General features: G+C 40.4%; 52 protein-coding genes and 1 pseudogene (1 of these 53 only partly in view). 43 read left to right on the top strand and 10 right to left on the bottom strand.

The window, feature by feature from the left end:
* The 7 genes from SMIDD28_RS08945 to recG all read left to right on the top strand — a co-directional run.
* Positions 1-64 carry the end of a hypothetical protein gene (locus SMIDD28_RS08945; RefSeq protein ID WP_061425663.1) on the top strand. 224 nt of this gene lie to the left of the window's left edge, so the window shows 64 of its 288 coding nt (coding positions 225-288); its start codon lies beyond the left edge, outside the window; the stop codon is at positions 62-64.
* Positions 65-209: 145 nt separating this feature from the next.
* Positions 210-2,723, top strand: coding sequence for a preprotein translocase subunit SecA (gene secA / locus SMIDD28_RS08940; RefSeq protein WP_061425662.1), 2,514 nt, complete (start codon positions 210-212; stop codon positions 2,721-2,723).
* Between the two features lie 80 nt (positions 2,724-2,803).
* Positions 2,804-3,835, top strand: a complete 1,032-nt coding sequence (locus SMIDD28_RS08935) for a 3-deoxy-7-phosphoheptulonate synthase (protein ID WP_049500894.1) — start codon at positions 2,804-2,806, stop codon at positions 3,833-3,835.
* 1 nt (position 3,836) lies between these two features.
* Positions 3,837-4,868 carry a 3-deoxy-7-phosphoheptulonate synthase gene (locus SMIDD28_RS08930; RefSeq protein ID WP_061425661.1) on the top strand — a complete coding sequence of 344 codons (1,032 nt, stop codon included), beginning with the start codon at positions 3,837-3,839 and terminating at the stop codon, positions 4,866-4,868.
* A 45-nt stretch (positions 4,869-4,913) separates the two neighbouring features.
* A complete protein-coding gene (gene acpS, locus SMIDD28_RS08925; protein WP_033681488.1) occupies positions 4,914-5,276 on the top strand; it encodes a holo-ACP synthase in 363 nt (120 codons plus the stop codon).
* On the top strand, positions 5,266-6,369 hold the full coding sequence (alr, locus tag SMIDD28_RS08920; RefSeq protein WP_061425660.1) for an alanine racemase: 1,104 nt from the start codon (positions 5,266-5,268) through the stop codon (positions 6,367-6,369). The genes acpS and alr overlap by 11 nt, the downstream gene beginning before the upstream one ends.
* 18 nt (positions 6,370-6,387) lie before the next feature.
* Complete coding sequence (gene recG / locus SMIDD28_RS08915) at positions 6,388-8,403, top strand: ATP-dependent DNA helicase RecG (protein ID WP_061425659.1); 2,016 nt, start codon at positions 6,388-6,390, stop codon at positions 8,401-8,403.
* 714 nt (positions 8,404-9,117) lie between these two features.
* On the opposite strand, the gene SMIDD28_RS08910 is transcribed toward recG, so the two are convergent.
* On the bottom strand, positions 9,118-10,053 hold the full coding sequence (locus SMIDD28_RS08910; RefSeq protein WP_061425658.1) for an Rpn family recombination-promoting nuclease/putative transposase: 936 nt from the start codon (positions 10,051-10,053) through the stop codon (positions 9,118-9,120).
* 141 nt (positions 10,054-10,194) lie between these two features.
* A pseudogene (locus SMIDD28_RS08905) lies at positions 10,195-10,747 on the bottom strand (GNAT family N-acetyltransferase).
* A gap of 281 nt (positions 10,748-11,028) precedes the next feature.
* On the opposite strand from SMIDD28_RS08905, the gene SMIDD28_RS08900 reads away from it, so the two are divergent.
* The 18 genes from SMIDD28_RS08900 to SMIDD28_RS08815 all read left to right on the top strand — a co-directional run bounded on the left by SMIDD28_RS08900 (position 11,029) and on the right by SMIDD28_RS08815 (position 28,940).
* The gene (locus SMIDD28_RS08900; RefSeq protein WP_061425657.1) at positions 11,029-12,009 is read left to right on the top strand and encodes an acetylxylan esterase; all 981 of its coding nucleotides are present in this window, start codon (positions 11,029-11,031) and stop codon (positions 12,007-12,009) included.
* A gap of 773 nt (positions 12,010-12,782) precedes the next feature.
* Positions 12,783-13,235: a YhcH/YjgK/YiaL family protein gene (locus SMIDD28_RS08895; RefSeq protein ID WP_061425656.1), complete on the top strand. Its 453-nt coding sequence runs from the start codon at positions 12,783-12,785 to the stop codon at positions 13,233-13,235.
* An 18-nt stretch (positions 13,236-13,253) separates the two neighbouring features.
* On the top strand, positions 13,254-14,591 hold the full coding sequence (locus SMIDD28_RS08890; protein WP_061425655.1) for an ABC transporter substrate-binding protein: 1,338 nt from the start codon (positions 13,254-13,256) through the stop codon (positions 14,589-14,591).
* Between the two features lie 70 nt (positions 14,592-14,661).
* A complete protein-coding gene (locus SMIDD28_RS08885) occupies positions 14,662-15,546 on the top strand; it encodes a carbohydrate ABC transporter permease (RefSeq protein ID WP_023946138.1) in 885 nt (294 codons plus the stop codon).
* Positions 15,546-16,379 carry a carbohydrate ABC transporter permease gene (locus SMIDD28_RS08880; RefSeq protein ID WP_050197667.1) on the top strand — a complete coding sequence of 278 codons (834 nt, stop codon included), beginning with the start codon at positions 15,546-15,548 and terminating at the stop codon, positions 16,377-16,379. The genes SMIDD28_RS08885 and SMIDD28_RS08880 overlap by 1 nt, the downstream gene beginning before the upstream one ends.
* 16 nt (positions 16,380-16,395) lie before the next feature.
* Positions 16,396-18,489 (top strand): neuraminidase NanB, encoded by a 2,094-nt coding sequence (gene nanB, locus SMIDD28_RS08875; RefSeq protein ID WP_061425654.1) that lies wholly within the window; start codon positions 16,396-16,398, stop codon positions 18,487-18,489.
* A 12-nt stretch (positions 18,490-18,501) separates the two neighbouring features.
* Positions 18,502-19,605 carry a Gfo/Idh/MocA family protein gene (locus SMIDD28_RS08870; protein WP_000241736.1) on the top strand — a complete coding sequence of 368 codons (1,104 nt, stop codon included), beginning with the start codon at positions 18,502-18,504 and terminating at the stop codon, positions 19,603-19,605.
* A 172-nt stretch (positions 19,606-19,777) separates the two neighbouring features.
* Positions 19,778-20,476, top strand: coding sequence for an N-acetylmannosamine-6-phosphate 2-epimerase (locus SMIDD28_RS08865; protein ID WP_001135682.1), 699 nt, complete (start codon positions 19,778-19,780; stop codon positions 20,474-20,476).
* 113 nt (positions 20,477-20,589) lie between these two features.
* On the top strand, positions 20,590-21,918 hold the full coding sequence (locus SMIDD28_RS08860) for an ABC transporter substrate-binding protein (RefSeq protein ID WP_061425653.1): 1,329 nt from the start codon (positions 20,590-20,592) through the stop codon (positions 21,916-21,918).
* Between the two features lie 221 nt (positions 21,919-22,139).
* On the top strand, positions 22,140-23,006 hold the full coding sequence (locus SMIDD28_RS08855; protein WP_171804884.1) for a carbohydrate ABC transporter permease: 867 nt from the start codon (positions 22,140-22,142) through the stop codon (positions 23,004-23,006).
* A 15-nt stretch (positions 23,007-23,021) separates the two neighbouring features.
* On the top strand, positions 23,022-23,861 hold the full coding sequence (locus SMIDD28_RS08850; protein WP_001192010.1) for a carbohydrate ABC transporter permease: 840 nt from the start codon (positions 23,022-23,024) through the stop codon (positions 23,859-23,861).
* A 125-nt stretch (positions 23,862-23,986) separates the two neighbouring features.
* Positions 23,987-24,439 (top strand): NanQ anomerase/TabA/YiaL family protein, encoded by a 453-nt coding sequence (locus SMIDD28_RS08845; RefSeq protein ID WP_061425652.1) that lies wholly within the window; start codon positions 23,987-23,989, stop codon positions 24,437-24,439.
* Positions 24,440-24,574: 135 nt separating this feature from the next.
* The gene (locus SMIDD28_RS08840) at positions 24,575-25,219 is read left to right on the top strand and encodes a YesL family protein (RefSeq protein ID WP_061425651.1); all 645 of its coding nucleotides are present in this window, start codon (positions 24,575-24,577) and stop codon (positions 25,217-25,219) included.
* 173 nt (positions 25,220-25,392) lie between these two features.
* Positions 25,393-26,310 (top strand): dihydrodipicolinate synthase family protein, encoded by a 918-nt coding sequence (locus SMIDD28_RS08835; protein WP_061425650.1) that lies wholly within the window; start codon positions 25,393-25,395, stop codon positions 26,308-26,310.
* 17 nt (positions 26,311-26,327) lie between these two features.
* Positions 26,328-27,212, top strand: coding sequence for an ROK family protein (locus tag SMIDD28_RS08830; RefSeq protein WP_061425649.1), 885 nt, complete (start codon positions 26,328-26,330; stop codon positions 27,210-27,212).
* A 347-nt stretch (positions 27,213-27,559) separates the two neighbouring features.
* On the top strand, positions 27,560-27,988 hold the full coding sequence (locus SMIDD28_RS08825; protein ID WP_061425648.1) for a GNAT family N-acetyltransferase: 429 nt from the start codon (positions 27,560-27,562) through the stop codon (positions 27,986-27,988).
* A 324-nt stretch (positions 27,989-28,312) separates the two neighbouring features.
* Complete coding sequence (locus tag SMIDD28_RS08820) at positions 28,313-28,600, top strand: type II toxin-antitoxin system RelB/ParD family antitoxin (protein WP_061425647.1); 288 nt, start codon at positions 28,313-28,315, stop codon at positions 28,598-28,600.
* Positions 28,590-28,940 carry a type II toxin-antitoxin system RelE/ParE family toxin gene (locus SMIDD28_RS08815; protein ID WP_061425646.1) on the top strand — a complete coding sequence of 117 codons (351 nt, stop codon included), beginning with the start codon at positions 28,590-28,592 and terminating at the stop codon, positions 28,938-28,940. The genes SMIDD28_RS08820 and SMIDD28_RS08815 overlap by 11 nt, the downstream gene beginning before the upstream one ends.
* A 61-nt stretch (positions 28,941-29,001) precedes the next feature.
* On the opposite strand, the gene SMIDD28_RS08810 is transcribed toward SMIDD28_RS08815, so the two are convergent.
* Positions 29,002-29,853 carry a MurR/RpiR family transcriptional regulator gene (locus SMIDD28_RS08810; RefSeq protein WP_061425645.1) on the bottom strand — a complete coding sequence of 284 codons (852 nt, stop codon included), beginning with the start codon at positions 29,851-29,853 and terminating at the stop codon, positions 29,002-29,004.
* Between the two features lie 191 nt (positions 29,854-30,044).
* On the opposite strand from SMIDD28_RS08810, the gene pbp2b reads away from it, so the two are divergent.
* From pbp2b to SMIDD28_RS08720, 17 genes are all read left to right on the top strand, one after another.
* Entirely contained in the window at positions 30,045-32,102 is a 2,058-nt protein-coding gene (gene pbp2b, locus SMIDD28_RS08805) for a penicillin-binding protein PBP2B (RefSeq protein WP_081103274.1), read from the top strand.
* A gap of 10 nt (positions 32,103-32,112) precedes the next feature.
* The gene (gene recR, locus SMIDD28_RS08800; RefSeq protein ID WP_049548134.1) at positions 32,113-32,709 is read left to right on the top strand and encodes a recombination mediator RecR; all 597 of its coding nucleotides are present in this window, start codon (positions 32,113-32,115) and stop codon (positions 32,707-32,709) included.
* Positions 32,710-32,884: 175 nt separating this feature from the next.
* A complete protein-coding gene (locus SMIDD28_RS08795) occupies positions 32,885-33,928 on the top strand; it encodes a D-alanine--D-alanine ligase (RefSeq protein ID WP_061425643.1) in 1,044 nt (347 codons plus the stop codon).
* A gap of 84 nt (positions 33,929-34,012) precedes the next feature.
* Positions 34,013-35,386, top strand: a complete 1,374-nt coding sequence (locus tag SMIDD28_RS08790; protein WP_061425642.1) for a UDP-N-acetylmuramoyl-tripeptide--D-alanyl-D-alanine ligase — start codon at positions 34,013-34,015, stop codon at positions 35,384-35,386.
* A gap of 94 nt (positions 35,387-35,480) precedes the next feature.
* Complete coding sequence (locus SMIDD28_RS08785; protein WP_061425641.1) at positions 35,481-36,185, top strand: YwaF family protein; 705 nt, start codon at positions 35,481-35,483, stop codon at positions 36,183-36,185.
* Between the two features lie 218 nt (positions 36,186-36,403).
* Complete coding sequence (gene ftsA, locus SMIDD28_RS08780; RefSeq protein WP_050294730.1) at positions 36,404-37,777, top strand: cell division protein FtsA; 1,374 nt, start codon at positions 36,404-36,406, stop codon at positions 37,775-37,777.
* A 16-nt stretch (positions 37,778-37,793) separates the two neighbouring features.
* Positions 37,794-39,053, top strand: a complete 1,260-nt coding sequence (gene ftsZ, locus SMIDD28_RS08775; protein WP_000144270.1) for a cell division protein FtsZ — start codon at positions 37,794-37,796, stop codon at positions 39,051-39,053.
* A gap of 4 nt (positions 39,054-39,057) precedes the next feature.
* Positions 39,058-39,729 carry a YggS family pyridoxal phosphate-dependent enzyme gene (locus SMIDD28_RS08770; protein ID WP_061425640.1) on the top strand — a complete coding sequence of 224 codons (672 nt, stop codon included), beginning with the start codon at positions 39,058-39,060 and terminating at the stop codon, positions 39,727-39,729.
* A 9-nt stretch (positions 39,730-39,738) separates the two neighbouring features.
* On the top strand, positions 39,739-40,278 hold the full coding sequence (locus SMIDD28_RS08765; protein WP_061425639.1) for a cell division protein SepF: 540 nt from the start codon (positions 39,739-39,741) through the stop codon (positions 40,276-40,278).
* Positions 40,278-40,541 (top strand): YggT family protein, encoded by a 264-nt coding sequence (locus SMIDD28_RS08760; RefSeq protein WP_061425638.1) that lies wholly within the window; start codon positions 40,278-40,280, stop codon positions 40,539-40,541. The genes SMIDD28_RS08765 and SMIDD28_RS08760 overlap by 1 nt, the downstream gene beginning before the upstream one ends.
* Positions 40,538-41,323 (top strand): YlmH family RNA-binding protein, encoded by a 786-nt coding sequence (locus SMIDD28_RS08755; RefSeq protein WP_061425637.1) that lies wholly within the window; start codon positions 40,538-40,540, stop codon positions 41,321-41,323. The genes SMIDD28_RS08760 and SMIDD28_RS08755 overlap by 4 nt, the downstream gene beginning before the upstream one ends.
* 8 nt (positions 41,324-41,331) lie before the next feature.
* Positions 41,332-42,213: a DivIVA domain-containing protein gene (locus SMIDD28_RS08750; protein WP_061425636.1), complete on the top strand. Its 882-nt coding sequence runs from the start codon at positions 41,332-41,334 to the stop codon at positions 42,211-42,213.
* Positions 42,214-42,465: 252 nt separating this feature from the next.
* Positions 42,466-45,258: an isoleucine--tRNA ligase gene (gene ileS, locus SMIDD28_RS08740; protein ID WP_061425635.1), complete on the top strand. Its 2,793-nt coding sequence runs from the start codon at positions 42,466-42,468 to the stop codon at positions 45,256-45,258.
* A gap of 548 nt (positions 45,259-45,806) precedes the next feature.
* Complete coding sequence (locus SMIDD28_RS08735) at positions 45,807-46,205, top strand: hypothetical protein (RefSeq protein WP_061425634.1); 399 nt, start codon at positions 45,807-45,809, stop codon at positions 46,203-46,205.
* Positions 46,206-46,335: 130 nt separating this feature from the next.
* A complete protein-coding gene (locus SMIDD28_RS08730; RefSeq protein ID WP_000240129.1) occupies positions 46,336-47,028 on the top strand; it encodes a phosphoglycerate mutase in 693 nt (230 codons plus the stop codon).
* A gap of 110 nt (positions 47,029-47,138) precedes the next feature.
* On the top strand, positions 47,139-47,840 hold the full coding sequence (locus SMIDD28_RS08725; protein ID WP_061425633.1) for an ABC transporter ATP-binding protein: 702 nt from the start codon (positions 47,139-47,141) through the stop codon (positions 47,838-47,840).
* Between the two features lies 1 nt (position 47,841).
* Positions 47,842-50,550, top strand: a complete 2,709-nt coding sequence (locus SMIDD28_RS08720) for an ABC transporter permease (RefSeq protein WP_061425632.1) — start codon at positions 47,842-47,844, stop codon at positions 50,548-50,550.
* Positions 50,551-50,748: 198 nt separating this feature from the next.
* Here SMIDD28_RS08720 and tpx read toward each other — a convergent pair whose 3' ends face one another.
* The 4 genes from tpx to SMIDD28_RS08700 form a co-directional block, all read right to left on the bottom strand.
* Positions 50,749-51,240 carry a thiol peroxidase gene (gene tpx / locus SMIDD28_RS08715; RefSeq protein WP_000256026.1) on the bottom strand — a complete coding sequence of 164 codons (492 nt, stop codon included), beginning with the start codon at positions 51,238-51,240 and terminating at the stop codon, positions 50,749-50,751.
* 122 nt (positions 51,241-51,362) lie between these two features.
* Entirely contained in the window at positions 51,363-52,292 is a 930-nt protein-coding gene (psaA, locus tag SMIDD28_RS08710; RefSeq protein WP_061425631.1) for a metal ABC transporter substrate-binding lipoprotein/adhesin PsaA, read from the bottom strand.
* Between the two features lie 31 nt (positions 52,293-52,323).
* Positions 52,324-53,172: a metal ABC transporter permease gene (locus SMIDD28_RS08705; RefSeq protein ID WP_061425630.1), complete on the bottom strand. Its 849-nt coding sequence runs from the start codon at positions 53,170-53,172 to the stop codon at positions 52,324-52,326.
* Entirely contained in the window at positions 53,169-53,891 is a 723-nt protein-coding gene (locus SMIDD28_RS08700) for a metal ABC transporter ATP-binding protein (RefSeq protein WP_050256834.1), read from the bottom strand. Before SMIDD28_RS08700 ends, SMIDD28_RS08705 begins: the two co-directional genes overlap by 4 nt.
* 176 nt (positions 53,892-54,067) lie before the next feature.
* Between SMIDD28_RS08700 and pepO the strand changes: the two genes are divergently transcribed.
* Complete coding sequence (gene pepO, locus SMIDD28_RS08695; RefSeq protein ID WP_061425735.1) at positions 54,068-55,960, top strand: endopeptidase PepO; 1,893 nt, start codon at positions 54,068-54,070, stop codon at positions 55,958-55,960.
* Between the two features lie 126 nt (positions 55,961-56,086).
* Here pepO and SMIDD28_RS08690 read toward each other — a convergent pair whose 3' ends face one another.
* The 3 genes from SMIDD28_RS08690 to SMIDD28_RS08680 all read right to left on the bottom strand — a co-directional run bounded on the left by SMIDD28_RS08690 (position 56,087) and on the right by SMIDD28_RS08680 (position 57,468).
* Entirely contained in the window at positions 56,087-56,716 is a 630-nt protein-coding gene (locus tag SMIDD28_RS08690) for an MBL fold metallo-hydrolase (protein ID WP_061425629.1), read from the bottom strand.
* A gap of 124 nt (positions 56,717-56,840) precedes the next feature.
* Positions 56,841-57,050, bottom strand: a complete 210-nt coding sequence (locus tag SMIDD28_RS08685) for a hypothetical protein (protein ID WP_322108953.1) — start codon at positions 57,048-57,050, stop codon at positions 56,841-56,843.
* A gap of 103 nt (positions 57,051-57,153) precedes the next feature.
* Positions 57,154-57,468, bottom strand: a complete 315-nt coding sequence (locus SMIDD28_RS08680; RefSeq protein ID WP_016397434.1) for a hypothetical protein — start codon at positions 57,466-57,468, stop codon at positions 57,154-57,156.
* Positions 57,469-57,671: the final 203 nt, after the last annotated feature.

Here is a 57,671-nt window from a genome sequence, read left to right as displayed (position 1 = left end):
TTGTCTTTCTTTTTGGATAAATCTATTTATCCTATTTGCTATTTTGCCGATTTTTGGCAATTAAAGTATCATAAAAATCAGAGAGGTTAGCTTGGAAACTAGCCTCTTTTTCCTTTTCAAAATGGGGATTCTTCCTTGAAAATAATCAGTAATTGTGCTAAAATTAAAAGAACATTCTAAAATATTCGGAATTTAAAGTAAGGAAAAACATGGCTAATATTTTAAAAACAATTATCGAAAATGATAAAGGAGAAATCCGTCGTCTGGAAAAGATGGCTGACAAGGTTTTCAAATACGAAGACCAAATGGCTGCTTTGACTGACGACCAACTAAAAGCAAAAACAGTTGAATTTAAAGAACGTTATCAAAATGGAGAATCACTGGATTCATTGCTTTATGAAGCATTTGCGGTTGTCCGTGAAGGTGCTAAACGTGTCCTAGGTCTCTTCCCATATAAGGTTCAGGTCATGGGGGGAATCGTTCTTCACCATGGTGACGTGCCAGAGATGCGTACAGGGGAAGGGAAAACCTTGACTGCGACTATGCCGGTATACCTCAATGCCCTTTCAGGTAAAGGGGTTCACGTAGTTACGGTCAATGAATACCTGTCAGAACGTGATGCGACTGAGATGGGTGAATTGTACTCATGGCTTGGTTTGTCAGTAGGGATTAACTTGGCTGCCAAATCTCCAATGGAGAAAAAAGAAGCCTATGAGTGTGATATTACTTATTCAACCAACTCAGAAATCGGATTTGACTACCTTCGTGACAACATGGTCGTTCGTGCTGAAAACATGGTACAACGCCCGCTTAACTATGCCTTGGTCGATGAGGTTGACTCAATCTTGATTGACGAGGCCCGTACACCTTTGATCGTATCAGGTGCTAACGCAGTTGAAACCAGTCAGCTCTACCACATGGCAGACCACTATGTAAAATCTTTGGACAAAGACGACTACATCATCGATGTGCAGTCTAAGACTATTGGTTTGTCTGATTCGGGGATTGACAAGGCTGAAAGCTACTTCAAACTTGAAAACCTCTATGACATCGAAAACGTAGCTCTGACTCACTTTATCGATAACGCCCTTCGTGCTAACTACATCATGCTTCTCGATATTGACTATGTGGTGAGCGAAGAGCAAGAAATCTTGATTGTCGACCAATTTACAGGTCGTACCATGGAAGGTCGTCGTTATTCTGATGGATTGCACCAAGCCATTGAAGCCAAAGAAGGTGTGCCAATTCAGGATGAAACCAAGACATCTGCCTCAATCACTTACCAAAACCTCTTCCGTATGTACAAGAAATTGTCTGGTATGACGGGTACAGGTAAGACTGAGGAAGAAGAATTCCGTGAAATTTACAACATTCGTGTGATTCCAATCCCAACAAACCGCCCTGTTCAACGTATTGACCACTCAGACCTTCTTTATGCAAGTATCGAGGCTAAGTTTAAGGCGGTTGTCGAAGATGTTAAGGCTCGTTACCAAAAAGGTCAGCCTGTCTTGGTTGGTACAGTAGCGGTTGAAACTAGTGACTACATTTCTAAGAAATTAGTCGCAGCTGGCGTTCCTCACGAAGTTTTGAATGCTAAAAACCACTATAAAGAAGCCCAAATCATCATGAATGCTGGTCAACGTGGTGCTGTTACCATTGCGACTAACATGGCCGGTCGTGGTACCGACATCAAGCTTGGTGAAGGGGTTCGCGAATTGGGTGGACTTTGTGTGATTGGTACAGAACGTCATGAAAGCCGTCGTATCGATAACCAGCTTCGTGGACGTTCAGGTCGTCAAGGAGACCCAGGTGAATCACAATTCTACCTATCCCTTGAAGATGATTTGATGAAACGTTTTGGTTCTGAACGCTTGAAGGGAATCTTTGAACGTCTCAACATGTCTGAAGAGGCCATTGAGTCTCGTATGTTGACACGTCAGGTTGAAGCAGCTCAAAAACGTGTCGAAGGTAATAACTACGATACCCGTAAACAAGTCCTTCAATACGATGATGTCATGCGTGAACAACGTGAGATTATCTACGCTCAACGTTACGATGTTATCACTGCAGACCGTGACTTGGCACCTGAAATTCAGGCTATGATCAAACGCACGATTGAACGTGTCGTTGATGGTCATGCGCGTGCAAAACAAGATGAAAAACTTGAAGCGATTTTGAACTTTGCTAAGTACAACCTACTTCCAGAAGATTCTATTACGATTGAAGACTTGTCAGGCTTGTCTGATAAGGCTATCAAGGAAGAGCTTTTCCAACGTGCCTTGCAAGTTTACGATAGTCAGGTTTCAAAACTACGCGATGAAGACGCAGTTAAAGAATTCCAAAAAGTCTTGATTCTACGAGTGGTGGATAACAAGTGGACAGATCATATCGATGCCCTTGATCAATTGCGTAACGCAGTTGGACTTCGTGGCTATGCTCAGAACAACCCTGTTGTTGAGTATCAGGCAGAAGGTTTCCGTATGTTTAATGATATGATTGGTTCGATTGAGTTTGATGTGACACGTTTGATGATGAAAGCACAAATTCATGAACAAGAAAGACCACAGGCGGAACGCCATATCAGTACAACAGCGACTCGCAATATCGCTGCCCACCAAGCAAATATGCCTGAAGATTTGGATTTGAGCCAGATTGGACGGAATGAACTTTGCCCATGTGGTTCTGGTAAGAAGTTTAAAAACTGTCACGGTAAAAGACAATAAAATGAGATAGTTTAGAGGCGGATACCTTGTGAAAAGTAAATTTTTACTTGGTATCCGTTTGCTTTATAAGGAGATGAGTTATGGTATTTACAGCAAAAAGTCCTAAAATTAATATTGAAGAAGTTCGTGCCTTATCAAAATTAGAAGGCCAAGCTTTGGAGAGAAAATCACAGCGCGATCAAGAGCTAGAAGCCATTATACGTGGAGAAGACCAGCGGATTCTCTTGGTAATCGGGCCATGCTCATCTGATAATGAAGAAGCTGTCCTTGAGTACGCTAAACGTTTGGCGGCTCTACAAGAAGAAGTGGCAGACCGTATCTTTATGGTTATGCGTGTTTATACTGCCAAACCCCGTACCAACGGAGATGGCTATAAGGGCTTGATTCACCAGCCTAACGCGACAGAAGCGCCTAGTCTTATCAATGGAATCAAAGCTGTTCGCCATCTTCACTATCGTGTTATCACAGAAACAGGCATGACAACAGCTGATGAAATGCTTTATCCTGAAAATCTTCCGCTTGTAGATGATTTGATTTCTTACATGGCGGTTGGTGCCCGTTCAGTTGAAGACCAGCAACACCGCTTTGTGGCCAGTGGAGCAGATTTTGCGACTGGGTTTAAAAATCCAACATCTGGAAATCTCAATGTTATGTTTAATGGGATTTATGCTGCTCAAAACAAACAAAGTTTCCTTTTCCTAGGAAAAGAAGTGGAAACAACTGGGAACCCGCTTTCGCACGCCATTCTTCGTGGAGCAATCAATGAGTATGGTAAGAATATTCCTAACTACTACTATGATAATTTGATGGATACCATTGCCCAATATGAGAAAATGGGCTTGGAAAATCCCTTTATCATTGTAGATACCAATCATGACAACTCTGGTAAGCAATATATGGACCAGATTCGAATTGTCCGCCAGACCTTGATTAACCGTGATTGGAATGAAAAGATCAAGCAGTACGTTCGTGGCTTTATGATTGAGTCTTATCTAGAAGACGGCCGTCAAAATGAACCAGAAGTATTTGGCAAGTCTATCACAGACCCTTGTCTTGGCTGGGAAAATACGGAAGCCCTTGTCAGAGAAATCTATCAAACGCTAGGAGAATAAGATGGCATTTATTGAAAAAGGTCAAGAAATTGATATTGAAGCAATCAAGGCAGAAACCCAATTGTCTGCGGAAGCCCTGCGACTAAAGGAGCGTCGTGATAGAGAATTGGCAGACATTATTTCAGGAGAAGATGATAGAATTCTTTTGGTGATTGGTCCTTGCTCTTCTGATAATGAAGAGGCTGTCTTGGAATATGCTCACCGTTTATCCGCCTTGCAAAAGAAGGTGGCGGACAAGATTTTCATAGTCATGCGTGTTTATACAGCTAAACCTCGTACCAACGGAGACGGCTATAAAGGCTTGGTTCACCAACCAGATACCTCTAAGGCTCCAAGCCTGATTAATGGTTTGCAGGCTGTTCGTCAGTTGCACTACCGCGTGATTACAGAGACTGGTTTGACAACGGCAGATGAGATGCTTTATCCGTCAAATCTGGTCTTGGTAGATGATTTGGTCAGCTACCATGCTGTTGGGGCTCGTTCTGTGGAAGACCAAGAGCACCGCTTTGTGGCCTCAGGAATTGATGCACCAGTGGGGATGAAAAATCCAACCTCCGGAAATTTGGGTGTTATGTTCAATGGCATCTATGCTGCTCAGAACAAACAGACCTTCCTCTTTCATGGCCAAGAAGTTGAGACTTCAGGAAATCCCTTGGCTCACGTCATCCTTCGTGGCGCAGTTAATGAATATGGGAAAAATGAGCCTAACTTTTACTATGAAACCCTGCTAAATGCCATTGAGCGCTATGAGACAATGGGGCTTGAAAATCCTTTTATCCTCATAGATACCAACCATGATAATTCAGGCAAGCAATATATGGAGCAGATTCGAATTGTTCGCCAGACCTTGCAAAATCGTGATTGGAATGAGAAAATCAAAAAGATAGTTCGAGGCTTTATGATTGAATCTTACCTAGCAGATGGTCGTCAAAATCAACCAGAGGTATTTGGTTGCTCCATTACCGATCCTTGCCTAGGTTGGGAAAATACAGAGGCCTTGGTAGAAGAGATTTATGCTACCTTGACAAAATAAGTGAAAAGGATGGAGTTGGGGGAATCTCAACTCCTTTTGATGAGAATGATAGTTGGACACGGAATTGACATCGAAGAATTAGCTTCGATAGAAAGCGCAGTTACACGACATGAAGGCTTTGCTAAGCGCGTGCTGACCGCTAAGGAAATGGAACGGTTTAACAGTCTTAAAGGGCGCAGGCAAATCGAATATTTGGCAGGTCGCTGGTCGGCTAAGGAGGCCTTTTCCAAGGCCATGGGAACGGGTATTGGCAAGCTCGGTTTTCAGGATTTGGAAGTCTTGAACAATGAACGCGGGGCGCCTTATTTTAGTCAGTCACCATTTTCAGGAAAGATTTGGCTGTCTATCAGCCATACAGATCAGTTTGTGACAGCCAGTGTCATTTTGGAGGAAAATCATGAAAGCTAGTCCGCATAGACCAACCAGGGCTCTGATTCATCTGGGAGCTATTCGACAAAATATTCAGCAAATGGGGGCTCATATCCCTGAAGGAACGCTAAAATGGGCTGTGGTCAAGGCCAATGCTTATGGGCATGGGGCTGTTGCCGTTGCGACGGCTATTCAAGATGATGTTGATGGCTTTTGCGTTTCCAATATTGATGAAGCCATTGAACTCAGACAGGCTGGACTCAGCAAGCCAATCCTCATTTTAGGAGTTTCTGAAATCGAAGCAGTTGCTATTGCTAAAGAATACGACATTACCTTGACTGTGGCTGGGCTGGAGTGGATTCAAGCACTCTTAGTTAAGGAAGCAGACCTAACAGGTTTGACAGTCCATCTCAAGATTGACTCAGGGATGGGACGGATTGGTTTTCGAGAGGCTAGTGAGGTTGAGCAGGCTCAAGACTTGCTCCAACAACATGGTGCTTATGTTGAAGGGATTTTTACCCACTTTGCTACTGCAGACGAGGAATCAGATACCTACTTTAATGCCCAGTTAGAGAGATTTAAAACTATTTTGGAAAGTATGAAAGGTCTTCCAGAACTGGTTCATGCTAGCAATTCTGCAACGACTCTTTGGCATGCAGAGACTATTTTCAATGCGGTTCGTATGGGAGACGCCATGTATGGCCTGAATCCTAGCGGAGAGGTTTTGGATTTGCCTTATGGCCTGACACCAGCCTTGACCTTGGAGTCTGCTTTAGTCCACGTCAAGACAGTTCCAGTTGGAGCTTGCATGGGCTACGGAGCCACCTATCAAGCGGATAGCGAGCAAGTCATCGCGACGGTACCAATCGGCTATGCGGATGGTTGGACACGAGACATGCAGAATTTCTCTGTCTTGGTAGATGGGCAAGCCTGCCCAATCGTTGGGCGGGTTTCGATGGACCAAATCACCATTCGTCTGCCTAAGCTTTATCCGCTGGGAACAAAAGTAACCTTAATTGGTTCTAACGGGGACAAGGAGATAACAGCTACTCAGGTAGCGACCTACCGTGGAACCATTAACTATGAAGTGGTTTGTCTCCTCAGCGACCGCATTCCGAGAGAATATGATTAAAAAAGAAAGGAGTGGAGCATGAATCTACATCAACCCTTGCATGTCTTACCTGGTGTGGGACCAAAGTCAGCAGAAAAATACGCCAAACTAGGAATTGAAAACTTGCAAGATCTCTTGCTCTACTTTCCTTTCCGTTATGAAGACTTCAAAACCAAGCAGGTACTGGAGCTAGAAGACGGTGAAAAGGCGGCTCTGTCTGGTCAAGTCGTGACTCCTGCCAGTGTCCAGTATTATGGTTTCAAGCGCAATCGCCTGCGTTTTAGCCTCAAGCAGGGAGAAGTCGTTTTTGCCGTGAACTTCTTTAACCAACCCTACCTAGCTGATAAGATAGAGTTGGGAGCAATCCTTGCTGTCTTTGGAAAATGGGACCGCGCCAAGGCTAGCCTGGCAGGGATGAAGGTCCTAGCTCAGGTGGAAGATGACCTCCAGCCTGTCTATCGTCTGGCTCAGGGAATCAGTCAGGCCAGTCTGGTCAAAGTTATCAAGACAGCCTTTGATCAGGGACTGGACCTCTTGATTGAGGAAAATCTGCCCCAGTCCTTGCTGGACAAATACAAACTCATGTCCCGTTGTCAGGCAGTCCGAGCTATGCATTTTCCTAAGGATTTGGCAGAATACAAGCAGGCTCTTCGCCGTATCAAGTTTGAGGAACTCTTTTATTTCCAAATGCAATTGCAGACGCTCAAGTCTGAAAATAGAGTTCAGGGAAGTGGTCTGGTTCTGAATTGGTCTCAGGAAAAAGTGACAGCAGTTAAAGCAAGTCTTCCTTTTGCCCTGACCCAAGCTCAGGAAAAGAGTTTGCAGGAAATTTTGACAGACATGAAGTCGGACCACCACATGAATCGTCTCCTGCAAGGGGATGTGGGGAGTGGAAAAACGGTAGTAGCTGGCTTGGCCATGTTTGCGGCAGTGACAGCAGGCTATCAGGCTGCCCTCATGGTACCAACAGAAATCCTTGCAGAGCAACACTTTGAGAGTTTACAGAATCTCTTTCCAGACTTGAAACTGGCCCTCTTGACAGGTTCCTTGAAGGTTGCAGAAAAAAGAGAAGTCTTGGGGAGCATTGCCAAGGGTGAGGCTGATTTGATTATCGGAACCCACGCTCTGATTCAGGATGGGGTAGATTATGCTCGTCTTGGCTTGATCATTATCGATGAGCAGCACCGTTTTGGTGTGGGGCAAAGGCGTATTCTAAGAGAAAAAGGCGACAATCCTGATGTTCTCATGATGACGGCGACTCCTATTCCACGAACCTTGGCCATCACAGCCTTTGGCGATATGGATGTTTCCATTATTGACCAGATGCCAGCAGGGCGGAAGCCTATTGTGACGCGCTGGATCAAGCATGAGCAACTACCTCAGGTCTTGATTTGGTTAGAGGGGGAAATCCAAAAAGGTTCTCAAGCTTATGTCATCTCTCCCTTGATTGAAGAATCAGAAGCTCTGGATTTGAAAAATGCCATTGCCTTATCTGAGGAGTTGACGACTCATTTTGCTGGCAAGGCAGAGGTGGCTCTTCTACATGGTAAGATGAAGAGTGACGAAAAAGACCAGATTATGCAGGAGTTCAAAGAGAGAAAAACAGATATTCTGGTTTCGACGACGGTTATCGAGGTTGGGGTCAATGTTCCTAATGCCACGGTCATGATTATCATGGATGCGGATCGCTTCGGGCTTAGCCAGCTTCACCAGCTTAGAGGTCGTGTCGGTCGGGGGGACAAGCAGTCCTATGCTGTTCTCGTTGCCAATCCCAAGACGGATTCTGGGAAAGACCGCATGCGCATCATGACAGAAACGACCAATGGATTTGTCCTGGCCGAAGAAGATTTGAAAATGCGTGGTTCTGGTGAGATTTTTGGAACCAGACAGTCAGGACTTCCAGAGTTCCAAGTGGCTGATATTATCGAGGATTTTCCGATTTTAGAAGAAGCCAGAAAAGTTGCTAGCTACATTAGTTCGATAGAAGCTTGGCAAGAAAATCCAGAGTGGCGGATGATTGCCCTTCATCTGGAAAAGAAAGAACATTTAGATTAAGCTTTCTCTAAGGAAATCTTATACTCAATGAAAATCAAAGAGCAAACTAGGAAGCTAGCCGCAAGCTGTACTTGAGTACGGTAAGGCGACGCTGACGTGGTTTGAATTTGATTTTCGAAGAGTATTAAGCTAGCTTTCAGGTTTGCCCCTTATACTAGAGTCATCAAAAAGAAACGAGGACTCTCAGATGACAGTAACGATTAAAGTAAATTACCCAACGACTTTCCAAAAGAAGGAAGCAACAAAATAATATAAATATAAGAAAGGGCGGAAATGCTCTTTTTTTGTTTCTAAAAGCATAATTTATTGAATCTAAAATAGCACACTGCGGATTCTAAAAAATTTCTAGAAATTATAGCAGATTGAATCTGGAATAGTCCACCGAGTTTTCTAAAATATTGTTAGAAATTAGTTTGAATTCCGCAATCAATTTGTTCAGTTTTTATTTCATTTAACTATAATTTGACTTTCCTAATTTCTTTGTTCATATCTTATTTCAATACACTATATCTTACGATTTCAGAGCCCACATCTAGCATAACTAAAAAAACAGATTCTTCCATCTATTACGGAAAAATCTGTCATTGATTTAATGATTTACAAAAACTCCAACCACGGTTTGCGAACCTCGTCTTTGATGGTTTCTCTATATTTTTTTAATTACAAAAATGCCATCTTGACTAAATGATTTCTTGACCGTTATTGGTTATGGTCTTACAAGAGTGCTTCAAACTCAGCTACTGACATACCCAATTGTTCACTCGCAAATTCAGAAGTTAAAACATGTTGGCGTACTAAATCTAGAAAGGTGAAGATTTTCCCACTCTCCAGTCCCTGTTCAATGCCCTCTGCACGGCCACGTTCAAGACCACGCTCTAAACCTTGTTCAATACCCTCTGCTCTAGCAGTTTCTAAAGCATAGTCTTGTGCTAACAAGGCTTGTTCTTCACGCATACGTAGTTGACTAAACATTTTCCTGTCCTCCTCGGACCAGCTTTTATAGTCCAGCAGTTGGTCTGCCTGGCTGATGGCTCGCTCGGGTTCCTGGGTAAAGGGTTTGTTCCCAAAAAACTCCAACCACGGCTTGCGAACCTCGTCTTTGCTGGTTTCTCTGTATTTTTTTAATTCCAAGAACGCCATCTTAACCAAATGGTTTTCTTGTCCATTATTGGTTATGGTTAAAACCTCACCTGTCGTATCCTCTCGCATACTAAAACTGTGAAAGGCTAAATCATCTTGAAAATAATTGCTGTCCACAATTGCAATAGCGTAAACTGGTGCGATGTGTTTATAGCTCTGATGAGTATCACCTTCTCGTTGGCGAATTTTTTCTAGGTTTTGATTGACCTGACTACACAGATAAGCCCACAGGCGATTGATGAAAAAATTCTGATGATGTACCTGAATCTCAATGATTACTTGAGTGCCATTGTCCAACTCTGCCAAGACGTCTATACTAGTATAGAAATCCTGCGCTGAGTACGGCAGGGAAGGCAAGACGTGAATGTTACTTCCTTCCAAAATAGTCACATTTTTTGCTGGTAAATCCAGCATATCGCGGATAAATTGACAAGTGATTTCTGGATTGCTAAAGATTTTCTTAGCAACCAAATCATTGGTTGGGCTGATACCCGGATGTCTTAGAATCATCCTTTTCCTCCTTCTATTATACCATATTTTAAAATCTAATTTTGCTAGATTCTATGGTTCTATCTATTTATTCGGAAAAAAGAGGACAAATGAAATAGTAAATAAAAAATAAGAACAGCGGATGAGCAATAAATTTTAAGATTATCTGTCTTCTCCGCTTATCTGATAATAAATAAGGTTCGCAATATAGCCTTTTCTCTCTACCCCATTTGCAACAGTCTTTAGATAGGACATTCCAGTCTTATCCATAACATGACCTGAAGCTGGGTTGAGACTGGTATATCGTGCTTTGACTTTTTGAAAACCTGTTTGAGTAAAACAGAAGTCTAAGATAGCTTTTAAGGCCTCTGTCATAAGGCCACGACTCCAATAGTTTTTTCCTAAAACATAGCCAATTTCACAACTGGAATTATCCTCATTCATCTCAACGATGCTGATATCTCCTATCACTTGCTCTGGGTTTTCTTTGAGGTAAATGGCCCATTTGTAATAGTTGGGATTGGCATAGGGAAGCAACCCAATTACGAATCGAGTTTCGAGTGACCTCAACATCAGGATGGGGATTCCAAGTAACATAGGTCAGATTCTCAGCAGACGAAGCCCAATTTTGAAACATGGCTTCCGTATCACTCTCCACAAATCTTCTCAAGATTAAACGGTTTGTCTGTAATATTTGAGTACCTATTGCTTTCATGATGTTACCTCGCTTTCTGGTGTGTGATTCTCTATTCAATCTCCATTGAAATTATAGTATATCGAGATAAACTGTAGACAAATCAACTGGGACATTCACATTAATTTCTAAAAATACTTTAGAAGTTAATTGGTACTATTCTAGATTCAATTTATTAGACTTTCAGTCAGTAGGTTTGAAGAAAAAATCTAAATTCACTTTCTATTTACCCTTCTTTCTTGCATTGCTTCCCTAGATATGCTACAGTTGTGATAGCGATTACAAAATAAAAGGAGTATATTATGAAAAATCCAGCTTTGTTAGAAGAAATGAAGACTTATCTAGGAAGGGATGAGGTTCCAGAGGACTTTGATGCTTTCTGGGATGAGGAAGTGAAAAAAGTTTCCACGCTTCCAGCCTACCAGTTGGAGGAAAGAGATTTTCACATTCCTCAAGTCAAGTGCTATGAATTAACCTTTAAAGGAACCAATGAGGGTAAGAACTATGCACGCGTCGTTCTTCCAAAGAGTGAGGAGAAGGTTCCTATAATCTTCCATTTCCATGGTTATATGGGACGTGGCTGGGACTGGGCTGACATGCTGGCCTATACTGTGGCTGGTTATGGTGTTGTTTCCATGGATGTGCGGGGCCAGTCAGGTTACTCGCAAGACGGTTTGCGTTCTCCTCTAGGAAATACAGTTAAGGGGCATATCATCCGTGGTGCTGTGGAAGGTCGGGAGCACCTCTTTTATAAGGATGTTTATCTGGACATTTACCAGTTGGTTGAAATTATTGCTAGTCTGCCTCAGGTGGATGAGAAGCGACTTTCCAGCTATGGTGCCTCGCAAGGAGGGGCCTTAGCTCTGGTTGCGGCAGCCCTCAATCCACGGATTCAGAAAACTGTTGCCATCTATCCTTTCTTGTCAGACTTCCGACGAGTGCTTGAGATTGGTAATACTAGCGAGGCTTACGACGAACTCTTCCGTTATTTCAAGTTTCACGACCCTTTTCATGAAACAGAGGAGGAAATCATGGCGACCCTGGCCTATATCGATGTGAAAAATCTTGCCCATCGTATCCAAGGTGAGGTTAAGATGATTACGGGCTTAGACGACGATGTTTGCTATCCTATAACTCAGTTTGCGATTTACAACCGTCTGACCTGCGATAAGGCTTATCGTATCATGCCTGAGTATGCTCATGAAGCCATGAATGTCTTTGTTAATGACCAAGTCTACAACTGGCTCTGCGGCAGTGAGATTCCTTTTAAATATGTGAAGTGATGAATGAGAGAGCCTAGTAGCTCTCTTTTTGTATAGAGTCTAGTCAGCAAATATTCTAGTTCATATATACTTTGAAATTCATACTCTTCGAAAATCTCTTCAAACTACGTCAGCTTCGCCTTGCCGCACTCAAGTACAGTATGCGGCTAGCTTCCTAGTTTGCTCTTTGATTTTCATTGAGTATGAAATTGAGTTTTTGTTCAATCTCTTTTTACATTACTAATGTGATTAGAAAATGCCATATATGTTCTGAATGAACTATAACAAAGAGGGATATATCTGGATTTTAAATAAACCAGTCTAGAGCCTAAGAAGATAGTGAGGGTTCTAGATTGGTTTTTAATAATTGATAAAATTAGATTTATATTTAAAGTGGTTTTAGACAATAAAAAATTTTAAGCCATTTTATAATGGTTGTTTTATGATTATATCATCTAAATATAAAAAAGTATTAATATATTTTGAATAGAAAGTAGTTTCTTAATAATGTGTTATATAAAATATTTATAAAAGTATATTCTATCGCACAACAAATATTGAAAGCGCTTTAAAAAAGGTATATAATGGGTTCATAAAACAAGGGAAATGAGGCATAAGAAAGACACGTTATAAGAGATGTAATAAATAATTTTCTTGTAGTTTATCATAGGTAAGAAACAGAAATAAATTCTTAATAGAATTGAGAACTAACATATCGTAAATTATATATTTTTAAAATAGGGAGTGTGGTGCTGCTATATATAAATAAAAATGTGTAGAAAGGAGGATACGGTATGATTATTACAAAAATTAGTCGTTTAGAAACTTATGTGAAAGTAAATCCACATTTTGCAACATTAATAGATTTTCTAGAAAAAACAGGACTAGAAAATTTGACAGAAGGTCCGATTGCTATCGATGGTGATCGATTGTTTGGGAATTGTTTTACTTATCTAGCAGATGGTCAAGCAGGGGCTTTCTTTGAAACCCACCAAAAATATTTGGATATTCATTTAGTTTTGGAAAACGAAGAAGCCATGGCTGTTACGTCGCCAGAAAATGTAAGCGTTACCCAAAAATATGATGAAGAGAAAGATATTGAATTATACACAGGGGAAGTGGAACAGTTAGTTCATTTGAGAGCTGGCGAATGCCTCATCACTTTTCCAGAAGATTTACATCAACCGAAGGTTCGTATAAATGATGAACCTGTGAAAAAAGTTGTCTTTAAAGTTGCGATTTCTTAATGTAGAAAGGGAAGAACAATGAAAAAAATGAGAAAGTTTTTATGTCTAGCTGGAGTTGCGCTAGCAGCCGTTACCTTGGTAGCTTGTTCAGGAAAAAAAGAAGCTACAACTAGTACTGAACCACCGACTGAATTATCTGGTGAGATTACAATGTGGCACTCCTTTACTCAAGGACCACGTTTAGAAAGTATTCAAAAATCAGCAGATGCTTTCATGCAAAAGCATCCAAAAACGAAAATCAAGATTGAAACATTTTCTTGGAATGACTTCTATACTAAATGGACTACAGGTTTAGCAAATGGAAATGTGCCAGATATCAGTACAGCTCTCCCTAACCAAGTAATGGAAATGGTAAACTCAGATGCTTTGGTTCCGCTAAACGATTCTATCAAGCGTATTGGACAGGATAAATTTAACGAAACTGCCTTAAACGAGGCAAAAATCGGAGATAATTACTATTCTGTTCCTCTTTATTCACATGCACAAGTCATGTGGGTTAGAACAGATTTGTTAAAAGAACATAATATTGAGGTTCCTAAAACTTGGGATCAACTCTATGAAGCTTCTAAAAAATTGAAAGAAGCTGGAGTTTATGGCTTGTCTGTTCCATTTGGAACAAATGACTTAATGGCAACACGTTTCTTGAACTTCTACGTACGTAGTGGTGGAGGAAGCCTCTTAACAAAAGATCTTAAAGCTGATTTGACAAGTCAACTTGCTCAAGATGGTATTAAATACTGGGTTAAAATGTATAAAGAAATTTCACCTCAAGATTCTTTGAACTTTAATGTCCTTCAACAAGCTACCTTGTTCTATCAAGGAAAAACAGCATTTGACTTTAACTCTGGATTCCATATTGGAGGAATTAATGCCAACAGTCCTCAATTGATTGATTCGATTGATGCTTATCCTATTCCAAAAATCAAAGAGTCTGATAAAGACCAAGGAATTGAAACCTCAAACATTCCAATGGTTGTTTGGAAAAATTCAAAACATCCAGAAGTTGCTAAAGCATTCTTAGAATCACTTTATAATGAAGAAGACTACATTAAATTCCTTGATTCAACTCCAGTAGGTATGTTGCCAACTATTAAGGGGATTAGCGATTCTGCAGCCTATAAAGAAAATGAAACTCGTAAGAAATTTAAACATGCTGAAGAAGTAATTACTGAAGCTGTTAAAAAAGGTACTGCTATTGGTTATGAAAATGGACCAAGTGTACAAGCTGGTATGTTGACTAACCAACACATTATTGAACAAATGTTCCAAGATATCATTTCAAATGGAACAGATCCTATGAAAGCAGCAAAAGAAGCAGAAAAACAATTAAACGATTTATTTGAGGCTGTTCAGTAGATGTGAAAGACTAGAAAATAGGTGGGCTAGCCTAGCCTAGCCCAATCTTGTAAAAGAAGGGAGAAGGAGAATGGTTAAAGAACGTAATTTAACTCGCTGGATATTTGTTTTGCCAGCTATGATTATTGTAGGATTACTATTTGTTTATCCGTTTTTCTCGAGTATTTTTTATAGCTTTACCAATAAGCATTTGATTATGCCCAATTATAAATTTGTTGGTTTAGCTAACTATAAAGCTGTGCTATCAGATCCCAACTTCTTTAATGCGTTCTTTAATTCAATTAAGTGGACCGTGTTCTCATTAGTTGGTCAAGTTTTAGTAGGGTTTGTATTGGCTTTAGCTCTTCACAGAGTACGTCACTTCAAGAAATTATATAGAACCTTATTGATTGTTCCTTGGGCGTTTCCTACAATCGTCATTGCCTTTTCTTGGCAGTGGATTCTAAACGGGGTTTATGGCTACTTACCTAATCTAATCGTAAAATTAGGTTTAATGGATCATACACCTGCATTTTTGACAGATAGTACATGGGCATTCCTATGTTTGGTGTTTATCAACATTTGGTTTGGAGCGCCGATGATTATGGTTAATGTGCTTTCAGCTTTGCAAACAGTACCAGAAGAACAATTTGAAGCTGCTAAGATAGATGGTGCTTCAAGTTGGCAGGTGTTCAAGTTTATCGTCTTTCCACATATTAAAGTGGTTGTAGGTCTTTTAGTTGTTTTGAGAACTGTATGGATCTTTAATAACTTTGATATCATCTACCTAATTACTGGTGGTGGACCAGCCAATGCTACAACGACGCTTCCAATTTTTGCATACAACCTCGGTTGGGGAACTAAATTATTGGGTCGTGCTTCAGCAGTTACAGTATTGCTCTTTATCTTCTTGGTGGCGATTTGCTTTATCTACTTTGCTATCATCAGTAAGTGGGAAAAGGAGGGTAGAAAATAATGAAGAAGAAATCCAGTATTTATTTAGATATTCTCTCACATGTACTTTTAGTTGGTGCGACCATCGTTGCAATTTTCCCATTGGTATGGATTATCATATCTTCTGTCAAGGGGAAAGGGGAATTAACTCAGTATCCAACACGATTTTGGCCTGAACAATTTACATTAGATTATTTCACTCATGTTATTAACGATTTGCACTTTATTGATAACATTCGAAACAGTTTAATCATTGCCTTAGCTACAACCGTTATTGCGATTATTATTTCTGCTATGGCAGCCTATGGTATTGTTCGATTCTTCCCTAAATTGGGAGCAATCATGTCTAGATTACTTGTTATTACCTACATTTTCCCACCAATTTTGTTAGCAATTCCATATTCAATTGCTATTGCTAAAGTTGGATTAACAAATAGTTTATTTGGCTTGATGATGGTTTATCTATCTTTTAGTGTTCCATATGCAGTTTGGCTCTTAGTTGGATTTTTCCAAACAGTTCCAATTGGAATTGAAGAAGCAGCTAGAATTGATGGTGCAAATAAATTTGTTACGTTTTATAAAGTTGTGCTACCGATTGTAGCACCAGGTATTGTAGCAACAGCTATTTATACATTTATCAATGCTTGGAATGAATTCCTGTATGCTTTGATTTTGATTAACAATACAGGAAAGATGACAGTAGCAGTAGCCCTTCGATCACTTAACGGTTCAGAAATTTTAGACTGGGGAGATATGATGGCTGCATCTGTTATTGTAGTTCTTCCATCAATCATTTTCTTCTCAATTATCCAAAATAAGATTGCAAGTGGATTATCAGAAGGATCTGTGAAATAAACGAAAGAAGGAAAAAATGAATAAGAGAGGCCTTTATTCAAAACTAGGAATTTCTGTTATAGGCATTAGTCTTTTAATGGGAGTACCCACTTTGATTCATGCGAATGAATTAAACTATGGTCAACTGTCCTTATCTCCTGTTTTTCAAGGAGGTTCATATCAACTGAACAATAAGAGTATAGATATCAGCCCTTTGTTTTTAGATAAATTATCTGGAGAGAGTCAGACAGTAGTAATGAAATTTAGAGCAGATGAACCAAACTCGCTTCAAGCTTTGTTTGGTCTATCTAATAGTAAAGCAGGCTTTAAAAATAATTACTTTTCAATTTTCATGAGAGATTCTGGTGAGATAGGTGTAGAAATAAGAGACGCTCAAAAGGGAATAAATTATTTATTTTCTAGACCAGCTTCATTATGGGGAAAGCATAAAGGACAGGCAGTTGAAAATACACTAGTATTTGTATCTGATTCTAAAGATAAGACATACACAATGTATGTTAATGGGATAGAAGTGTTCTCTGAAACAGTTGATACATTTTTGCCAATTTCAAATATAAATGGTATAGATAAGGCAACATTAGGATCTGTTAATCGTGAAGGCAAGGATCATTACCTCGCAAAAGGAAGTATTGATGAAATCAGTCTATTTAATAAAGCAATTAGTGATCAGGAAGTTTCAACTATTCCCTTGTCAAATCCATTTCAGTTAATTTTCCAATCAGGAGATTCTACTCAAGCTAACTATTTTAGAATACCGACACTATATACATTAAGTAGTGGAAGAGTTCTATCAAGTATTGATGCACGTTATGGTGGAACTCATGATTCTAAAAGTAAGATTAATATCGCCACTTCTTATAGTGATGATAATGGGAAAACGTGGAGTGAGCCAACTTTTGCTATGAAGTTTAATGACTATGAGGAGCAGTTAGTTTACTGGCCACGAGATAATAAATTAAAGAATAGTCAAATTAGTGGAAGTGCTTCATTTATAGATTCATCCATTGTTGAAGATAAAAAATCTGGGGAAACGATATTATTAGCTGATGTTATGCCTGCTGGTATTGGAAATAATAATGCAAATAAAGCTGATTCAGGTTTTAAAGAAATAAACGGTCATTATTATTTAAAACTAAAGAAGAATGGAGATAATGATTTCCGTTATACAGTCAGAGAAAATGGAGTCGTTTACGATGAAACGACTAATAACCCTACAAATTATACTGTAAATGATAAGTATGAAGTTTTGGAGGGAGGTAAGTCTTTAACAGTCGAACAATATTCGGTGGATTTTGATAGTGGTTCTTTAAGAGAAACGCACAATGGAAAACAGGTTCCTATGAATGTTTTCTACAAAGATTCTTTATTTAAAGTGACTCCTACTAATTATATAGCAATGACAACTAGTCAGAATAGAGGAGAGAGTTGGGAACAATTTAAGTTATTGCCTCCGTTCTTAGGAGAAAAACATAATGGAACTTATTTATGTCCTGGACAAGGCTTAGCATTAAAATCAAGTAACAGATTAATTTTTGCAACATATACTAGTGGAGAACTAACTTATCTCATTTCTGATGATAGTGGTCAAACATGGAAGAAATCCTCAGCTCCAATTCCGTTTAAGAATGCGACAGCAGAAGCGCAAATGGTTGAAATGAGAGATGGTGTGATTAGAACATTCTTTAGAACTACTACAGGTAAGATTGCCTATATGACTAGTAGAGATTCTGGAGAAACATGGTCAGAAGTTTCGTATATCGATGGAATTCAACAAACTTCATATGGTACACAAGTATCTGCAATTAAATACTCTCAATTAATTGATGGAAAAGAAGCAGTCATTTTGAGTACACCAAATTCTAGAAATGGCCGTAAGGGAGGTCAATTAGTTGTCGGTTTAGTCAATGAAGAAGATGATAGTATTGATTGGAAGTACCACTATGACATTGATTTGCCTTCGTATGGTTATGCATATTCTGCGATTACAGAATTGCCAAATCATCACATAGGTGTATTATTTGAAAAATATGATTCATGGTCGAGAAATGAATTGCATTTAAGCAATGTAGTTCAGTATATAGATTTGGAAATTAATGATTTAACAAAATAAAGGAGAAAAAACATGGTTAAATACGGTGTTGTTGGAACAGGATATTTTGGAGCTGAGTTGGCTCGTTATATGCAAAAGAATGATGGAGCAGAAATTACTCTTCTCTATGATCCAGATAATGCAGAGGCAATTGCAGAAGAATTGGGAGCAAAAGTAGCAAGTTCCCTAGATGAGTTGGTTTCTAGCGATGAGGTAGATTGTGTCATCGTCGCAACTCCAAATAATCTTCATAAAGAGCCAGTTATTAAGGCTGCACAACATGGCAAAAATGTTTTCTGCGAAAAACCAATTGCACTTTCTTATCAAGATTGTCGCGAGATGGTTGATGCATGTAAAGAAAACAATGTAACCTTTATGGCAGGACATATTATGAACTTCTTTAATGGTGTCCATCATGCAAAAGAACTCATTAATCAAGGAGTGATTGGAGACGTTCTATATTGTCACACTGCTCGTAATGGTTGGGAAGAGCAACAACCGTCAGTATCATGGAAAAAAATTCGTGAAAAATCAGGTGGTCACTTGTATCACCACATCCATGAATTGGATTGCGTTCAATTCCTTATGGGTGGTATGCCTGAAACTGTAACCATGACAGGTGGAAATGTAGCCCATGAAGGCGAAAATTTCGGTGATGAAGATGATATGATTTTTGTCAATATGGAATTTTCTAATAAGCGTTTTGCTTTGTTAGAATGGGGTTCAGCTTATCGTTGGGGTGAACATTATGTCTTAATCCAAGGAACAAAGGGTGCAATCCGCTTAGACTTATTCAACTGTAAAGGAACTCTTAAGCTAGATGGACAAGAAAGTTATTTCTTGATTCACGAATCTCAAGAAGAAGATGATGATCGTACTCGTATCTATCATAGTACAGAGATGGATGGAGCAATTGCTTATGGTAAACCAGGTAAACGTACTCCATTATGGCTATCATCTGTCATTGATAAAGAAATGCGCTATCTGCATGAGATTATGCAAGGAGCTCCAGTATCAGAAGAATTTGCAAAACTTTTGACAGGTGAAGCTGCCCTAGAAGCAATTGCTACTGCAGATGCTTGTACTCAGTCTATGTTTGAAGATCGCAAAGTAAAATTGTCAGAAATTGTAAAATAAATTTTGGTATTCTCCTATTATAGGTCGACTTGCTCCTCTGAAAGTACTTTTAGAGGAGCTGTTTGACTTGTCTAGTTTTTGAAACTGAAATCTATTCTACTACAAAGTATTGAAAGCGCTTCATAAATGATATATAATAAACTCATAAGAATAAAGAAAAGGAGGAAAAAGGATGCCACAGATCACTAAAGAAGCCTTGATTAATCAAATTAAAGATGGAATCATTGTTTCTTGTCAGGCCCTTCCTCACGAACCGCTTTATACAGAAGCGGGAGGAGTCATCCCCTTGCTGGTCAAAGCGGCTGAGCAAGGTGGAGCAGTCGGTATCCGAGCAAACAGTGTTCGCGATATCAAGGAAATCAAGGAGGTCACAAAACTTCCAATCATTGGGATAATTAAACGAGATTATCCACCGCAAGAACCCTTCATCACGGCTACGATGAAAGAAGTTGATGAATTAGCAGAACTCGACATAGAAGTGATTGCTCTGGATTGTACCAAGCGTGAACGCTACGATGGTTTAGAGATTCAAGAGTTCATTCGTCAGGTCAAGGAAAAATATCCTAACCAGCTCTTGATGGCTGACACAAGTACCTTCGAAGAAGGGCTAGCAGCTGTAGAAGCAGGAATTGACTTTGTCGGAACAACCTTATCAGGCTACACATCTTACAGTCCAAAAGTAGACGGTCCAGATTTTGAACTAATCAAAAAGCTCTGTGATGCGGGTGTAGATGTCATCGCCGAAGGGAAAATTCATACACCAGAACAAGCCAAACAAATTCTAGGATATGGAGTGCGAGGTATTGTTGTTGGTGGTGCTATTACTAGACCAAAAGAGATTACGGAACGCTTCGTTGCGGGTCTTAAATAACACAATCTTAAAACAGAGGAGAGTGGTGGATGCGTAGGATGGAATGAAAACGTATACAAATGCAAAGAACTCACTATCCAATATGGATACGCTTATCAATTAGGAGAATACAAATGAAATTTAGAAAATTAGCTTGTACAGTACTTGCGAGTGCTGCGGTTCTTGGTCTTGCTGCTTGTGGCAATTCTGGCGGAAGTAAAGATGCTGCCAAATCAGGTGGTGACGGTGCCAAAACAGAAATCACTTGGTGGGCATTCCCAGTATTTACCCAAGAAAAAACTGGTGACGGCGTTGGAACTTATGAAAAATCAATCATCGAAGCGTTTGAAAAAGCAAATCCAGATGTAAAAGTGAAATTGGAAACCATCGACTTCAAGTCAGGTCCTGAAAAAATCACAACAGCTATCGAAGCTGGAACAGCTCCAGACGTACTCTTTGATGCACCAGGACGTATCATCCAATACGGTAAAAACGGTAAATTGGCTGAGTTGAACGACCTTTTCACAGATGAATTTGTTAAAGATGTCAACAATGAAAACATCGTACAAGCAAGTAAAGCTGGAGACAAGGCTTATATGTATCCAATTAGTTCTGCCCCATTCTACATGGCAATGAACAAGAAAATGCTAGAAGATGCTGGAGTGGCAAACCTTGTAAAAGAAGGTTGGACAACTGATGATTTTGAAAAAGTATTGAAAGCACTCAAAGACAAGGGTTACACACCAGGTTCATTGTTCAGTTCTGGTCAAGGGGGAGACCAAGGAACACGTGCCTTTATCTCTAACCTTTATAGCGGTTCTGTAACAGATGAAAAAGTTAGCAAATATACAACTGATGATCCTAAATTCGTCAAAGGTCTTGAAAAAGCAACTAGCTGGATTAAAGACAATTTGCTCAATAATGGTTCACAATTTGACGGTGGAGCAGATATCCAAAACTTTGCCAACGGTCAAACATCTTACACAATCCTTTGGGCACCAGCTCAAAATGGTATCCAAGCTAAACTTTTAGAAGCAAGTAAGGTAGAAGTGGTAGAAGTACCATTCCCATCAGACGAAGGTAAACCAGCTCTTGAATACCTTGTAAACGGATTTGCAGTATTCAACAACAAGGACGACAAGAAAGTTGCTGCTTCTAAGAAATTCGTTCAATTTATCGCGGATGACAAAGAGTGGGGTCCAAAAGATGTTGTTCGTACAGGTGCCTTCCCAGTTCGTACATCATTTGGTAAACTCTATGATGACAAACGCATGGAAACAATCAGTGGTTGGACTAAATACTACTCACCATACTACAACACTATTGATGGTTTTGCTGAAATGAGAACTCTATGGTTCCCAATGTTGCAATCTGTATCAAATGGCGATCAAAAACCAGCGGACGCTTTGAAAGCCTTCACTGAAAAAGCTAACGAAACAATTAAAAAAGCTACAAAACAATAAGCACTAAATCAGATTGATCCCTCCCTTTTCCCTGTGCATAGTCTATGTAAGAAAAGGGAGGATTTTGTTTGAAATGTAAGGAACTGTCACGAAATTAAAATGAAGTTCTTACATAAGCGAATCTTAAAAAATTTCATTTTGATTTTAAAACAATTCAAGAAAGTCAAAAAATTATTCTATTTGAAAGAGAGGTGCCGACTGTGAAAGTCAATAAAATTCGTATGCGGGAAACAGTGATTTCCTATGCTTTCCTAGCACCAGTGTTGTTCTTCTTTGTCATCTTTGTATTGGCTCCTATGATTATGGGATTCATTACAAGTTTCTTTAACTACTCAATGACGAAATTTGAGTTTGTGGGCTTGGACAACTACGTTCGTATGTTTAAGGACCCTGTCTTTATGAAGTCTTTGATCAATACGGTTATCCTGGTTATTGGATCTGTACCAGTTGTTGTTCTATTCTCGCTCTTTGTAGCATCACAAACCTATCACCAAAATGCCATCGCCAGATCCTTCTATCGTTTTGTCTTCTTCCTACCTGTTGTAACAGGTAGTGTTGCCGTAACAGTTGTATGGAAATGGATCTATGACCCACTATCAGGGATTCTAAACTTTGTCCTCAAGTCAAGTCATATCATCAGCCAGAACATTTCTTGGTTGGGAGATAAAAACTGGGCATTGATGGCGATTATGATTATTCTCTTGACAACTTCAGTTGGTCAACCAATTATCCTCTACATCGCTGCCATGGGGAATATTGACAATTCACTGGTTGAAGCGGCGCGTGTTGACGGTGCAACTGAGTTTCAAGTCTTCTGGAAGATTAAATGGCCAAGCCTTCTTCCAACAACTCTTTATATTGCAATCATCACAACAATTAACTCATTCCAATGTTTCGCCTTGATTCAGCTTTTGACATCTGGTGGTCCAAACTACTCAACAAGTACCTTGATGTACTACCTATATGAAAAAGCCTTCCAATTGACAGAGTATGGCTATGCCAACACAATTGGTGTCTTCTTGGCAGTCATGATTGCAATCGTAAGCTTTGTTCAATTTAAAGTACTTGGAAACGACGTAGAATACTAAAGAAAGGAGACAGCTATGCAATCTACAGAAAAAAAACCATTAACAGCCTTTACTGTTATTTCAACAATCATTTTGCTCTTGTTGACTGTGCTGTTCATCTTTCCATTCTACTGGATTTTGACAGGGGCATTCAAATCACAACCTGATACAATCGTTATTCCTCCTCAGTGGTTCCCTAAAATGCCGACCATGGAAAACTTCCAACAACTCATGGTGCAAAACCCTGCTATGCAGTGGATGTGGAACTCTGTGTTTATCTCGCTGGTAACCATGTTCTTAGTCTGTGCGACCTCTTCTCTAGCAGGTTATGTATTGGCTAAAAAACGTTTCTATGGTCAACGTATCCTCTTTGCCATCTTCATCGCTGCTATGGCGCTTCCAAAACAAGTTGTCCTTGTGCCATTGGTACGTATCGTCAACTTCATGGGAATTCATGATACACTTTGGGCAGTTATCTTGCCTTTGATTGGATGGCCATTTGGGGTTTTCCTCATGAAACAATTCAGTGAAAATATCCCTACAGAGTTGCTTGAATCAGCTAAAATCGACGGTTGTGGTGAGATTCGTACCTTCTGGAGCGTAGCCTTCCCGATTGTGAAACCAGGGTTTGCAGCCCTTGCAATCTTCACCTTCATCAATACTTGGAACGACTACTTCATGCAATTGGTAATGTTGACTTCACGTCAAAACTTGACCATCTCACTTGGGGTTGCGACCATGCAGGCTGAAATGGCAACCAACTATGGTTTGATCATGGCAGGAGCTGCCCTTGCAGCAGTGCCAATCGTAACAGTCTTCCTTGTCTTCCAAAAATCCTTCACACAAGGTATTACTATGGGAGCGGTCAAAGGATAAGAAACGATTTCTTTTACAGTATCAATTGGCTATTGCTAGCACTATCTAAAAGCCTCCGACAGTAAATGACACTGTTGGAGGTGTTAGTTTTAGTCGCTTAATGACGATTTTTAAAGGAGAAAATAATGATTTTTGACGATTTGAAAAATATTAGCTTCTATAAAGGGATTCATCCCAATCTTGACAAGGCAATTGATTATCTTTATGAACATCGTAAAGATTCATTCGAGTTAGGAAAATATGAGATTGATGGTGACAAGGTCTTTCTAGTTGTTCAAGAAAATGTCCTAAATAAAGCTGAAAATGATCAGTTTGAACATCACAAGAACTATGCAGACTTGCATTTGTTGGTAGAAGGGCATGAATATTCGAGCTACGGCTCACGTATCAAAGACGAGGCAGTAGCATTTGACGAAGCAAGTGATATTGGCTTTGTTCATTGTCATGAACACTACCCACTCTTGTTGGGTTATCACAATTTTGCGATTTTCTTCCCAGGAGAGCCACATCAACCAAATGGTTATGCAGGTATGGAAGATCAAGTTCGCAAGTATTTGTTTAAAATTTTAATTGATTAGAATGATCAGCAGAGATAGCTGATGACTATCTTATTAAGTACTTTTGAAAATTGAGTTTAAGAGTTGAATCTTATCACTATCTAAATCGAGTTGATTTAGATAGTGATAGAAATGAAATGATAGGGGGAGTAAAAGATGTCACAAAAAGGAAGAAGTCTCATCAAGGCTGCATTTGATACAGATAATTTTCTAATGCGAATTAGTGAGAAGGTTTTAGATATTGTAACAGTCAATCTTCTCTTTGTAGTAACTTGTTTGCCAATCGTAACGATTGGGGTAGCCAAAATTAGTCTCTATCAGACGATGTTTGAAGTCAAGCAAAGTAGACGTGTTCCAGTTTTTAGAACCTATCTAAGAGTTTTCAGGCAAAATCTGAAACTAGGTTTTCAGTTGGGGATATTAGAATTAGGAATTGTATTTCTAACTCTTTCAGATCTCTATCTTTTCTGGGGTCAAACAGCTCTACCCTTCCAATTGGTGAAAGCCATTTGTCTAGGCATTCTTATCTTCCTCACTATTGTGATGTTGGCTAGTTACCCTATTGCGGCACGTTATGACCTATCTTGGAAAGAAATTCTTCAAAAAGGATTGATGTTGGCTAGTTTTAACGCTCCTTGGTTTATCTTGATGATCGTAATTATCTTTTTGATTTTGATGATTCTATATCTATCAGCCTTTACCCTTCTATTGGGAGGATCAGCTTTTATTCTCTTTGGTTTTGGACTTCTTGCTTTTTTACAAGTAGGAGTGATGGAAAAGCTATTTGCTAAGTATGAGTAAGGGTTGCAATTATTTCTGAAACTACTTTCAAACGTTCCAAACGCTATTCTATAAGCGAGAAACTAAAATCTAAGTGTCTATAAGATATTGAAAGCCTTTTCGGTAAAGTGTATACTAAAGAAGTAAAGAAAGAATCTGCTTTAGCAGAAAATAAAAATAATAGGAGAAAATCTATGTCAGATTTGAAAAAATACGAAGGTGTCATTCCAGCCTTCTACGCATGTTATGATGAACAAGGAGAAGTAAGTCCAGAACGTACGCGTGCCTTAGTTCAATACTTCATTGATAAAGGTGTTCAAGGTCTTTATGTCAATGGTTCTTCTGGTGAATGTATCTACCAAAGCGTAGCAGATCGCAAGTTGATTTTGGAAGAAGTCATGGCAGTTGCTAAAGGTAAATTGACCATCATTGCTCATGTTGCCTGCAACAATACTAAAGACAGTATGGAACTAGCTCGCCATGCAGAAAGCTTGGGTGTAGATGCCATTGCAACAATTCCACCAATTTACTTCCGCTTGCCAGAATACTCAGTTGCTAAATATTGGAATGATATCAGTTCTGCAGCTCCAAACACAGACTACGTGATTTATAACATTCCTCAATTGGCAGGGGTTGCTTTGACTCCAAGCCTTTACACAGAAATGTTGAAAAATCCTCGTGTTATCGGTGTGAAGAACTCTTCTATGCCAGTTCAAGATATCCAAACCTTTGTGAGCCTTGGTGGGGAAGACCATATCGTCTTTAATGGTCCAGATGAACAGTTCCTAGGTGGTCGCCTCATGGGTGCCAAAGCTGGTATCGGTGGTACTTATGGTGCTATGCCAGAACTCTTCTTGAAACTCAATCAATTGATTGCTGACAAAGACTTGGAAACAGCGCGTGAATTACAATACGCTATCAACGCTATCATTGGTAAACTCACTGCTGCACATGGAAATATGTACGGTGTCATCAAAGAAGTTTTGAAGATCAATGAAGGCTTGAATATTGGTTCTGTACGTTCACCATTGACACCAGTGACTGAAGACGATCGTCCAGTTGTAGAAGCAGCTGCAGCCTTGATTCGTGAAACCAAGGAGCGCTTCCTCTAATCCATAAGGAGGTATTTATGACACACTACGTTGCAATTGATATTGGTGGAACCAACATCAAGTATGGCTTGGTTGATCAAGAAGGCCAACTTCTTGAATCACATGAAATGCCAACAGAGGCGCATAAGGGTGGACCTCATATCTTACAAAAGACCAAAGATATCGTAGCCAGCTATTTAGAAAAAGGCCCAGTAGCAGGTGTTGCTATTTCTTCTGCAGGAATGGTGGATCCAGATAAGGGTGAGATTTTCTATGCTGGGCCTCAAATCCCTAACTACGCAGGAACCCAGTTCAAGAAGGAAATCGAGACTAGCTTTGCTATTCCTTGTGAGATTGAAAATGATGTTAACTGTGCAGGTCTGGCTGAGGCAGTATCTGGTTCAGGCAAGGGAGCGAGTGTCACCCTTTGCTTGACTATTGGAACAGGTATCGGTGGTTGCTTGATTATGGATGGGAAGGTTTTCCATGGATTTAGCAATTCGGCCTGCGAAGTCGGGTATATGCATATGCAGGATGGGGCTTTCCAAGACTTGGCTTCTACAACAGCTTTAGTGAAATATGTAGCTGAAGCACATGGAGAAGAAGTTGACCAGTGGAATGGCCGACGTATCTTTAAGGAAGCCACTGAAGGCAATAAACTCTGCATGGAAGGTATTGACCGCATGGTAGACTATCTAGGAAAAGGTCTGGCAAATATTTGCTATGTGGCCAATCCAGAAGTGGTCATTCTAGGTGGCGGTATCATGGGACAAGAAGCTATTCTCAAGCCTAAAATTCGAAAAGCTTTGAAGGAAGCTCTAGTACCAAGTTTGGCTGATAAGACGAGATTAGAATTTGCCCATCATCAGAATACAGCAGGGATGTTGGGTGCTTATTATCACTTTAAAACAAAACAATCCTAGTTTGGAATTATAGAATTAAGCAGAACACTTAATCACTACTTGAGTGAAAAATGTTTTGCTTAATTCTTTTTTTGATGATGGAAAAACTGTCAAGGTATATGAAAAGTAGCGGAAAGACCATTATGCGATCTTGCTTCATTTGTATGAGAAAGTCAATGAGAAATTAGAAAAAACGAACGATAGGAGCAGAGTTCCTATCATCGAAGAATATATGAGAGGAGATTCCCTTTAAGATAGTCTTAGAAGACGGCGCAAGCTCTCTAAATACTAAAGCTAAGCCAAGAAGAAAAAATGATATAATGAGATGGACGAGAAATTGACAAATTGGAATTTATGGAGATGATGAAATGATTAGGAAATATTCTGACAGTGATATAGATGCAGTAATGCAAATATGGTTAATTACGAATATTCAGGCACATAGTTTTATGTCTCCTGATTACTGGAAAAACAATTTTGATGTGGTAAAAGAAATGCTACCGCTTGCAGAAATATATGCGCATGAAATTGACAGTACAAACGGGATAGATGGATTTATTGGATTAAATGACGACTATATTGAAGGAATCTTTATAAAAGAGGCAGGACAGTCAAAGGGAGCCGGAAAACAGCTATTGGATCATGTGAAGAAAGTCAAGCCCACTCTAAGATTAAACGTTTATCAAAAAAATAAGCGAGCAATTCAATTTTACCTGCGAGAGGAATTTAGCATCCAATCTGAAAGTTTAGATAGTAATACGGGAGAAAAAGAATTGATAATGGTATGGAGTCGTTAAATCTCAGCTTGTCGAAGCAAAATAATTAAATAAAATTAGAGAAAGGAAGTAAAAGCAAATAGCTGATACTTCCTTTTTTGTTGTCAAACATTCAAAAACGAAAAGGAGGATTTATGGAAGAACTGAAAAACACGATTAGAATTTGCCTATCACCAAAATATCGTAGGTATGTTGTATGTTTATTTTCATTGGGTATCAAGACAAAATAATCCTAGTTTGTTTCAGCCAAACTAGGATTTTCTAATCAAATCCTCTTGACTTTATTTATAATCGTGAGATAATAAATAAAATACATAAATAAAATACATAAAGGAATTATATAAAATGTCTATAGCGAATTCAAATAAAATTGTGACCTTCCAAGCTAATAGAGAATTGGTAAATGATGCCATGGAAGTGTTAAAAGAACAAAATCTCTCTCTTTCATCGGCACTTAGATTATTCTTAAAGAATGTTGTCGTAACAAATGAAGTAGATTTACTGAGTGAAGAGGAATTAGAGAAGGAGTATTTGTTTAGGCAATTACAAGCAGAAGTTCAAGAAAGTTATGCCAAGATTGAGGCTGGAAATTACTTGACAGATGAGGATGTCGTGACATGCTATGGATTATAAAAAATATAGGATTTTGTATTCTCCTAGAGTGATTGATAGTCTGGATAAAATATATCAGTATATAGCGGAGGAAATCGGTTCTGTAGAGGCTGCGAGACGAAAAGTGGCGAGTATCAGAAAAGATATTAATCATCTAGAAATTTTCCCCCAAGCTGGATTTGATGCCGATGAAAAATTTGGTAAGAAATTAGACCCTCGCTACCAAACGCGAGGATTGACCTTGAGTAAGGATTACATCGTATTATATACAATTGTTGAGGATACCGTCAGACTTGCTTATTTACTCCCTTCAAAAAGTGATTACATGAAATTATTTAAGACTAAGTCAAGATACGACTGATTCATAATCTTGAAGAGGTATGTTTAGTGATGAATAAAAATCCTAGTTTGGCTCAGCCAAACTAGGATTTTCTGACACGTTTTTGTCTACGATAGCCGTTGAGTTTCTTATTTTCCCAGTAGCTATTAAAGATTTTTTCCTTGCTTTCGCGATTGATTTCTAAAAAATAGGCATAAATCAAATCGATAAAGAAGAGCATAGGAAGTTGAGCGGATATTCGTTGGATATAGGAAGGCTGGCTGTGGGTGGCTACAAGAACAGTCTCTGTGTAGACCTGACTATCTTTATTGGGAACACTTGAAAAGAGTACCGTCTTTGCCCCCATCTCCTTGGCATCTAATAAACTGTCTAAAATAGAGGGAGTTGTGCCAGAAAGTGAGAAACCAAGTACGAGACAATTTTCATCCATAATGCTGGTTGTCCAAGCAAAGCCGTCTTGATCGGTCAAGGCCTCGCAGACCACACCCAGACGCATGAAGCGCAATTTCATTTCACGAGCGACAAGGCCAGAACTCCCTGTTCCGAAGAAGTAGACACGCTCAGCATCTTCGATTAATTGGGCAATTCGTTCTAGTTGGACTTCGTCAATCAAGTCTTGTGTTTGTTCCCTCATATTGCTATAGCTTCTGAGGACTCGTTTGGTCAGTGGACTGTGCTTGGAGACTTGGTTGGCTTGATTTTCTGCCTGATGTTGGTATTGGAAAATGAATTCTCGATAGCCAGTAAAGCCACACTTTTTAGCAAAGCGAGTTAGTGCAGCCTGAGAGATATGTAATTTTTGAGTGACCTGTTGGGAAGATAAATCATCTGTAATCGTTTCAGCTTGCAAAAAATAGCGAGCGATTTCTTGCTCTAGGTCTGTCATTTCTTCAAAATGTGAATCAATGACAGTTGCGATATCTGGTTTGTCCATAGGGAAGGCTCCTTTAAATGAGTCGTGTTGGAAAAAGACTAGATTATTGAACTTTTACATTCATTATAACATATAATATAGGGATGAATAAATAAAAACGTATCTTACCTTAAAAACGAAAAAAGCTTCTTTCTTTTCCATAATTTTCTGCTCAAATTATGGTACAATTAAGAGTAAGATTTTAAATAGAAATGAGACTGATTTGTATGAGAAAATTTAATAGCCATTCGATTCCGATTCGGCTTAATTTATTGTTTTCAATTGTCATTTTACTTTTTCTGACTATTATTGGTCGTTTGTTGTATATGCAGGTTCTGAACAAGGATTTTTACGAAAAAAAGCTAGCCTCAGCTAGTCAGACCAAGGTTACAACCAGTTCCGCTCGTGGGGAGATTTATGATGCTAGTGGCAAACCTTTGGTAGAAAATACGTTAAAGCAGGTTGTTTCCTTTACGCGTAGCAATAAAATGACGGCTAAAGATCTAAAAGAAATCGCTAGTCAGTTACTGGGATATGTGAGCATCACTTCGCCAAATTTGACAGAACGCCAGCTGGCTGATTACTATTTGGCTGATCCTGAAATCTATAAAAAAACAGTGGAAGCTCTCCCAAGTGAGAAACGCTTGGATTCAGATGGCAATCGCCTATCCGAATCAGAACTGTATAACAATGCGGTCGATAGTGTCCCAACAAGTCAACTAAACTATACAGAGGATGAAAAGAAAGAAATCTATCTTTTTAGTCAGTTAAATGCTGTTGGAAACTTTGCGACAGGAACCATTGCGACAGATCCTCTAAATGATTCTCAGGTGGCTGTTATTGCCTCTATTTCAAAGGAGATGCCTGGCATTAGTATTTCTACTTCTTGGGATCGAAAGATTTTGGAAACTTCCCTTTCTTCTATAGTAGGGAGTGTATCCAGTGAAAAAGCCGGTCTCCCAGCGGAAGAAGCAGAAGCCTATCTTAAAAAGGGCTATTCTCTAAATGACCGTGTTGGAACCTCCTATTTGGAAAAGCAATATGAAGAGACCTTACAAGGAAAACGCTCGGTAAAAGAAATCCATCTGGATAAATATGGCAATATGGAAAGCGTGGACACAATTGAGGAAGGTAGTAAGGGAAACAATATCAAACTGACCATTGATTTGGCCTTCCAAGATAGCGTGGATGCTTTGCTGAAAAGTTATTTCAATTCCGAGCTAGGAAATGGTGGAGCCAAGTATTCTGAGGGTGTGTATGCAGTCGCCCTTAACCCCAAAACAGGTGCTGTTTTGTCTATGTCAGGACTCAAACATGACCTGAAAACGGGAGAGTTGACTCCTGATTCCTTGGGAACGGTAACCAATGTCTTTATCCCAGGTTCGGTTGTTAAGGCCGCTACCATCAGCTCAGGTTGGGAAAATGGTGTTTTATCAGGAAACCAAACCTTAACAGATCAGCCTATTGTTTTCCAAGGTTCAGCTCCAATTTATTCTTGGTATAAATTGGCATATGGATCTTTTCCTATTACAGCTGTGGAAGCCTTGGAGTATTCATCTAATGCTTACGTGGTTCAAACCGCTCTTGGAATCATGGGCCAGACCTATCAACCAAATATGTTTGTTGGAACCAGCAATTTGGAAACAGCTATGGGAAAACTTCGTTCGACATTTGCTGAATATGGTCTTGGAGCCTCAACAGGCATTGACCTTCCAAATGAATCTACTGGATTTGTTCCCAAAGAGTATAGCTTTGCTAATTACATCACCAATGCCTTTGGGCAGTTTGATAACTATACGCCCATGCAGTTGGCTCAGTATGTAGCAACTATTGCAAATGATGGTGTTCGTGTGGCTCCTCGTATTGTTGAAGGTATTTATGGAAATAATGATAAGGGTGGCCTTGGGGAATTAATCCAAGCAATAGATACCAAGGAAATCAACAAGGTCAATATTTCTGAATCAGATATGGCAATCTTGCACCAAGGATTTTACCAAGTATCGCATGGAACTAGTCCCCTTACGACAGGACGGGCGTTTTCAGATGGCGCCACTGTTTCTATCAGTGGTAAGACCGGTACAGCTGAAAGCTATGTAGCTGGTGGTCAAGAAGCTAATAATACCAATGCCGTGGCCTATGCTCCAACAGAAAATCCTCAAATTGCAGTTGCAGTAGTCTTTCCTCATAATACCAATTTAACCAAAAATGTTGGGCCAGCAATTGCTCGCGACATTATCAATTTATATAACCAACACCATCCAATGAATTAGAAAGGAACATATGCTTTATCCAACACCTATTGCTAAGTTGATTGACAGTTATTCCAAACTTCCTGGTATTGGGATTAAGACAGCAACCCGTCTAGCCTTTTATACTATTGGAATGCCGGATGATGATGTCAATGAATTTGCAAAAAATCTCCTTTCTGCTAAGAGAGAATTGACCTACTGTTCTATTTGTGGACGTTTGACAGACGACGATCCTTGCTCTATCTGTACCGATCCAAGTCGTGACCAGACAACGATTTTGGTGCTAGAGGATAGTAGGGATGTGGCGGCCATGGAGAACATTCAAGAATACCACGGGCTCTATCATGTCTTACATGGTCTTATTTCTCCCATGAATGGTATCAGTCCAGATGATATCAATCTCAAGAGCCTCATGACTCGTCTGATGGATAGTGAGGTTTCAGAAGTAATCGTAGCAACCAATGCCACAGCAGATGGGGAAGCGACTTCCATGTATCTTTCCCGCTTACTCAAGCCAGCTGGTATCAAGGTCACTCGCCTGGCACGAGGTCTCGCTGTGGGAGCAGATATCGAGTATGCGGACGAAGTGACCCTCTTACGGGCTATTGAAAATCGAACAGAGTTGTAAGTGTAGACAAATTTACGAACTCCATTCATTTATAAAAAATCAAGGAGGCTGAAAATCGTTCCTATCGGCCTCTTTTTGTATAGTGTGATGAGTAGGATCAGGTTCAAGTTTTAAAAAAACAAGCAAATATGATATACTAAAGAGCGAGTATTCTAGTAGAATTAGGACAAATAATATGAAACAAACGATTATTCTTTTATATGGTGGACGGAGTGCGGAACGCGAAGTCTCTGTCCTTTCAGCGGAAAGTGTCATGCGTGCGGTCAATTACGGCCGTTTCACAGTTAAGACTTTCTTTATCAGTCAGTCAGGTGACTTTATCAAAACGCAGGAATTTAGTCAGACTCCAGGTCAAGAGGACCGTCTCATGACCAATGCGACCATTGATTGGGATAAGAAAGTTGTACCAAGTGCTATATACGAAGAGGGAGCAGTGGTATTCCCAGTTCTTCACGGTCCGATGGGAGAAGATGGCTCTGTTCAAGGATTCCTTGAAGTTTTGAAAATGCCTTATGTTGGTTGCAACATCTTGTCATCTAGCCTTGCAATGGACAAAATCACGACTAAGCGTGTGTTAGAATCTGCTGGTATTGCCCAAGTTCCTTATGTGGCTATCGTTGAAGGGGATGATGTGACTGCTAAAATCGCTGAAGTGGAAGAAAAATTGACTTATCCAGTCTTCACTAAGCCGTCAAACATGGGTTCTAGTGTCGGTATTTCTAAATCTGAAAATCAAGAAGAACTCCGTCAAGCCTTGAAACTTGCCTTCCGATATGACAGTCGTGTCTTGGTAGAGCAAGGGGTAAATGCTCGTGAAATCGAGGTTGGTCTACTGGGCAACTACGATGTCAAAAGCACCCTTCCAGGGGAAGTAGTCAAGGATGTTGCCTTTTATGACTACGATGCCAAGTATATTGACAACAAGATTACTATGGATATCCCAGCTAAAATCAGTGATGATGTAGTAGCTGTCATGCGCCAAAATGCAGAAACAGCCTTCCGTGCCATTGGTGGGCTCGGTCTATCTCGTTGTGATTTCTTCTATACAGATAAGGGAGAGATTTTCCTAAACGAGCTTAATACCATGCCAGGTTTCACCCAGTGGTCTATGTACCCACTACTTTGGGACAATATGGGAATCAGCTATCCAGAACTAATCGAGCGTTTGGTTGACCTTGCCAAGGAAAGTTTTGACAAGCGCGAAGCGCATTTGCTATAGAAATGAAAGAGAGGGTAGAAGCCAGAACCATCACTGTAAGGTGATCAGAGTTCTCGGACTTCAACCCTTTTTAAAGGAGTAGAAATGAAATTAACAATCCATGAAGTGGCTCAAGTTGTAGGAGCTAAAAATGATATCAGCATTTTTGAGGATACCCAGTTAGAGAAGGCTGAGTTTGACAGTCGTTTGATTGAGGAAGGGGACTTGTTTGTGCCCCTTAAAGGTGTGCGTGATGGTCATGACTTTATCCAAACAGCTTTTGAAAATGGTGCTTCTGTAACCCTGTCTGAGAAAGAAGTTGCAAATCATCCCTACATTCTAGTTGATGATGTGTTGACTGCCTTTCAACAACTAGCTGCCTACTATCTTGAGAAAACAGCTGTTGATGTCTTTGCAGTTACGGGTTCAAATGGTAAGACGACGACCAAGGATATGTTAGCGCACTTGCTATCAACAACCTACAAAACCTACAAAACACAAGGCAACTATAATAACGAGATTGGTCTTCCTTACACAGTTCTCCATATGCCTGAAGGAACAGAAAAGTTGGTCTTGGAGATGGGACAGGATCACTTGGGAGATATTCATCTCTTGTCAGAATTGGCTCGTCCAAAAACAGCCATCGTGACCTTGGTTGGAGAAGCACATTTGGCCTTTTTCAAAGACCGTTCAGAGATTGCTAAAGGAAAAATGCAAATTGCAGACGGGATGGCATCTGGTTCCTTGCTTTTAGCTCCGGCTGACACTATTGTAGAGGACTACTTGCCAGCTGATAAAAAGGTGGTTCGTTTTGGGCAAGGAGCAGAGCTGGAAGTTACCGATTTGGTTGAGCGCAAGGATAGTCTGACCTTTAAGGCTAATTTCTTGGAACAATCCCTTGATTTGCCAGTGACTGGTAAGTACAATGCCACTAATGCTATGATTGCGTCCTATGTTGCCCTACAAGAAGGAGTTTCAGAGGAGCAGATTCGTCAGGCCTTCCAAGATCTTGAATTGACGCGTAACCGTACCGAGTGGAAGAAAGCAACCAATGGAGCAGATATCCTATCAGATGTGTATAATGCCAATCCAACTGCTATGAAGCTGATTTTAGAGACTTTCTCTGCCATTCCAGCCAATGAAGGTGGCAAGAAAATTGCAGTGTTGGCGGATATGAAGGAACTTGGTAACCAGTCTATTCAGCTTCATAATCAGATGATTTTGAGCCTTTCGCCAGATGTGCTGGATACCGTGATTTTCTATGGAGAAGACATTGCTGAATTAGCCCAACTTGCCAGTCAAATGTTCCCAATTGGCCACGTTTTCTACTTCAAGAAAACAGAAGACCAAGACCAATTTGAAAACCTAGTCAAGCAGGTCAAGGAAAGTCTAGGAGCTAATGACCAAATCTTGCTCAAAGGCTCTAACTCTATGAACCTAGCCAAGTTGGTAGAAAGTTTAGAAAATGAAGACAAGTGATTTTGTTAAACATTTACGTATTTCTAAATCCATTTTTGACAAATAGCATGGTATAATAATATGCAGGAAAATTTTGAATCATGAGGAATACTAGATGAATTTATGGGATATTTTCTTTACGACCCAAGCAACAGAGCCACCCAAGTTTGATCTTTATTGGTATGTCAGTATATTTACACTCTTGGCCTTGACCTTTTATACAGCCTATCGCTATCGTGAAAAGAAGGCTTGCCAACGATTTTTCCAAATCTTGCAGGCGGTTCAGTTGATCCTCCTTTATGGTTGGTACTGGGTCAATCATATGCCACTGTCAGAAAGCTTACCCTTTTACCATTGCCGTATGGCTATGTTTGTGGTGCTTTTGCTTCCTGGTCAGTCTAAATATAGGCAGTATTTTGCATTGCTAGGAACATTTGGGACATTAGCAGCCTTTGTTTATCCAGTGCCAGATGCCTATCCTTTCCCGCATATTGCGATTTTGTCCTTTATCTTTGGGCATTTAGCACTCTTGGGGAACTCTCTAGTTTATCTATTGAGACAGTATAATGCGCGATTACTGGATGTGAAGGGAATTTTTCTCATGACCTTTGGACTAAATGCCTTGATTTTTGTGGTCAATTTAGTAACAGGTGGAGATTACGGATTCCTGACAAAACCACCATTGGTTGGAGACCATGGCTTAGTAGCTAATTATTTAATCGTTTCTCTGGCCTTGTCGGCAGCCATTACTTTGACCAAGAAAATCTTGGAACTATTTTTAGCACAAGAAGCAGAAAAAATGACTGCAAAGAAAGCTTAGAAATGAGCTTTCTTTTTTCATAAATCTGATTTTTTATAATTTGTTTGGAAAATAAAAAAAGTTGATGAGCAAAAGTGAAAAAATAGCAAGTAAATTTAGGAAAAAACTAAGCACAATTAGATTTTTTGTGTTATAATATTCTGTGAATAGCTATGCCTATGTTTAGCTATGGAATAATACGAAGTGCGAAACTTGGAAGATAGAGAGGATGCGATGTAATGGCTAGAGAAGGCTTTTTTACAGGTCTAGATATTGGAACAAGCTCTGTCAAGGTGCTTGTAGCCGAGCAGAGAAATGGTGAATTAAATGTAATTGGCGTGAGTAATGCCAAAAGTAAAGGTGTAAAGGATGGAATTATTGTTGATATTGATGCAGCAGCAACTGCTATCAAATCAGCTATTTCCCAAGCGGAAGAAAAGGCAGGTATTTCGATTAAATCAGTGAATGTCGGCTTGCCTGGTAATCTTCTGCAGGTAGAACCAACTCAGGGGATGATTCCAGTAACATCTGATACCAAGGAAATTACGGATCAAGATGTTGAAAATGTTGTCAAATCAGCTTTGACAAAGAGTATGACACCTGACCGTGAAGTCATTACCTTTATTCCTGAAGAATTTATTGTGGATGGTTTCCAAGGAATTCGTGACCCACGTGGCATGATGGGGGTTCGCCTTGAAATGCGTGGCTTGCTTTATACAGGCCCTCGTACTATCTTGCACAATTTGCGTAAGACGGTTGAGCGTGCAGGTGTTCAGGTTGAAAATATTATCATTTCGCCACTAGCAATGGTTCAATCAGTTTTGAATGAAGGTGAACGTGAATTTGGTGCTACAGTGATTGATATGGGGGCAGGTCAAACGACTGTCGCTACAATCCGTAACCAAGAACTTCAGTTCACCAATATTCTCCAAGAAGGCGGAGATTACGTAACTAAGGATATCTCTAAAGTCTTGAAAACTTCTCAGAAGTTGGCTGAAGGTTTGAAATTGAACTATGGAGAGGCTTATCCTCCTCTTGCAAGTAAAGAAACCTTCCAAGTAGAGGTTATTGGGGAAGTAGAACCTGTTGAAGTGACAGAAGATTACTTGTCAGAGATTATTTCTGCACGAATCAAGCATATCTTTGAACAAATCAAACAAGATCTAGAAAGAAGACATTTATTGGATCTTCCTGGTGGAATTGTTTTGATCGGTGGAAATGCTATTTTACCAGGTATGGTGGAATTGGCTCAAGAAGTCTTTGGTGTCCGTGTGAAACTCTATGTTCCAAACCAAGTTGGTATTCGCAATCCAGCCTTTGCGCATGTGATTAGTTTATCAGAATTTGCTGGACAATTGACAGAAGTCAATCTTTTGGCTCAAAGAGCAGTCAAGGGTGAAGTTGCTCTGACTCATCAACCAATTAGTTTTGGGGGAATGATTCAGAAAACAGCTCAGTTTGTACAATCAACGCCTGTTCAACCAGCTCCTGCTCCAGAAGTAGAGCCGGTGGCGCCTACAGAACCAATGGCGGATTTCCAACAGGCTTCACAAAATAAACCGAAATTAGCAGATCGTTTCCGTGGCTTGATCGGAAGCATGTTTGACGAATAAAGAGGAAAAATAAATTATGACATTTTCATTTGATACAGCTGCTGCTCAAGGTGCAGTGATTAAGGTAATTGGTGTCGGTGGAGGTGGTGGCAATGCCATCAACCGTATGGTCGACGAAGGTGTTACAGGCGTAGAATTTATCGCAGCAAACACAGATGTACAAGCATTGAGTAGTACAAAAGCTGAGACTGTTATTCAGTTGGGACCTAAATTGACTCGTGGTTTGGGTGCAGGAGGTCAACCTGAGGTTGGTCGTAAAGCTGCTGAAGAAAGCGAAGAAACACTGACGGAAGCTATCAGTGGCGCAGATATGGTTTTCATCACTGCTGGTATGGGAGGAGGCTCTGGAACTGGAGCTGCTCCTGTTATTGCTCGTATCGCCAAAGATTTAGGTGCTCTTACAGTTGGTGTTGTGACACGTCCTTTCGGTTTTGAAGGAAGCAAACGTGGACAATTTGCTGTTGAAGGAATCAATCAACTACGTGAGCATGTAGATACTCTATTGATTATCTCAAACAACAACTTGCTTGAAATTGTTGATAAGAAAACACCGCTCTTGGAGGCTCTTAGCGAAGCGGATAACGTTCTTCGTCAAGGTGTTCAAGGAATTACCGATTTGATTACTAATCCAGGATTGATTAACCTTGACTTTGCCGATGTGAAAACGGTAATGGCAAATAAAGGGAATGCTCTTATGGGTATTGGTATCGGTAGTGGAGAAGAACGTGTTGTTGAAGCAGCACGTAAGGCAATTTACTCTCCACTTCTTGAAACAACAATTGATGGAGCAGAAGATGTGATTGTCAACGTAACTGGTGGTCTCGACTTAACCTTGATTGAGGCAGAAGAGGCTTCACAAATTGTGAACCAAGCAGCAGGTCAAGGAGTGAACATCTGGCTCGGTACTTCAATTGATGAAAGTATGCGTGATGAAATTCGTGTAACAGTTGTTGCAACAGGTGTTCGTCAAGACCGCGTAGAAAAGGTTGTGGCTCCACAAGCTAGACCTGCTACTAACTACCGTGAGACAGTAAAACCAGCTCATTCACATAGCTTTGATCGTCATTTTGATATGGCAGAAACAGCTGAATTGCCAAAACAAAATCCACGTCGTTTGGAACCAACTCAAGCATCTGCTTTTGGTGATTGGGATCTTCGCCGTGAGTCTATTGTTCGTACAACAGATTCAGTCGTTTCTCCAGTTGAACGCTTTGAAGCCCCAACTTCGCAAGATGAAGATGAATTGGATACACCTCCATTTTTCAAAAATCGTTAAGTAAATGAATGTAAAAGAAAATACAGAACTTGTTTTTCGAGAAGTTGCAGAGGCTAGTCTGAGTGCTCATCGAGAGAGTGGATCAGTTTCTGTTATTGCAGTTACCAAGTATGTAGATGTACCGACAGCGGAAGCCTTGCTTCCGCTAGGTGTTCATCATATCGGTGAAAATCGTGTCGATAAGTTTCTGGAAAAATATGAAGCTTTAAAAGATCGAGATGTGACTTGGCATTTGATTGGTACCTTGCAAAGACGTAAGGTGAAAGATGTCATTCAATACGTTGATTATTTCCATGCCTTGGATTCCGTCAAGCTAGCAGAGGAAATACAAAAAAGAAGTGACCGAGTCATCAAGTGTTTCCTTCAAGTAAATATTTCTAAAGAAGAAAGCAAACATGGTTTTTCGAGAGAGGAACTGCTGGAAATCTTGCCAGAGTTAGCCAGACTAGATAAGATTGAATATGTTGGTTTGATGACGATGGCACCTTTTGAGGCTAGCAGTGAGCAGTTGAAAGAAATTTTCAAGGCGACTCAAGATTTACAAAGAGAAATCCAAGAAAAACAAATTCCAAATATGCCTATGACCGAGTTAAGTATGGGAATGAGTCGTGATTATAAAGAAGCGATTCAATTCGGTTCCACCTTTGTTCGTATAGGTACAGCATTTTTTAAGTAGGAGAGAACCATGTCTTTAAAAGATAGATTCGATAGATTTATAGATTATTTTACGGAGGATGAGGATTCAAGTCTCCCTTATGAAAAAAGAGATGAGCCTGTGTTAACTCCAGTAAATTCTTCACAGGAACCAGCTCTCCCGATCACTCAAACTCCACAATCAGCTGGAACAAAGGAGAACAATATCACCAGACTGCATGCACGTCAACAGGAATTGGCAAATCAGAGCCAGCGTGCAACGGATAAGGTCATTATAGATGTTCGTTATCCTAGAAAATATGAAGATGCAACAGAAATTGTTGATTTATTGGCAGGCAACGAAAGTATCTTGATTGATTTTCAATATATGACTGAAGTGCAGGCTCGTCGTTGTTTGGACTATTTGGATGGGGCTTGTCATGTTTTAGCTGGAAATCTGAAAAAAGTGGCTTCTACCATGTATTTGTTGACACCAGTGAATGTCATTGTCAATGTAGAAGATATTCGCTTGCCAGATGAAGACCAAAATGGTGAGTTCGGTTTTGATATGAAGCGAAATAGAGTACGATAATGATTTTTTTAATTCGTATGATTTATAATGCAGTGGATATTTACTCCCTGATTTTGCTAGCCTTTGCTGTCATGTCTTGGTTTCCAGGCGCCTACGAATCAAGTTTGGGTTGTTGGATTGTAGCATTGGTAAAACCAGTGCTTGCTCCTTTGCAACGCCTGCCTTTACAGATAGCAGGTCTTGATTTATCTGTTTGGGTTGCGATTGTTTTGGTTCGATTTTTAGGAGAAAACCTAGTCCGTTTTCTGGCGATGATAGGATGAATAAAGGGATTTACCAGCATTTCTCCATAGAAGATCGTCCCTTTCTTGACAAGGGAATGGAATGGATAAGGAAGGTAGAAGATAGCTATGCTCCTTTTTTAACTCCTTTTATCAATCCTCATCAGGAGAAGCTATTAAAGATTTTGGCCAAAACCTATGGTCTTGCTTGTAGCAGTAGTGGGGAATTTGTCTCGAGTGAGTATGTTCGAGTTTTATTATACCCAGATTATTTCCAGCCAGAGTTTTCAGATTTTGAAATATCTCTCCAAGAAATTGTGTATTCCAATAAATTTGAACACTTAACGCATGCTAAGATTTTAGGGACAGTCATCAATCAATTAGGGATTGAACGGAAACTTTTTGGAGATATCCTAGTAGATGAAGAACGGGCGCAGATTATGATTAATCAGCAGTTTCTTCTTCTCTTTCAAGATGGATTAAAGAAAATTGGCCGTATACCCGTTTCGCTGGAGGAACGTCCTTTCACCGAGAAAATAGATAAGATAGAGCAGTACCGAGAGCTGGATTTATCTGTGTCTAGTTTTAGATTAGATGTTCTTTTATCAAATGTTTTGAAACTATCTAGGAATCAAGCAAACCAGTTGATTGAAAAGAAACTTGTCCAAGTAAATTATCATGTGGTAGACAAATCGGATTATACTGTTCAAGTCGGAGACTTGATTAGTGTGAGAAAATTTGGTCGCTTGAGATTACTTCAAGATAAGGGACAAACGAAAAAAGAGAAGAAAAAAATAACCGTCCAGTTATTATTAAGTAAGTGAGGAATAGAATGCCAATTACATCATTAGAAATAAAGGACAAGACCTTTGGAACTCGATTCAGAGGTTTTGATCCAGAAGAAGTCGATGAATTTTTAGATATTGTGGTTCGTGATTACGAAGATCTTGTGCGTGCGAATCATGATAAAGATTTGCGTATTAAGAGTTTAGAAGAGCGTTTGTCTTACTTTGACGAAATGAAAGATTCATTGAGCCAGTCTGTATTGATTGCCCAGGATACAGCTGAGAGAGTGAAACAGGCGGCGCATGAACGTTCAAACAATATCATTCACCAAGCAGAGCAAGATGCCCAACGCTTGTTGGAAGAAGCTAAATATAAGGCAAACGAGATTCTTCGTCAAGCAACAGACAATGCTAAGAAAGTTGCTGTTGAAACAGAAGAATTGAAGAACAAGAGCCGTGTCTTCCACCAACGTCTCAAATCTACAATTGAGAGTCAGTTGGCTATTGTTGAATCTTCAGATTGGGAAGATATTCTCCGTCCAACAGCTACTTATCTTCAAACAAGTGATGAAGCCTTTAAAGAAGTTGTTAGCGAAGTACTTGGAGAACCGATTCCAGCACCAATTGAGGAAGAACCAATTGATATGACACGTCAGTTCTCTCAAGCAGAAATGGCAGAGTTACAGGCTCGTATTGAGGCAGCCAATAAAGAATTGGCTGAATTTGAAGCTCAGGCTAAACAGGAAGTGGAAAATCCAACTCCTGTAGTGAGTCCTCAAATTGAAGAAGAACCTGCTCAACCAGTTGGTCCAATGTATGAAGAACCAGAAGTAGCTCCAGTGCATCCGACAGGTCCAACACCAGCTACTGAAGCTGTAAACTCAGAACCAGGTTTTGCGGCTCCGCAAGAATCTGTTACAATTTTATAAGAAATGATCTGAGAACAATATCTTATCCTTATATTTCTAGCGAGCAGGAGATGGTGTGAGTCCTGTAATCCCTATTGATAAGATTATCCTCTCAAACAATCAAGTCTGAATGGAGTAAGATTTGACGTTCCCCACGTTACGGGATAAGAGGGAGAAAGACTAGATCTTTTTCCGAATAAAGGTGGTACCACGATTTTCGTCCTTTTTGGCAGTCGTGGTTTTTAATTTGTTATTATTTATAAAGGAGATACCATGAAACTCAAAGATACTCTTAACCTTGGGAAAACAGCTTTCCCAATGCGTGCAGGCCTTCCTACCAAAGAGCCAGTTTGGCAAAAGGAATGGGAAGATGCAAAACTTTACCAACGTCGTCAAGAATTGAACCAAGGAAAACCTCATTTCACCTTGCATGATGGCCCTCCATACGCGAACGGAAATATCCACGTTGGACACGCTATGAACAAGATTTCAAAAGATATCATTGTTCGTTCCAAATCTATGTCAGGTTTTTACGCACCATTTATCCCGGGTTGGGACACTCATGGTCTGCCAATCGAGCAAGTTTTGGCAAAACAAGGTGTCAAACGTAAAGAAATGGACTTGGTTGAGTACTTGAAACTCTGCCGTGAATACGCTCTTTCTCAAGTAGATAAACAACGTGAAGACTTTAAACGTTTGGGGGTTTCTGGTGACTGGGAAAATCCATATGTGACCTTGACTCCTGACTATGAGGCAGCTCAAATCCGTGTATTTGGTGAGATGGCTAATAAAGGTTATATCTACCGTGGTGCAAAACCAGTTTACTGGTCTTGGTCATCTGAGTCTGCCCTTGCTGAAGCAGAGATTGAATACCATGATTTGGTTTCGACTTCCCTTTATTATGCCAACAAGGTAAAAGATGGCAAAGGTGTTCTAGATACAGAGACTTATATCGTAGTCTGGACAACAACTCCATTTACTATCACAGCTTCTCGTGGTTTGACTGTTGGAGCGGATATTGATTACGTCTTGGTTCAACCTGCTGGTGAAGCTCGTAAGTTTGTGGTTGCGGCAGAATTATTGACTAGCTTATCTGAGAAATTTGGTTGGGCTGATGCTCAAGTTTTGGCAACTTACCGTGGTCAAGAATTGAACCACATCGTAACAGAACACCCATGGGATACAGCTGTAGATGAGTTGGTTATCCTTGGTGACCACGTTACCACTGACTCTGGTACAGGTATCGTCCATACAGCCCCTGGTTTTGGTGAGGACGACTACAATGTTGGTATTGCTAATGGTCTTGAAGTCGCAGTGACTGTTGACGAACGTGGTATCATGATGAAGAATGCTGGTCCTGAGTTTGAAGGTCAATTCTATGATAAGGTTGTCCCAACTGTTATTGAAAAACTTGGTAACCTCCTTCTTGCCCAAGAAGAAATTTCTCACTCATACCCATTTGACTGGCGTACTAAGAAACCAATCATCTGGCGTGCAGTACCACAGTGGTTTGCCTCAGTTTCTAAATTCCGCCAAGAAATCTTGGACGAAATTGAAAAAGTGAAATTCCACTCAGAATGGGGTAAAGTCCGTCTTTACAATATGATTCGTGACCGTGGCGACTGGGTTATCTCTCGTCAACGTGCTTGGGGTGTTCCGCTTCCTATCTTCTACGCTGAAGATGGTACAGCGATCATGACTGCTGAAACGATTGAACACGTGGCTCAACTCTTTGAGGAACATGGTTCAAGCATTTGGTGGGAACGTGATGCCAAAGACCTCTTACCAGAAGGATTTACTCATCCAGGTTCACCAAATGGCGAGTTCAAAAAAGAAACTGATATCATGGACGTTTGGTTTGACTCAGGTTCATCATGGAATGGGGTTGTTGTAAACCGTCCTGAGTTGACTTACCCAGCAGATCTTTACCTAGAAGGTTCAGACCAATACCGTGGTTGGTTTAACTCATCACTCATCACATCTGTTGCCAATCATGGCGTAGCACCTTACAAACAAATCTTGTCACAAGGTTTTGCCCTTGATGGTAAAGGTGAGAAGATGTCTAAATCTCTTGGGAATACCATTGCTCCAAGCGATGTTGAAAAACAATTCGGTGCTGAAATCTTGCGTCTTTGGGTAACAAGTGTAGACTCAAGCAATGACGTACGTATCTCTATGGATATCTTGAGCCAAGTCTCTGAAACTTACCGTAAGATTCGTAACACCCTTCGTTTCTTGATTGCCAATACATCTGACTTTAACCCAACTCAAGATGTAGTCGCTTACGATGAGCTTCGTTCAGTTGATAAGTACATGACGATTCGCTTTAACCAGCTTGTCAAGACCATTCGTGATGCCTATGCCAACTTTGAATTCTTGACAATCTACAAGGCCTTGGTGAACTTTATCAACGTTGACTTGTCAGCCTTCTACCTTGATTTTGCTAAAGATGTTGTTTACATCGAAGGTGCCAAATCATTGGAACGCCGTCAAATGCAGACTGTTTTCTATGACATTCTTGTCAAAATCACCAAACTCTTGACACCAATCCTTCCTCACACTGCGGAAGAAATCTGGTCATATCTAGAGTTTGAAGTCGAAGACTTCGTTCAATTGTCAGAATTGCCAGAAGCAGAGACATTTGCTAATCAAGAAGAAATCTTGGATACATGGGCAGCCTTCATGGACTTCCGTGGACAAGCTCAAAAAGCCTTGGAAGAAGCGCGTAATGCCAAAGTTATCGGTAAATCACTTGAAGCACACTTGACAGTTTATCCAAATGAAGTTGTGAAAACTTTACTCGAAGCAGTGAACAGCAATGTGGCTCAACTTTTGATCGTGTCAGAATTGACCATCGCAGAAGGACCTGCTCCAGAAGCTGCCGTTAGCTTTGAAGATGTCGCCTTCACTGTTGAACGCGCTGCAGGTGATGTATGTGACCGTTGCCGTCGCATCGACCCAACAACAGCAGAACGCAGCTACCAGGCAGTCATCTGTGACCACTGTGCAAGCATCGTAGAAGAAAACTTTGCGGCCGCAGTCGCAGAAGGATTTGAAGAGAAATAAGATTGAAAAGTCTAGGGAAAACTCAATTTGAGAATAAAAGACAACTAATCTTATAGTCTATAAAACGCATTGTATCAAGTTTTTGAACACCTGATACGATGCGTTTTTTATTTTTAAAATTTGCAAGGTGTGACTTTGTATACTCATACTCAATGAAAATCAAAAAGCAAACTAGGAAGCTAGCTGCAGGCTGCTCAAAACACTGTTTTGAGGTTGTAGATAAGACTGACGAAGTCAGTCACATATATATGACAAGGGGACGCTGACGTGGTTTGAAGAGATTTTCGAAGAGTATCAACAAGAATCAAAGAGAAAGGTAGCAAATTAATAGCAGTAAGATAAAATACGAATTTGATATTAGGGATAAGATTGGTAAATTGTGTCATATTTTTATAATAATAAATTTGCACAGTTGCTTTTGATTTCTGAAAAGTATGATATTTTATTTCATATTATGCAAGTTTTTATTTTACAATTCCAGAAAATGCTTTTTTTTAAGCAAATATGATACAATCTTATTTGAAAAAAATAAAAAAGGAGATTTTATTATGAAATCAAAAGCGTTAGCGCTTTATAGTGGTATTGTAGGTTTAGTAGGCGGACTCTACTTACTTATTGCTCCGTTTCTTTTACTAGCAGCAGTTGTGAGTACAGCTGCCACAGCAACAGCTACCCAGAGTCCTGAATTAACTGCATCTACAACAGTTGCAGGAGTTGCAGGAGTTTTACTTCCAACTGTTTTAAAAATTGCTATTTTAGTTTTAGGAATTGTTGCGATTGTATACTATAAGGGAGAAAGTCGTGTTGGTTCGGCTCCTTCTGTTCTTCTGATTGTAGGCGGTGCGGTAGGCTTGATTCCGGCATTAGGATGGGTAGGAGGAATCCTAGCAATTATCGGTGGTTCACTATTTTTAGGAAGTCTCAAAAAATTCAAAGTTGAAGGATAAAAAATAAGGAAAAGGATTGCCAAACAGTCCTTTCCTTTTTGGTTTTGACTAGCTTTTTTGTGAAAAATTGTGTAAAATAGAATAGATAAACGAGGGGAAACCTCGGAAAATTTAAAGGAGAATCCATCTAATGGTAAAATTGGTTTTTGCTCGCCACGGTGAGTCTGAATGGAACAAAGCTAACCTTTTCACTGGTTGGGCTGATGTTGATTTGTCTGAAAAAGGTACACAACAAGCGATTGACGCTGGTAAATTGATTAAAGAAGCTGGTATCGAATTTGACCAAGCTTACACTTCAGTATTGAAACGTGCTATCAAAACAACTAACTTGGCTCTTGAAGCTTCTGACCAATTGTGGGTTCCAGTTGAAAAATCATGGCGCTTGAACGAACGTCACTACGGTGGTTTGACTGGTAAAAACAAAGCTGAAGCTGCTGAACAATTTGGTGATGAGCAAGTTCACATCTGGCGTCGTTCATACGATGTATTGCCTCCAAACATGGACCGTGATGATGAGCACTCAGCTCACACAGACCGTCGTTATGCTTCACTTGACGACTCAGTAATTCCAGATGCTGAAAACTTGAAAGTGACTTTGGAACGTGCCCTTCCTTTCTGGGAAGATAAAATCGCTCCAGCTCTTAAAGATGGTAAAAACGTATTCGTAGGAGCTCACGGTAACTCAATCCGTGCCCTTGTAAAACACATCAAAGGTTTGTCAGACGACGAAATCATGGACGTGGAAATCCCTAACTTCCCACCATTGGTATTCGAATTCGACGAAAAATTGAATGTAGTTTCTGAATACTACCTTGGAAAATAAAAAATTGTAAGTCTAGAATTGATTTCTAGGCTTTTTGTTTTTGTTCCCAGTTTCCAATGGCTTGAAAAAGCGATATAATGATAGTGAATATGAAAGAAAGAGAAACTGATATGGCTTATATTGAGATGAAACACTGTTACAAGCGTTATCAGGTTGGGGACACGGAGATTGTGGCCAATCGTGATGTGAATTTTGAGATCGAAAAGGGTGAATTGGTTATTATTCTAGGTGCGTCTGGTGCAGGCAAGTCAACGGTTCTTAACCTTCTTGGGGGAATGGATACCAATGATGAGGGGGAAATCTGGATTGATGGTGCCAATATTGCAGATTATAGTTCCCACCAGCGAACCAATTACCGCCGCAATGATGTCGGTTTTGTTTTTCAGTTTTATAATCTAGTGTCCAATCTGACAGCTAAGGAAAATGTGGAATTGGCTTCGGAAATCGTGACAGATGCCTTGAATCCTGAGCAAGTCTTGACAGATGTAGGTCTGGTTCATCGTCTCAATAACTTTCTAGCCCAGCTGTCTGGAGGGGAGCAACAGCGAGTCTCCATTGCACGCGCGGTAGCCAAAAATCCTAAAATTCTCCTTTGTGACGAACCGACTGGAGCCTTGGATTATCAGACGGGCAAGCAGGTTTTGAAAATCCTCCAAGATATGTCTCGTCAAAAGGGAGCGACGGTGATCATCGTGACTCATAATGGAGCTTTGGCGCCCATTGCTGATCGTGTGATTCATATGCACGATGCCAGTGTCAAGGATGTGGTGATCAACCAGCATCCTCAGGATATCGACAGTTTGGAGTACTAGCATGATCAAGCGAAAAACCTATTGGAAGGACTTAATTCAGTCCTTTACAGGCTCCAAGGGGCGTTTTTTATCCATCTTGACCCTGATGATGTTGGGATCTTTAGCCCTAGTAGGTCTCAAAGTAACTAGCCCCAATATGGAGGCGACCGCTAATGCTTATTTAACAACTGCTCAAACCTTGGATTTGGCAATCATGTCTAACTATGGCTTGGATCAAGCAGATCAAGAAGAACTAGAACAGATAGAGGGCGCAGAGGTCGAGTTTGGCTATTTGACAGATGTGACTATGGAGAATGGGCAGGACGCCATTCGGCTGTACTCCAAACCAGAGCGAATTTCAACCTTTCAGCTAAGAGAGGGACGTTTTCCTCAGTCAGATAAGGAAATTGCTTTGGCCACTCATTTGCAAGGCCGATACAGCGTGGGACAGGAGATTAGTTTTAAAGAAAAAGAAGAGAGTCATTCCTCTTTAAAAGACCATACTTATACCATTACTGGTTTTGTGGATTCAGCTGAAATCCTCTCCCAGCGAGATATGGGCTACGCAGCAAGTGGAAGTGGGACTCTGACAGCCTATGGGGTGATTTTACATAGTCAGTTTGATCAGAAAGTCTACAATATAGCACGCTTAAAATATCAAGATTTAGCAGGTTTAAATGCTTTCTCAGAAGCTTATGAAGAAAAATCCAAGCAACATCAGGAAGACCTTGAACAAGCTTTGTCAGATAATGGCAAGGCACGTCTGCAACTCTTGAGAAAAGAAGGACAAGAGTCTCTAGACAAAGGCCAAGAAACCCTTGATAAGGCTGAGACTAATCTGCAGGAAGGCAAGCGTCGTTTAGCAGCTGCTCAAGCTCGTTTACAGGCTCAGGAAAGTCAACTAGCCTTGCTTCCTCAAGCCCAGAGAGAGCAGGCCAGTGCTCAACTTACCCAAGCCAAGCAGGAATTGAGCAAGGAAGAGGACAAACTAAAGCAGGCTGAACAAAATTTAGCCCAAGAAAAGGAAAAACTAGAAAAACATCAGCAAGCCTTGGATGATTTGGCTGAGCCCAAGTATCAAGTCTATAATCGTCAGACCATGCCTGGCGGTCAAGGCTACCTCATGTATAGTAATGCTTCAGCCAGTATTCGGGCAGTGGGCAATATCTTTCCTGTAGTGCTTTATGCCGTAGCAGCCATGGTCACCTTTACCACCATGACTCGTTTTGTGGATGAAGAGCGAACTCATGCAGGGATTTTTAAGGCCTTGGGCTATCGCAGTAAGGATATTATCGCCAAATTTCTCCTTTACGGTCTAGTAGCTGGGACTGTCGGAACAGCTCTAGGTAGTATACTTGGCCATTATTTGCTAGCCGGTGTGATTTCAAGTGTCATTACAAAAGGCATGGTGGTGGGAGAAACCCAGATTCAGTTCTATTGGACCTATAGCTTACTGGCTCTTGTCTTGAGTTGGTTGGCGAGTGTGTTACCAGCCTACTTGGTAGCTCGTAGGGAACTTCATGATGAAGCAGCCCAGCTTTTACTGCCTAAACCTCCTGTTAAAGGAGCTAAAATCTTACTAGAGCGCATCAGTTTTATCTGGCGCCGTCTCAGTTTTACTCATAAGGTAACTGCTCGCAATATCTTCCGTTATAAGCAGCGGATGTTGATGACAATCTTTGGTGTGGCAGGTTCTGTAGCCCTGCTCTTTGCAGGTTTGGGAATCCAATCCTCTGTAGCAGGAGTTCCGTCTAGACAGTTTCAACAAATCCAACAGTATCAAATGATTGTCTCTGAAAATCCTAGTGCGACCAATCAGGACAAGGCAAATCTAGAAGAAGTGTTGAAAGGGCAGGATATCCAAGCCTATCAGAAAATCTATTCACAAACGCTAGACAAGGATTTCAAAGGTAAGGCTGGTCTTCAAACCATTACCCTTATGATGGCAGAGAAGGAAGATTTGACTCCCTTTATTCATCTGCAACATCATCAGCAGGAGCTGACATTAGAAGATGGCGTCGTTATTACAGCTAAACTCGCCCAGTTGGCAGGTGTAAAGGTTGGGCAGACTCTAGAAGTTGAAGGTAAGGAACTAACGGTCGCTGCTATTACTGAGAACTACGTTGGTCACTTTATTTATATGAGTCAGGCTAGCTATGAGCAACTTTACGGACAGCTACCCCAAGCCAACACTTATTTGGTCTCGTTAAGGGATACCAGTGCTACTAGTATCGAAAGACAGGCTGGCTTACTTATGAATCAATCTGCGGTGTCCAGTGTTGTCCAGAATGCTTCAGCCATTCGGCTCTTTGACTCCGTCGCTAGTTCACTCAATCAGACCATGACCATCTTGGTCATCGTATCGGTTCTGTTGGCTATTGTTATCCTCTACAATCTGACCAATATCAATGTGGCTGAGAGAATCCGTGAACTCTCCACTATCAAAGTTCTCGGTTTTCATAATAATGAAGTCACTCTATACATTTACCGTGAGACGATTGTGCTGTCCCTTGTGGGAATCGTACTTGGTCTGGTATCTGGTTTCTATTTACATCAATTTTTGATTAAAATGATTTCGCCTGCGACCATTCTCTTTTATCCGCAGGTAGGTTGGGAAGTCTACGTAATCCCAGTAGCAGCAGTAAGCATCATTTTGACCTTGCTTGGTTTCTTCGTCAATCATCACCTGAGAAAGGTCGATATGCTTGAAGCCTTGAAATCTGTAGAGTAATACTCAATGAAAATCAAAGAGCAAACTAGGAAGCTAGTCGCAGGTTGCTCAAAGCACCGCTTTGAGGTTGCAGATAAATCTGACGTGGTTTGAAGAGATATAAGGTAGTTGTTTTTATCTGATTGAACTTATATTTACTCGTAAGCAAAAATCCTCCGTTTCAAAGAGTAGGGAACTCTTTGTGACAGAGGATTTTTTCTATAGGGCTTTAGCAGCTGCAATTGCAGCTTCGAAGTTTGGTTCAGAGTTGATATTGTCCACGTATTCAACGTAGCGAATCGTATTGTCAGTATCGAGGACAAAGACTGCGCGTGCCAATAGGTGCCACTCATTGATTAAGAGAGCGTAATCACGTCCAAAGGAATGGTCGAAATAGTCTGAGAGCATGATGGCATTTTCAATACCTTCAGCACCGCACCAACGTTTTTGGGCAAAAGGGAGGTCCATGGAAACAGTCAAGACAACCGTATTATCCAGCCCAGCCAGTTCTTCATTAAAACGACGCGTTTGAGTTGAGCAGATACCTGTATCGATAGAAGGCACGACACTCAAGACTTTTTTCTTGCCATCAAAATCAGCCAGAGATTTTTTAGAAAGGTCTGTTGTAGTGAGTGAAAAATCAAGTGCCTTGTCGCCGACTTGTAGTTGTTTACCTGTAAAGCTTACAGGATTTCCGAGAAAAGTTACCATAGGATACTCCAATCTTTTTTCTTCCATTTTAGCTGAAACAGCCGGAATTTTCCAATGATTTGACCGGAAATATGAGCATAGAAAAAACGCCATCTCATGTGAGAATGACGTTTTTCAGAGTATTATTTTGCCAATCCTTCAGCAATCTTGTCAAGGTTGTATTTCATCATGTTGTAGTAGCTGTCGCCTTCTTTACCTTGTTCTGCGATAGAGTCAGTAAAGATTTGTGCGTAGATTGGGATGTTTGTGTCTTGTGAAACAGTCTTCATTGGACGGTCATCCACACTTGATTCTACAAAGAGTGAAGGAGTTTTTGTTTGGCGAAGTTTTTCAACCAAGGTCTTGATTTGGTCAGGTGTTCCTTCTTCTTCAGTATTGATTTCCCAGATATAGGCACTTGGGACACCGTAGGCTTTAGAGAAGTATTTGAAGCATCCTTCGCTGGTTACAATGAGTTTTTTCTCAGCAGGGATGTTGTTAAATTTCTCCTTAGCTTCCTTGTCAAGTTTGTCTAGCTTATCAGTATATTCTTTGAGATTTTTTTCGTAGAATTCCTTGTTGCTAGGGTCTTTAGCGCTCAATTGTTTTGCGATATTCTTAGCAAAGATCATACCATTTTCAAGGTTAAGCCAAGCGTGTGGGTCTTCTTTACCTTTTTCGTTTTGGCCTTCAAGGTAGATAACATCAACGCCTTCGCTGACTGCAAAGTAGTCTTTGTTTTCAGTTTTCTTGGCATTTTCTACCAATTTGCTAAACCAAGCATTGCCACCTGTTTCAAGGTTGATGCCGTTATAGAAAATGAGGTCTGCTTCAGAAGTTTTCTTGACATCTTCAGGAAGTGGTTCGTATTCGTGTGGGTCTTGACCAACAGGAACGATACTGTGAAGATCAATCTTGTCACCAGCAATATTTTTAGTAATATCAGCGATGATTGAGTTTGTAGCCACAACTTTTAGTTTATGACCAGAAGCTGCATCTTTTTTTCCACTAGCACATGCTACAAGAGCAATAACGGAAAGAAAGAGAACGAGTAATGTACCTAATTTTTTCATTAGATCCTCCAATTTATTGGGGCTTTGCCCCTTATTTTAACAAATGTTTATTTTTCAGTTTCAAATATCGTTGTTTTGGAGCGATAAAGAAGCTAATGAGAAAGAAACTAGCAGCTGTAAGCACGATACTAGAACCTGCCGCAACGTTAAAGCTATAACCGATAAAGAGTCCCAAAACTGAAGCTATCGCTCCAAAGGTTGAGGAAAGGAAAATCATGCTTTTCAGGCTATTAGCATACAGATAAGCAGTTGCAGCTGGGGTAATCAGCATGGCTACAATCAGGATAGTTCCGACACTTTGCATGGCTGTCACAGACACGAGAGTCAAGAGTACCATGAGAAGGTAGTGATAGAAATTGACAGGCATTCCCATGGCTTTGGCCAAGAGTTCATCAAAGGATGTTATCAAGAGTTGCTTGAAGAAAATCCAGATTAACAAGAGAATGACTGCCCCAACACCCATAGTAATAAACATATCCGTATCTTGGACGGCTAGGATATTACCAAAAAGGATATGGAAAAGGTCAGTTGAACTTTTAGCGACACTAATCAAGATGATACCGAGGGCTAAGAAAGAAGAAAAGGTAATGCCGATGGCGGTATCGCTTTTGATAATCGAGTTCCCTTTGATGTAGGTAATGATGATAGCAGCTAGCAATCCAAAGACAATGGCTCCGATAAAGAAGTCAAGACCCAAGATGAAGGAGAGGGCTACACCTGGTAAGACAGCATGTGAAATGGCATCTCCCATGAGTGACATCCCGCGTAGGATGATGAAGCATCCCACAGCTCCAGCTACGACCCCGACGACAATGGCTGTTATCAAGGCATTTTGTAAGAAATGGAATTTTTGCAATCCATCGATAAATTCTGCAATCATAGGTCACCTCCATTGAAAAATAGTCGATTACCGTAAGCTTCTTTGAGATTGGCTTCGGTAAAGGTTTCTTTGGTCGGACCAAAGGCGATCACTTCTCGATTGACAAGTAAGACTTGATCGAAGTAGTGGGGAACCTTGCTAAGGTCATGGTGAACGATGAGAACCGTCTTCCCAGCTTTTTTCAGATCTCTCAGCGTATTCATGATGATTTCCTCACTGACAGAGTCAATCCCAACAAAGGGTTCATCCAAGAGGATATAGTCGGCTTCCTGTACCAAACATCTGGCAATCAAGACCCGCTGGAATTGACCTCCAGACAGTTGACTGATTTGCCGTTCAGCGTAGTCAGCTAGACCGACGATTTCAAGGGCTTCTTTCACTTTCTTCCAATGTTTAGCCTTTAAACTTCGAAAGAGAGGGATAGAGGGAAAGAGTCCTAACGAGACGCATTCCTTGACCTTGATGGGAAAGTTGTAGTCGATATTGATTTTTTGTTCGACATAGGCAATTCGGTGTAAGGATTTTTTAACTTCCTTGTCATCGAGAAATGCCTGACCTTGATGTGGGATAATTCCCAGCATCCCTTTTAATAATGTTGATTTCCCAGCACCGTTTGGGCCAATGATACCTGTAATTGTCGGTCCATGGAGCGCTAGTGAAATATCCTTAAGTGCCAACGTTTCTTTGTAGGAGACACTAAGGTTTTCGATACGTATCATAAACTTATATTCCTCCTGTCTCTTAATATACCTTAAAAAAAAATTAAGTCAAGTTAATTTTTTAAAAAATTAAAATAATAACTGAAAAATGATGGAAAGAGAAAGTTCATTTTTAATTGCATTCCCAGGTAATTTTTGTTAAGCTAAAAACAAGTACAAATGAAAGCGAGAACAAGATGACACGTTATCAAGATGATTTTTATGATGCAATCAATGGAGAATGGCAGAAGACTGCTGAAATTCCTGCAGATAAGTCTCAAACGGGAGGTTTTGTTGATTTAGACCAGGAAATTGAAGACTTGATGTTGGCGACAACAGACAAGTGGTTGGCAGGTCAAGAGGTGCCTGAGGATGCTATCTTGGCAAACTTTGTCAAATACCACCGTCTAGTTCGTGATTTTGACAAGAGAGAAGCTGACGGTATCACACCTGTCTTACCACTTCTTAAAGAATTCCAAGAATTGGAGACTTTTGCGGATTTTACAGCTAGACTAGCAGAGTTTGAGCTTGCTGGTAAACCAAACTTCCTTCCTTTTGGTGTATCGCCAGACTTTATGGATGCTAGAATCAATGTTTTGTGGGCTAGCGCTCCAAGCACGATCCTGCCAGATACGACTTACTATGCAGAAGACCATCCTCAACGCGAAGAGCTCTTGACTCTTTGGAAAGAAACCAGTGCAAATCTCCTCAAGGCTTATGATTTCTCTGATGCAGAAATTGAAGACTTGCTAGAGAAAAGACTAGAATTGGACCGTCGAGTTGCGACAGTAGTGCTCTCTAATGAAGAAAGTTCAGAATATGCTAAACTCTACCACCCATATGCTTACGAAGATTTCAAGAAATTCGCACCTGCCCTACCTCTGGATGACTTCTTCCAAGCCGTTCTTGGACAAGTGCCAGACAAGGTTATTGTAGACGAAGAACGTTTCTGGCAAACCGCAGACCAATTCTATAGTGAAGAGGCTTGGCCTCTCCTCAAGGCAACCTTAATTTTAAGTGTTGTGAATCTCTCAACCAGCTATTTAACAGAAGAAATCCGTGTCTTGTCAGGTGCCTATAGCCGTGCGCTTTCAGGAGTTCCAGAGGCCAAAGACAAGGTCAAGGCAGCTTATCATCTAGCACAAGAACCTTTCAAACAAGCCTTAGGTCTCTGGTATGCCCATGAAAAATTCTCTCCAGAAGCCAAGGCAGACGTAGAGAAAAAAGTGGCAACTATGATTGATGTCTATAAGGAACGCTTGGCTAAAAATGACTGGCTGACTCCTGAAACTCGTGACAAGGCCATCGTCAAACTCAATGTTATCAAGCCTTACATCGGTTACCCAGAAGAATTGCCAGAACGCTACAAGGACAAGGTAGTGGACGAAACTGTCAGTCTTTTTGACAATGCTCTAGCCTTTGCGCGTGTGGAAATCAAGCACAGTTGGAGCAAGTGGAACCAACCTGTAGACTACAAAGAATGGGGCATGCCTGCTCATATGGTCAACGCCTACTACAATCCACAGAAGAATCTGATTGTCTTTCCAGCAGCCATTTTACAGGCGCCTTTCTATGACTTGCATCAGTCATCTTCTGCTAATTACGGTGGGATTGGGGCGGTTATTGCCCATGAAATTTCCCACGCCTTTGATACCAATGGGGCTTCCTTTGATGAAAATGGTAGCCTCAAGGATTGGTGGACAGAGAGTGACTATGCTGCCTTCAAGGAGAAAACACAAAAAGTCATTGACCAATTTGATGGACAGGATTCTTATGGAGCAACCATTAACGGTAAATTGACTGTATCAGAAAACGTGGCTGACTTGGGAGGAATCGCTGCAGCCCTCGAAGCAGCTAAGAGAGAACCAGACTTCTCAGCAGAAGAATTCTTCTACAACTTCGGTCGCATCTGGCGCATGAAAGGTCGTCCAGAATTTATGAAACTTTTGGCCAGCGTTGATGTACACGCACCAGCCAAACTCCGTGTCAATGTACAAGTACCAAACTTCGATGATTTCTTTACAACCTATGATGTCAAAGAAGGAGACGGTATGTGGCGTTCACCAGAAGAGCGCGTGATTATTTGGTAAGGCAAAGAGACAAGTGATCAGAAAAAGGCATCCAATCAGGTGTGAAAACCTTGATAGGATGCCTTTTATAGTGGAAAGACTGCTGGATAATGCACTTAAAATGCGATAGTCATTGTCACCATCTTGTTAGAAAAAAGGATTGAAAGTTTTTTCGTGAGCGATAGTGGTAGCTGGACCATGTCCTGGATAGACATCATAGTTTGGTAGGGTGAAGAGTTGGGTCTGGATACTATGAAGGAGTTGCTCCATGCTACCAGTCGGAAGGTCGGTCCGTCCGATTGTTTCACGGAACAAAGCATCTCCTGTCAAGACTAGGTGAGCATCAGGAAAGACTAGGGAAACACCACCGATAGAGTGACCTGGTGTTGGCAAGACAGTGAAACGAAATTCCTCTAATTGGTATTCTTCATGAAAGACAAAGGTGTGTTCAGCTGGTTTTGCGATTACATCTGCCATATCATCGTGACGAGGAAGCCCAGAGAGATTATCGACAGGAGTGTAGAGCCAGCTGGCTTCACTCTCTGCGATATAGACAGGAGGATTGCCAAAAGTTTCGCGAACCAAGTCCAGACTCATGATATGGTCATAATGGGCGTGGGTAAGGAGAATGGCACAGATCGGTTTGTTGATCTTCTCGATTGTCTGACGAATGGCTTCCCAATGGCTACCAGGATCGACAACGATGAGGTGCTTTTCGCCTTCTAGGTAATAGGTGTTTTCATAGGCAACAGGATTCACGGTTTTATGGATTTTCATATTAGCTCCAATCTCAAAGAATTTACTAAGATAAGTATAGCACAGTTAGGGAGAATAGGTAAGGATTTAGAATGAATTTAAAAAACCAGCATGACTAGATGAAGACAGGCTGGTTATCAATTTATCAATATTGGAGAGGTGTCAATTGCCCTTCATAGGTTGCATAAACCCCGTCATTAGCTTGTTTGATAGACGTGATGTTTAGAGTACCACCGTAGTTAGCTTCTCGTTTATCGCTATATTCACTATAAGTTATCTTATTGGGCAGGTTCTGGTCGTTAGCATAGTATTGAACGACTGTTTTTTTATAGCCTTGCTGGCTGAATAGAAACAGGCAACTAACTCCTAATACTAGGAGAGCAAAGATAGAAATAGCAGTTTTTTTCATAGGTGTTCTCCTTATAAACTAAAGGATAAAAGAAAGTATCTTGAGGATTTTAATTCCAAAATCCAGTTAAGGTACCAGTGTATGTGACACGAGTTCCACCGTTTGATCTTCGTACACTGTCTATTTCAAGTGTTCCTTTGAAGGTTGAATGGAAACTATCATTATATTCTGAATAGTAGATAGTTGGTGGGATGTAACCATCATCGTTATAGTATTTTGTTACTGTTTTACTATAACGATGAGAATATATACGCTCATAACGAGGACCTTCAAAGTTATTTGTTGTACTAGTTTCAGCAGCAGTGATTGGAACGGTAATAGATAGAGCAGTAGCTCCTAATAGTGTTAGTACAGTTTTTTTCATAGAATACTCCTTTGTAAAACGACGTCATTCAACTATATTGACTTGAATGAAAAGGTGATAAGGATAGGGAGTTAAATTATATTTAGGTTACAATATGGTTTCCGTTCTTCTATCTCTCCTTCTATCACCTAAATAGAAAATCTAACTGTACAATGTATTATAAAAAAATATTTCAGAATTGTCAAGCAATTCTGAAATATTTT

The sequence above is a fragment of the Streptococcus mitis genome (assembly GCF_001579045.1).
GTDB lineage: Bacteria > Bacillota > Bacilli > Lactobacillales > Streptococcaceae > Streptococcus > Streptococcus mitis_D.
The sequence above is the reverse complement of the archived record's forward strand: the minus strand, read 5'-3'. Positions and strand labels throughout refer to the sequence as shown.

Coding starts and splice junctions, on each gene's coding strand:
- secA (WP_061425662.1), top strand. CDS start 210: ATGGCTAATATTTTAAAAACAATTATCGAAAATGATAAAGGAGAAATC.
- SMIDD28_RS08935 (WP_049500894.1), top strand. CDS start 2,804: ATGGTATTTACAGCAAAAAGTCCTAAAATTAATATTGAAGAAGTTCGT.
- SMIDD28_RS08930 (WP_061425661.1), top strand. CDS start 3,837: ATGGCATTTATTGAAAAAGGTCAAGAAATTGATATTGAAGCAATCAAG.
- acpS (WP_033681488.1), top strand. CDS start 4,914: ATGATAGTTGGACACGGAATTGACATCGAAGAATTAGCTTCGATAGAA.
- alr (WP_061425660.1), top strand. CDS start 5,266: ATGAAAGCTAGTCCGCATAGACCAACCAGGGCTCTGATTCATCTGGGA.
- recG (WP_061425659.1), top strand. CDS start 6,388: ATGAATCTACATCAACCCTTGCATGTCTTACCTGGTGTGGGACCAAAG.
- SMIDD28_RS08910 (WP_061425658.1), bottom strand. CDS start 10,053: ATGATTCTAAGACATCCGGGTATCAGCCCAACCAATGATTTGGTTGCT.
- SMIDD28_RS08900 (WP_061425657.1), top strand. CDS start 11,029: ATGAAAAATCCAGCTTTGTTAGAAGAAATGAAGACTTATCTAGGAAGG.
- SMIDD28_RS08895 (WP_061425656.1), top strand. CDS start 12,783: ATGATTATTACAAAAATTAGTCGTTTAGAAACTTATGTGAAAGTAAAT.
- SMIDD28_RS08890 (WP_061425655.1), top strand. CDS start 13,254: ATGAAAAAAATGAGAAAGTTTTTATGTCTAGCTGGAGTTGCGCTAGCA.
- SMIDD28_RS08885 (WP_023946138.1), top strand. CDS start 14,662: ATGGTTAAAGAACGTAATTTAACTCGCTGGATATTTGTTTTGCCAGCT.
- SMIDD28_RS08880 (WP_050197667.1), top strand. CDS start 15,546: ATGAAGAAGAAATCCAGTATTTATTTAGATATTCTCTCACATGTACTT.
- nanB (WP_061425654.1), top strand. CDS start 16,396: ATGAATAAGAGAGGCCTTTATTCAAAACTAGGAATTTCTGTTATAGGC.
- SMIDD28_RS08870 (WP_000241736.1), top strand. CDS start 18,502: ATGGTTAAATACGGTGTTGTTGGAACAGGATATTTTGGAGCTGAGTTG.
- SMIDD28_RS08865 (WP_001135682.1), top strand. CDS start 19,778: ATGCCACAGATCACTAAAGAAGCCTTGATTAATCAAATTAAAGATGGA.
- SMIDD28_RS08860 (WP_061425653.1), top strand. CDS start 20,590: ATGAAATTTAGAAAATTAGCTTGTACAGTACTTGCGAGTGCTGCGGTT.
- SMIDD28_RS08855 (WP_171804884.1), top strand. CDS start 22,140: ATGCGGGAAACAGTGATTTCCTATGCTTTCCTAGCACCAGTGTTGTTC.
- SMIDD28_RS08850 (WP_001192010.1), top strand. CDS start 23,022: ATGCAATCTACAGAAAAAAAACCATTAACAGCCTTTACTGTTATTTCA.
- SMIDD28_RS08845 (WP_061425652.1), top strand. CDS start 23,987: ATGATTTTTGACGATTTGAAAAATATTAGCTTCTATAAAGGGATTCAT.
- SMIDD28_RS08840 (WP_061425651.1), top strand. CDS start 24,575: ATGTCACAAAAAGGAAGAAGTCTCATCAAGGCTGCATTTGATACAGAT.
- SMIDD28_RS08835 (WP_061425650.1), top strand. CDS start 25,393: ATGTCAGATTTGAAAAAATACGAAGGTGTCATTCCAGCCTTCTACGCA.
- SMIDD28_RS08830 (WP_061425649.1), top strand. CDS start 26,328: ATGACACACTACGTTGCAATTGATATTGGTGGAACCAACATCAAGTAT.
- SMIDD28_RS08825 (WP_061425648.1), top strand. CDS start 27,560: ATGATTAGGAAATATTCTGACAGTGATATAGATGCAGTAATGCAAATA.
- SMIDD28_RS08820 (WP_061425647.1), top strand. CDS start 28,313: ATGTCTATAGCGAATTCAAATAAAATTGTGACCTTCCAAGCTAATAGA.
- SMIDD28_RS08815 (WP_061425646.1), top strand. CDS start 28,590: ATGGATTATAAAAAATATAGGATTTTGTATTCTCCTAGAGTGATTGAT.
- SMIDD28_RS08810 (WP_061425645.1), bottom strand. CDS start 29,853: ATGGACAAACCAGATATCGCAACTGTCATTGATTCACATTTTGAAGAA.
- pbp2b (WP_081103274.1), top strand. CDS start 30,045: ATGAGACTGATTTGTATGAGAAAATTTAATAGCCATTCGATTCCGATT.
- recR (WP_049548134.1), top strand. CDS start 32,113: ATGCTTTATCCAACACCTATTGCTAAGTTGATTGACAGTTATTCCAAA.
- SMIDD28_RS08795 (WP_061425643.1), top strand. CDS start 32,885: ATGAAACAAACGATTATTCTTTTATATGGTGGACGGAGTGCGGAACGC.
- SMIDD28_RS08790 (WP_061425642.1), top strand. CDS start 34,013: ATGAAATTAACAATCCATGAAGTGGCTCAAGTTGTAGGAGCTAAAAAT.
- SMIDD28_RS08785 (WP_061425641.1), top strand. CDS start 35,481: ATGAATTTATGGGATATTTTCTTTACGACCCAAGCAACAGAGCCACCC.
- ftsA (WP_050294730.1), top strand. CDS start 36,404: ATGGCTAGAGAAGGCTTTTTTACAGGTCTAGATATTGGAACAAGCTCT.
- ftsZ (WP_000144270.1), top strand. CDS start 37,794: ATGACATTTTCATTTGATACAGCTGCTGCTCAAGGTGCAGTGATTAAG.
- SMIDD28_RS08770 (WP_061425640.1), top strand. CDS start 39,058: ATGAATGTAAAAGAAAATACAGAACTTGTTTTTCGAGAAGTTGCAGAG.
- SMIDD28_RS08765 (WP_061425639.1), top strand. CDS start 39,739: ATGTCTTTAAAAGATAGATTCGATAGATTTATAGATTATTTTACGGAG.
- SMIDD28_RS08760 (WP_061425638.1), top strand. CDS start 40,278: ATGATTTTTTTAATTCGTATGATTTATAATGCAGTGGATATTTACTCC.
- SMIDD28_RS08755 (WP_061425637.1), top strand. CDS start 40,538: ATGAATAAAGGGATTTACCAGCATTTCTCCATAGAAGATCGTCCCTTT.
- SMIDD28_RS08750 (WP_061425636.1), top strand. CDS start 41,332: ATGCCAATTACATCATTAGAAATAAAGGACAAGACCTTTGGAACTCGA.
- ileS (WP_061425635.1), top strand. CDS start 42,466: ATGAAACTCAAAGATACTCTTAACCTTGGGAAAACAGCTTTCCCAATG.
- SMIDD28_RS08735 (WP_061425634.1), top strand. CDS start 45,807: ATGAAATCAAAAGCGTTAGCGCTTTATAGTGGTATTGTAGGTTTAGTA.
- SMIDD28_RS08730 (WP_000240129.1), top strand. CDS start 46,336: ATGGTAAAATTGGTTTTTGCTCGCCACGGTGAGTCTGAATGGAACAAA.
- SMIDD28_RS08725 (WP_061425633.1), top strand. CDS start 47,139: ATGGCTTATATTGAGATGAAACACTGTTACAAGCGTTATCAGGTTGGG.
- SMIDD28_RS08720 (WP_061425632.1), top strand. CDS start 47,842: ATGATCAAGCGAAAAACCTATTGGAAGGACTTAATTCAGTCCTTTACA.
- tpx (WP_000256026.1), bottom strand. CDS start 51,240: ATGGTAACTTTTCTCGGAAATCCTGTAAGCTTTACAGGTAAACAACTA.
- psaA (WP_061425631.1), bottom strand. CDS start 52,292: ATGAAAAAATTAGGTACATTACTCGTTCTCTTTCTTTCCGTTATTGCT.
- SMIDD28_RS08705 (WP_061425630.1), bottom strand. CDS start 53,172: ATGATTGCAGAATTTATCGATGGATTGCAAAAATTCCATTTCTTACAA.
- SMIDD28_RS08700 (WP_050256834.1), bottom strand. CDS start 53,891: ATGATACGTATCGAAAACCTTAGTGTCTCCTACAAAGAAACGTTGGCA.
- pepO (WP_061425735.1), top strand. CDS start 54,068: ATGACACGTTATCAAGATGATTTTTATGATGCAATCAATGGAGAATGG.
- SMIDD28_RS08690 (WP_061425629.1), bottom strand. CDS start 56,716: ATGAAAATCCATAAAACCGTGAATCCTGTTGCCTATGAAAACACCTAT.
- SMIDD28_RS08680 (WP_016397434.1), bottom strand. CDS start 57,468: ATGAAAAAAACTGTACTAACACTATTAGGAGCTACTGCTCTATCTATT.